The organism is Desulfobulbus oligotrophicus (assembly GCF_016446285.1).
Classification (GTDB): domain Bacteria; phylum Desulfobacterota; class Desulfobulbia; order Desulfobulbales; family Desulfobulbaceae; genus Desulfobulbus; species Desulfobulbus oligotrophicus.
On the sequence record NZ_CP054140.1, the window covers coordinates 858,593 to 916,263 of the forward strand.

Consider the following 57,671-nt stretch of genomic DNA (forward strand, 5'->3'; position numbering starts at 1 on the left):
CAAGTCCATCATAGGGGTGTTCCAGCACAAGAAGATCCGCTCCTCTTGTGATATGGTGCAGTAACAGGAGCTTGCGGACCTGACCGGTACTCAGTTGACGGTACCCCCGATCGAGCAGTTCTGTCATCGCGAATCGATCGATAAGCTCCCGGTGCCGATCAACATCAGTCAGAAACAGACGTGCCGGTGTCCCTGGATCAAGCCGGTCGAGATGATCAGTGTCATCTTTACGCAACTCATCTTCGAAAACCGCCTGTTGCCGCTTAAACGAAAGAAGTCCGATTTTTTCGGGTAACTGCAGAGTGGCCGCATGCAACCGGTTCTTTTCGCCATCAATGATACCGGCAAACTGCTCAATACCTGATCCGAGACCACCGATCATGCACCAGGTTTCACCGGACTGTACAGCAAAACGGTCTATATGCAGCCCATCGGTCACAAGGTCTTCTATAGCAAGCATAGATGCTAATCCCTGCGCTCATCCCAGATGCCGGCAACTGTATAAGGAGACCCCTTACCTGTAAAAAAAGCACCGTCCACAAAGCGATACCCTCGATCAAGAGCGGCAATATCAGCCATATCCTGCTCATCGATAACCAGTTCGGCAGCAGAAAGATTTTGTTGTAAGCGCTCAGGATTGACTGATTTAGGAATGGCTGCGGTTTTTCGAGCCAAGGCCCAGGCAAGCAACACCTGGGCAGCCGTACAACCATGTTTCTCAGCAATCCGAACAACAGTCGGGTTGTCCAGAAGGATCGGCTCTTCAGCTTTTTTCAACGCTGCCGGGCGGTCACCGGAACCAAGCGGCGAATACGCGGTGACCAGAATACCGTTGTCGCGACAGAAGTTGAGCATATCATTTTGTTGCAGATAAGGATGAAGTTCAACCTGATTCATTTCCGGCCGTATTCCTGCCTCGGATTGAAGCGCACGAAGCTTGGCAACACTGAAGTTGCATACCCCGATATGCCGAACCAGCCCTGCTGTTTTGCATGCTTCCAGGGCCTGCCAGGTTTGGCTTAACGAATCAATGCTAAAGGGGAGATAGTCGTCCGCTCTGCGAGGGTAAGTAACACCTGATTTAAAGATCACCGGCCAGTGAATGAGGTAAAGATCGATATAATCGACTCCTAAATCTGTCAGAGATTTTTTCAGTGCCGGTTGTACCTGTTCCGGGCCATGGGAACCATTCCACAGTTTAGAGGTCAGCCAGAGCTCCTGACGATCCACCTGACCGGCGGCAAACGCTTTGGTCAACGCCTTGCCCACCTCTGCCTCATTCTGGTAAATAGGAGCGCAGTCTATATGGCGATAACCAATGCTTAACGCCTCCAGTACCGCCGTGTAAACCGCTCCGGGCGCCGCTTTCCAGGTACCAAGCCCGAGGGCGGGAAGACGGTCACCGTTTGCAAAAGAGAAGGTCAACATTACTCCACACTCCCTTGGCTCCCCATGATATCATACCGGCTGCGGGGGAAATACGTCAGCCGGATGTTTTTGAAAGTACGCTGCCTGTTCACATGGCCTCTTACTGTAAAAAGCCGGTGAATATCCGTCAAATGTTATTCCGCTGTTTTCATATTGACAAGCGTGGGTACATTGGACAGGTTAGTTTTACCGCAGCATAAAAGAACAGTGTACAGCACCGGCAGTACAGTCTTCGTTGCAGAGTGGTGAAATATTGGTACAGTGCACAACCAAACAGCTCCTGATGATGCTCCTCAACGTATGGGCAACAACGATATCTCCTGGTCATCGAGGTGTACAATGACAACAGAGCAACGCAGTTTCGGCTTTTCAACCCGTCAGCTCCATTCCGGACAAACCATTGATTCGACGACCCACAGTAGAGCTCTTCCCCTCTACCAGACCACTTCATACATGTTTCGCAACACTGAGCATGCTGCCCAGCTCTTTGCTCTCAAGGAAGCCGGTAATATTTACACACGCATAATGAACCCCACCACCGATGTGCTGGAAAAAAGAGTGGCGGATCTTGAGAATGGCATTGGTGGCCTTGCGGCCAGCAGCGGCCATGGTGCTCAGACCCTGGTATTCCTGACCCTGTGTCAAGCCGGTGACCATATCGTCGCCAGCAGCAGCCTCTACGGCGGCACCTATAATCAGCTGTCCTACACCCTGCCCCGATTGGGTATTGAGGTAAGTTTTGCCGATCCGGCTGATCCGGAGAGCTTTCTCCAGGCCATTCAGCCCAGAACCAAACTCATCTACGGTGAAACCTTGGGAAACCCCGGTTTAACCGTCTTTCCATTTGAAGAGGTAGCCGCAATCGCCCAGGCACACGATCTACCCCTTGTCATCGACAACACGTTGGCAACCCCCTATCTTTGTCGGCCAATTGAGTGGGGAGCAAACATTGTTACTCACAGTACCACCAAATTTCTTAATGGACACGGTACCTGTCTTGGCGGCTTGATTGTCGATGGTGGTACTTTTGATTGGGGTTGCGGGCGATTTACCGATTTTACCACACCTGATCCCTCCTACCATGGTGTGGTGTACAATGACTTTGGGCCGCCAGCCTTTATCCTCAAGGCACGAGTACAGATGCTGCGTGATCTGGGCGTCTCAACCTCACCATTCAATAGTTGGCTGACTGTACAGGGAGTTGAGACCCTGAGCTTGCGGATGCAACAGCATGTGGCCAACGCCTGCGCTGTGGCACAATTTTTACAGACGCACCCCAAGGTGGCCTGGGTAAGTTACCCTGATCTCGATGATCACCCGGGCCACAAACGCGCCCGCCGCTATTTACCGCAGGGAGCCGGAGCTGTGCTGACTTTTGGGATTAAAGGGGGGAGGGTTGCGGGGCAGCAGTTCATCAACAATCTTAAACTTTTCAGTCATGTGGCCAATGTAGGTGACTGCAAAAGCTTAGCCATTCACCCGGCCAGCACAACCCACAGTCAGTTGAGCGACGAGGCTCTGCACCAGTCAGGTGTCACTCCTGATATGGTTCGCCTGAGTGTCGGCCTGGAAGATGCGGCAGATCTTTTCTGGGATCTGGATCAGGCACTGACCGGGAATTAACCACCGGCAGCTGCTGTCATTAATCAGTGGGCTGTTGATACCCGGGGGCAACCCTGCTGCAGTCCTCAGTTATACCACAGCCGTCACTGGCGGGCAGGCCGGGGACAAGGGGATGAACAGCCGGAATTGAGCTTGATTGGCCAGAGGTCTCTGCTGATGCAGGTAAACTGAGAAACGCCAGAATCGCACTCTCTCCCCGCCGGATCGTCCAGCCCTCAGGGGTTCTGGTCATGAGGACTGGAATCTCATCAATCCCCAGAGAGGTCAGTAAAGCCTTATTCAGCGTCTGATTGTACCTGGTATTGAACGTGACTTCCGGCAGATTGAGGGTGGTTACCAGATCAATGGGATTGAAATGGATCGTCATGCGGGCATTGTCTTTCAAAAAGGAGATAACCTTTTCGCAGTGAGTACAGGTTGAGGAGTAAAAGAGGTAGTGTTCCGGATACTTCTGCAGGCCGGATCGGCTGGCAAAAACACCGTCAACAAACGGCTGTTTTCCTGCGATGGCCTGATGAAAGTCCAAACTGGCAAAACTTAAAGCCGCAGCACCAAAGACCAGTACACCGGAAAGTATATGCCTCACACCCAGCAGGCAGTTGAGCACGACGATACAGCCAAAAATGGCAACACAGTAAAGACAGAACGTCTGCGCAATGAGGTACTGAAAACTGACGAGGACAGCCTCCACAATCAGACCGGCCAGGAGCAACAGAGAAACTGCCGGAGACAGCCGCCGCTGTTCACCTCTGGCTGCACGCAATCCCCAGTAAATTATCTGAAAATAGAAAAAACCGATTATATTGAAAACCAAGGGTGAAACCTTGATTAACACTTCTACAATCTCGCAACCGTCATTGGGGCAAAAGGATGTACCCTGGTAGGATGAATAACCAATCTGGCCGGCAATAAGCAGACCGGCAATCAGGGCAACCAGTTGACCCGCTTGAAGCGCTTTGTTTTTTTTATTCAGCATGCGGTAAGGAAAAGAGCAACCATCACGGATAATAGTACAAATCAAGCTTTAAATAGGGCTGAAAAAACGGGCCTACAATAATGAACGATTCTCCACACGGTGTCAACCTTCCTTACCAGCCCTCCACTTTATGATGCAGCGAGCCGATCATACAGCGGGTTGGTTCGTTATTGGATAAACAATCCGGATCGAATCTGGAAGAAAACCGCAGAGGTGGAACAGCAGTATCTTTTAACGATACTCCTGGCTTTTAACTCTGGAATGACAGCAAGTTAAACGAAAGCCCCTGAACAGGTACAACAAAAAAGCTCCAGTCTCCTGGGCGGGCAACTGGAGCTATGTCAGAAAAATTTATAAAATTTTTATTTCAGGGCGCCAAGAGCTGCATCATAATTTGGTTCTGCCGTGACCTCCGCGACCTGTTCAGTATAAATGACTTTACCGTCGGTATCAATGACAACGATTGCCCGTGATAACAAACCAGCGATCGGTCCCGTGGTAATGGTTACTCCGTAATCTTTACCGAACGCCGGTGAACGGAAAACAGACAGAGGTTCTACATTCGTCAGTCCTTCTGCCCCGCAGAAGCGGGCTTGAGCAAAAGGAAGGTCGGCTGAAATGCAAAGAACAACGGTGTTGGTCAATTCGCTTGCTGCTTTATTGAAATGCCGCACAGAGGTGGCACAAGTTGGGGTATCAATACTGGGAAAGATATTTAAGATTACTTTTTTACCTTTATAATCAGCAAGGGTTCCCTCAGAGAGATCGGTTTTAACGAGAACAAACCCGGGAGCAACAGAACCCTTGGCAGGGAGTGAACCACTGGTTTCAATAGTATTACCCTGCAAAGTGATGACAGCCATAGTGAATCTCCTTTATGAAGGTGGTGAAAAGTCTAAAAAACAAGATCTTTAAATAATAATCATTCTCTAATGACTGTAAAGCAAATACGGTTAAAATACTGGGTCGCACGATATTATCACCTGGATCGGGCTGATGAAACACAGGCTGCACAGGTACCGTGCACCACCACATTTGCCTGGTCAACAGTACCGATATTGCTGAGATGCTCGGGAAGCTGCACAGCATCAAAGTACTGCCAGGTAAAGTCAACAAGCTTCCCACAGCCTTTACACAGAAAATGGTGATGCCGCGAGTTAAAAGCTTCGTACCGGGCCTGACTTTCCAGTGTCTCAACCCGATGCACCAGGTTTAACTGATCGAAGGTGCCAAGCGTACGGTACACAGTGTCAAGAGACAGAGAGGGCAGTCGTTTTTTCAGCCGTTTATAAAGCGCTTCAGCAGAAGGATGGTCATGGGCCGCCAACACTTCGCGATAAATTTCCAAACGCTGGTGTGTCACCTTCAGGCCCGCATCCTTGCAAATCTGTTCAAAACGCTGCAGTTGCAGCTGATCATCATTTAAGGCGGTCATAGCATCCTTTTAGAGTCGGCAGAAAGAACTGTCCTTTAGATTCTCAAGTGGCGCTGGGTTTTTTTTTTATAAATGATACCTTACTGGCGATAATCACCTTAACGAGATTTTTTTTCAACCCAAAAGACACATTGTGGTGCCAGACCTCCCAAAAAAGTACTGATTATGACAGACATGCGGAACTTACGCAGCCGTATCAATGGTCGTCATGAGCTCCCTTATCGCATCTGTTTTTTCCATATCCATCAACCATTGCTCGGGAATTGCTTTTTCTCCGAGATATGCACCAAGAACCATGCCGACCACCAGTCCTCGCGCAGCAGAATCGCCACCGGCCATCACGTTTTCTATCAGTGCGGCCCTGAGGTCATTGCTGTAGGTGAGAATAAGGTGAATCGCGCCGGGTAAAGCTGCTGCAATACCGCACACCTGACCAAATTGTTTGATAACTGTACGGGTGTCCTTTCCCCCTGAATCCAATCCTCCACGGATACGGTTGTCGAGGTCGATATCTGCAACCCCCTGGTCCAGGGCCTGCTCCATGGCTTCTGCCGGTTCACTGCCCTGCAATACCCCCCATGCTGTTTTAGCAATGAAATCTGCACCGGCCAATGTCGCGGGGTTGTTGTGGGTAAGTTTTGTTTGTTCCTGCACAGCCGCAAGCAGGGCTTTTTTGTCGTGCTGATATCGGTATACCAGCGGTGCGATGCGGGCTGCACCACCCAGGTCGGAAGAAGAGGAACCGCAATGATCCAGTGGTAGGTTACGATTCATGTTTTCCAGGGTGGTGGAGGTTGCCCTGTCAATATATCCCTGGTATTCGGAAAAAAGACTCTTCCAGGAAGACGCAAAATCAGCCAGCGAAAACACACCCTTACGTGCCAACGACTCCAGGAGAACCATGGTCTGGTCGCCATAGTGTGTAAATTGCCCTCTTTTTTTACCGGCATGAAATGAATCAGAAAGAGGGGCAAGCAGGCTTTCCACTCGCCCGATCCGTTGATCAATGACATCGGTCTCATAAATCCAATGAGCGCCCAGAGCCAGACTATCAGCGACGAAAGAGGCCAAAACCATAGCTGTTGCCTGTGTGGTCATAGTATTCTCCGATACTTGTTGGTTATGGGAAAGTGCAGGGAAAAAACTTCTACAGACATACAGATAGGATGATTCCGCTGTTTTGTCAAACCCCCCGGGATTACGCCCTCGTGGGAACATAAAAGGCATCCCGGTTATGTTGAGCCAAGCGAACAGCAACCACCTCTAATCTTTGTAACTACTGCACAAAAGAACAGGAGGTTTTCATTTTTACTCTTTATTTTTTCTGTACACTTCACAAACTTACATACGCAACACGTGTCCAATATCCGGCCGATTTTCCACCAAAGCGAACAGGCTGATGAAATTCTACACTATGCAGCTTGACAAAAGACGGTAAACGATGTGATAAAGGCAACGTAAAAAAGAGTTCTCAGCATGCGGAACTCCAATGGCAGGCTTCGTTGCCTTAAAATAACACCCGGAAAATGATGCGAGAAGAGCCCGAAGAAGACCCTGGACCCCATGGTATGTGCGCTACGCGATTTGTGAAGTGAACGGTCGGCACCTTCAGCCAACATAAGCCCACTGGTTCTCCTCCACACACGTAAAGCTCCCATCGTGCCCAAAATGGAGGTTAACCATGACAATAGAAAATCCCCAACTCATCTCTGAACTGCGCGAGATACTCGCGACTGCAGATTCAAAACAACTACAGGAGTTCTGTGTATCCGCACATCCAGCTTCTGTTGCCGAATTAATATCAACACTGTCCAGTCAGGAGGCCTGGGAGGTTTTGCGACATGCCCCTTATCCCCTCCGCTCCGAAATTCTCAGTCACCTCAACGAAGACCTGCAGATAGAAATCGTCGGAAGCTTACCCAGACATGAGGTTGCCCATCTGCTGGCCGACATGTCCTCGGATGACCGGGTCAGTCTGTTCAAAAAACTGTCTGAACATCTCCAGGAGTCTATTCTACCGGCACTGGCCCAGGCTGAACGGGAAGATATCCGGCGGCTCTCTGCATATAGAGAGGGTACAGCAGGGGCGGTAATGACTTCCGATTACGCCACCCTGTCTCCGCAACTGACAGCCTCTCAGGCCATCGAGCTCCTGAGAAAAGTAGCTCCGGATAAAGAGACGATCTATTACACATATGTAGTGGACAAAGATCGAAAACTGCTTGGACTGGTATCGCTCAGGGAATTGATCGTTGCCCATCGGGATGCCCGGGTCAATGACATCATGAATCCGGAAGTTATCTTTGCCAGGGTTGACGATGACCAGGAAGATGTCGCTCGAAAGATGCAAAAATATGACTTGATTGCCCTACCGGTACTCAATGACGACGATGTCATCGTTGGCATAGTCACCTTTGATGATGTCGCGGACATCATTGTGGATGAGGCAACCGAAGACTTCCACGGTATGGCGGCTATTTCCCATAAAACACACCCGGTAATCGGAGATATCAACATGCGGGATGCCAGTATCCTCCTGCTCGTGCGTACACGACTCCCCTGGCTACTCGTGCTGGTCTTCGTGAACATTTTCTCAAGTGCTGGACTAGCCTACTTCGAAGACACAATCAAAGCAGTGGTTGCACTCGTTTTTTTCCTGCCTCTACTCATAAACAGCAGCGGCAATGCCGGCAGTCAGGCGGCAACACTCATGGTGCGTGCTCTCGCCACAGGGAAAGCCAGACTTTCCGATTGGTTTTTTTTACTTGGTAAAGAAGTTCTTGTTGCCGGAATTTTAGGGGTGATCCTGGGAGCGGCTGTTTCATTCATTGGTATATTTAGAGCCGGTCCGGAGGTCACGCTGGTGATATCAACAACCATGGTGCTCACCGTGCTGTTCGGCAGTCTGGTGGGAATGTCCCTGCCGTTTCTGTTGAGCAAATTGCAATTGGATCCTGCTACAGCAAGCGCACCCCTGATCACATCCATTGCGGATATCGGCGGGATACTCATCTACCTGAATATAGCCACCTACATACTCAAGGACATGATTCAGGTAAACGGAGGCCTCTGATAGGCTCTGCGGACAACGCACGTAACGAAAGTATCAGTACTCTCAAACAGAACAGGCTCTGCAGTACATGCAGAGCCTGTATACAGCCTCTAGGAAAAGCCCTGGACAGTTAAGCGACCTGCGTAAAAACCGCCTGCTTCGCTCCACAGACCGGACATTTTTCAGGAGCTTTGCCTAGCTCAATATATCCGCATACCGGACAGAGATAAAACTCACTGACATCCAGATCAACGCCCTTTTTAACGGCATTCAGAGCCTTGGCGTAAATTTCTGCATGGACAGCTTCGGCATCAACAGCAAACTTAAACATCGTTTTTGCCTTGTGGCCGACGGCAACCGCTCGATCCAGCATCGGAGGATACATTTCTGTAAACTCGTAGGTTTCACCATCAATAGCTGCCTGAAGATTCTCCGCGGTTGAAGCAATCATATCCATTGCTTTCAGGTGTCCTTCAGCGTGAATAAGTTCGGCTTCAGCCGTGGTTCTGAACAATTTGGCTATATTGACAAAACCGTCCTTCTCCGCTTTTTTTGCAAAAGCACGGTACTTTTGATTTGCTTGACTCTCACCGGCAAAGGCTTCTTGTAGATCCTGCTTTGTTGGCATTGCTATCCTCCATCTTTTAATATTTATACAAACTTTCTTTTAATGAAAATTCATTCTATCACGATCGCTCGTACACCGCAAGGTGTTTAAGAACAAAACCGAATTAATATCAATTCTCACGTTTAGTTTTTACGGGTACCGAAAACCAACTTACCTCCTAGATGACCGGCACCCCCGACTGCACCGACAAGGATTAAAGACAAGCCGAGAAAAACCCACCTTCCTGTTGAAGGTGTTGTAGCGATGTCCGGATCAACGGCCCGCCAAATCGTCAGCAGTAATAAGAGAAGCACAGCAACAACCGATGCACCGATTTTAATTTTAAAGACAGAAGTCAATGCACCGCGATAGCGTTTTTTCCAGGTCTCGTACCCGGTAAAAAGTACCAGGGGCATAGCCAGTAAGACGAAGAGATAGCTATAAAAAGCTGCTGTTTCAAACAGTGAAAAACCAAACAGGGCGGCGATCAATAAAAAAATAAGTGCCATTGGTAATACACCGTTGGGTGTGTGCGACATGATGGGATGAAGATGATGCTTGAGGATCTGTTCCGATGCAAAATTGTACAATCTGCTCTGTGGTTGTGATGTCGAAGGTTCAGAAACAGTGGTTACCGCAGCAGCCTCTACCGGTGTTGCCTCTTCAACACCAGAAGTTTCTTCAACAAGTTCGACAAACATACTTTTGTCAGCCAGACAGACTGGACACTCTTCTGGTGGTTCTTCACCCTCATGTATATAGCCGCAAACTGTGCATTCCCATTTTCTCATAATAACCTCCGGATGAAATCTTTCCTGTCTTATGGAATAATATGCTTGTACTATCTCTTGCTGCAACTGCTCAAATAAAAAGATATCGGCAACTCACCCTGCCGGCACTAACAGATCAAGGGTTCAACCTCCTGTTTCAGTTCTCGTTGAAACAGTTCAATCACGGCATCCTGGCAACGTTTTCCGTGGTAAAGTATCTGATACATCTGCTCAAGTATCGGCATCTCCACCTGTTTGGCTTGCGCCAAGTGATAACAGGACTTGGTTGTTTTAACACCCTCTGCCACCATTTTCATTTCGCTCAACACCTGCTCTAATGACAGGCCTGAGCCAAGTTTCAGGCCAACGGTTCTGTTTCGACTCAGGTTGCCGGTACATGTGAGGACCAGATCTCCCAGACCTCCCAATCCGGCAAAGGTTTGCGGTTTACCTCCCATAGCGACGCCCAACCGGGTTATCTCTGCCAGACCCCGAGTGATCAGGGCTGCCCGGGTGTTAAGACCGTATCCAAGACCATCACTGATACCGGCGGCAATTGCTATCACATTTTTCATGGCGCCACTGACCTCAAGACCGATCACATCACTGGAAGTATAGACACGAAAGTACTCAGTTGAAAACAGTTGCTGTACAGCGGCAGCTGCCTGGGTATCAGCAAAGGCCACCGTCACTGCTGTCGGCTGCTGTTCAGCTGTCTCAGCAGCGAAACTGGGGCCGCTTAAGACACCGAAGAGAATATCGCGATCGTTTTTATCCTCTTTTGCCATGATCTGAGTCATTGTCTGGCCGGATTCAATCTCTATACCTTTCACAGCAGAGACCACCAATGCGTTCTCTTCAAGGTGCGGATAAAGATCACGGTACACAGCCCGATACCCATGGGAAGGTACCACCATGACAACGCACTCTGCTCCGGAGACACATTCAGCAAGAGCTGCACTCATCTGTAGCGTATCCGGAAACAGGTGACCGGGTTGGTGCCGTTTATTTTCCCGATCCTTTGCTAGTTGTGCAACATGTTCTGCATTGAAATCCCAAAGAATCACCTGACAACCTTTACGCGCCAAAAGCAGAGCTAAAGCTGTCCCCCAACTGCCGGCTCCCACCACAGCCACCTTATTCATCGTCATATTCTTCCCCTGTCACAACTTCTTCATCATCAACAGCCTCTTCGCGAGCGAGCATGGACAGATCAACAACATATTCGCTTTCTTCAAGGTTTATTAATCGCACCCCCTGGGTGTTCCGGCCAATGATCCGCACCGTATCCATCGGCATGCGGATGATCTGACCGGAGCTGGCAATCAACATTACCTGGTCGTCATCAACAACCGGTAACACCCCCACAACATCACCATTGCGCTCACTGGTTTTAATTGTAAAAACTCCTTTACCGCCACGATTTTGGAGCGGATATTCGGCAACATCGGTGCGTTTACCGTAACCGTTTTCAGCTACTGTCAAAATAGATCCAGCATCCTGCAACACGGCAACACCGACCACCTCGTCCTCTTCCCCCAGACTGATACCCTTGACACCTGCGGCTAAGCGCCCCATGACACGAACATCCTTTTCATGGAAACGGATGGACAACCCTTTTTTGGTTGCCAGAAAAATTTCATCTTCTCCTGATGTAATGGCCGCGGTAAGAATTTCATCATCGTCCCGTATGGTCAGACCAAACTTGCCTTTTCGAAGGGGGCGTTTGTACTCGGCAATGGAAGTTTTTTTCACTCTCCCCTGTTTGGTGACCGTGAGCACAGATACGCTGTCGTCCATGTTGGCAAGATCAGCTACCGGAAGAATGGCCGCTACTTTTTCTTTTTCACCAAGTTCGAGCAGGTTAATAATTGCCCTACCGCGTGCTGTTCTACCGGCTAAGGGGAGTTCATACACCTTCCGCCAAAACACCCGGCCTCTGTTGGTAAAAAACAGGAACGTGTCAAGTGAAGAGGCTGTGTAAAGATTGACGACAAAATCATCCTCCAGGGTCACCATTCCCTTAATCCCCTTTCCGCCCCTCCGTTGTGCCCGATAGAGGTTGATCGGGTTGCGTTTAATATAGCCGGAATGAGATACAGTGACGACCATCTCCTCCGGAGTGATCAAATCTTCCGGTAAAATTTCGTCCGGGGCATCAATGATCTCTGTTCGTCTTGCATCTCCATACTCTTCCAAAATCCTTTCAAGCTCTTCACGGATAACCTGTACAACCAAACTGTCATCATTTAACACCTGGGTCAGCCAGGCAATTTTCTCGATTATTTCATTGTAATCAGCAATGATTTTGTCGCGCTCAAGACCTGTCAGCCGCTGCAAGCGCATATCAAGGATCGTTTGAGCCTGAACCTCTGACAACTCAAACCTGGCGACCAAGCCTTCTTTCGCCGATCCCGGGTCGGCAGAACGTTTAATAAGTTCCACCACTTCATCTAAATGGCTGATTGCTACCTTTAATCCTTCAAGAATATGGGCGCGTTCTTCAGCCTTTCGCAGTTCAAAGGCTGTACGCCGATAAACGACTGTTTTTCGGTGGATAAGAAAGTGCTGCAGAATCTGTTTGAGATTAAGTATTTCCGGCTTATTATTAACAATACACAATAAGATGATGCCAAAACTTCTTTGCATAGGGGTCATCTTGTGTAACTGGTTGATGACCACTTCTGGAATTTCATCTTTGCGTAGATCAAGCACCACCCGAACACCGTGCCGATCAGATTCATCGCGAATATCAACAATTGAGGTTATCCGTTTATCTTTCACCAACTGGGCGATCTTTTCTACCATCGTCGCCTTGTTCTGTTGAAAGGGAATCTCTGTTATGATGATGGATTCTCCATGTGTCCCTCTTTGCTCAATGTGAGTTTTAGAACGGATAACAACAACACCGCGACCGGTTTCATACGCTTCACGGATACCCGCTCGGCCGCAAAGAAAACCTCCGGTGGGAAAATCCGGACCGGTGATCACCTCCATTAACTGGTGAACCGTAATATCGGGATTATTGATGAGTGCCAGAAGGCCGGTGATCACCTCCGTCAGATTATGCGGTGGAATCTTTGTGGCCATACCCACGGCGATCCCCTCAGAACCGTTGATGAGGATATTGGGTATTTTTGAAGGTAGAACCGCAGGTTCTTGTAAAGAGTTATCATAATTGGGTAGAAAATCGACAGTTTCCTTGTCAAGATCAGCAACCAGCTCCTGGTCGAGTTTTGTCATCCTGGCTTCAGTGTAACGCATAGCCGCTGCCGGATCGCCGTCCATTGAGCCGAAGTTACCTTGCCCGTCAACCAGAGGATAACGCATGGAAAAATCCTGCGCCAGTCGGACCAAAGTATCGTATGCAGCAGTATCTCCATGGGGATGAAACTTACCGATGACGTCACCAACGATACGGGCTGATTTTATGTATGGACGGTTATAGGTGTTTCCAAGTTCACGCATGGCAAAAAGAGTGCGGCGATGAACAGGCTTTAATCCGTCACGTACATCGGGAAGAGCGCGACCGATGATGACCGACATGGCATAGTCCAGATAGGATTTTTGCAGCTCCTTTGTGATAGGTATAGTTGGATATTCTTTCTGTTCTGACAGTTGTTCAGTCATTATTTATTCCTGAGAGACTCTTGCTTCGTTAAATAGAGGGTGGGGGAGTTTAGATATCGAGGTCAGCTACTTCAAGGGCATGATTTTGAATAAACTCTCTTCTTGGTTCGACTTTGTCACCCATAAGTGTTGTGAACAAGTCATCAGTCTGCTCAAGATCATCAATTTTGACCCGGATCAACGTTCTGTTGACCGGATTCATCGTTGTATCCCACAGTTGTTCAGGGTTCATTTCACCCAAACCCTTATAACGCTGTAAATGACTGCCTTTAATAGTTTCATTTCGGATCAATTCAATCAGCTGTCTCCAGTTTTCAGCCGTTAACTCAGTCTCCTGGCCGCTGGTCCCGATTCGGGTAATCGAGAAACCATCATCTAGATAGGGGTGTATGCTTTTATACAACTTAAAGGCATGACGATATTCTTTGATCAACGGTATATTGGGTCCCAACACTGTTGCAACATGTCCCTGTCCCTGAAAAATAACTTCGCTCTCCTGGCAGGATGGTCGCCAGGAGCAGGATCTTGTTAAGCCGACTTTGACGTTCTTTTCGATGAGCTGAGAGGTCAGATGAGCGAAAAATTCCTTGTCTTCAAACTGGCGGGCTGAATGAACCCCGTTTGCCAGGAGAAATAAGACCATCCTCTCAGGTATGTTGAGGCGTTCAAGAAAAAGTATCACTTTTTCAAAATCGGATAGTTTGTACAGTATTTCAGCCAGTTCTGTTGAATCAATATCAACACCATCATCTGTCCGCACGCGCATCATCTGTCCGGCTTGCGAATAGAGATAGGCATTGAGCTCATCATCATTGAGGAAATACTGTTCTTTTTTTCCTCTTCCTAAACGGTACAGTGGTGGTTGTCCTATATAAATATGCCCGTTTTCAATAAGCGGCTGCATCTGCCGATAAAAAAAAGTGAGAAGCAGAGTTCGAATATGGGCGCCATCGACATCAGCGTCAGTCATGATAATTATTTTATGATACCGCAATTTGTCCAGATCAAACTCTTCGCCCCCTATTCCGGTTCCCAGAGAAGCTACCAGTTGTTTAATTTCCTCAGAATCTAAAATTCTGTCAAACCGAGCTTTCTCCACATTCAAAATTTTACCGCGCAAAGGAAGAATAGCCTGAATAGAACGATCTCTTCCCTGTTTAGCAGACCCTCCGGCTGAGTCGCCTTCAACAATAAACAGTTCTCTTTCAACCGGATTCTTACTTTGACATTCCGCCAATTTTCCGGCCATCATAACTGAAAGACTGTTTTTAGTGCGGGACAGATCACGGGCTTTACGAGCAGCTTCGCGGGCACGGGCAGCTTCAACGGCCTTGCTTAAAATACTTCGGGCAACTGCTGGATTTTGCTCAAGATAAGCACCAATTTTCTCGGTACAGATAGACTCCACAATAGACTTGACTTCAGAGTTTCCTAATTTAGTTTTTGTCTGCCCTTCAAACTGGGGATTTGGAACCCTGACTGAAATAACACATGTGAGCCCTTCACGAACATCATCACCACCCATCTTTTCCTTAAGATGTTTTGGAACTACATCATCACTTGCATAGCGGTTGATGCATTTAGTTAAAGCCGCTCTGAAACCGGCAACATGCGATCCACCCTCTTTTGTATTGATATTATTGACAAAAGAAAAAAGACGTTCCGAATATCCATCAAAGTACTGAAAACAGATATCAATTTGAACGTTCTCTTTTTCTCCCGTTATCTGAATAGGATAAGGATGAATACCGGTGCGTTTACGATTAAGATATTCAACATAAGAAACCGTCCCGCCTTCAAAATGGTAAGTGTTTTCAGCACCATCACGCTCATCTTTTAAAAAAACATGGATATTGCTGTTCAGAAAAGCGAGTTCCCGCATCCGGTTATTTACAATTTCATACTGAAAATCGGTCGTTTCAGTGAAAATTTCAGGATCAGGTTTAAAGGTGATACTTGTTCCGGTTTTGTTGCTTTCGCCAACTATCTCCAGATCAGTAACTCTTTCACCATACTCATAAATCTGTTGGTAAATTTTACCGTTACGCTTAATCTCCGCTACAGTTCGACAGCTTAAGGCATTAACCACTGAAACGCCGACTCCGTGTAATCCTCCGGAAACCTTATAGGTTGCATGATCAAATTTACCGCCGGCATGGAGAGTAGTCATAACCAATTCCAGAGCAGATATCTTTTCTATTGGATGAATATCAACCGGAATGCCACGTCCATTATCTTCGATTGTTACCGCATTATCTTCATGAATAATAATACTGATCGTGTCACAGTAACCGGCCAAGGCTTCATCTATGGAGTTATCAACCACTTCATAAATTAAATGGTGCAGTCCTTCCGATGCAGTATTGCCAATATACATGGAAGGGCGTTTACGAACAGCCATCAGGCCATCAAGTACTTTTATATTCTCTGCGTCATACGACGTTGTATTTTTATCACTCACGAAAATCCTTTTTGTACTCTGCAAAAAATTAAACTATTAAAATATACTGAATAATATGAGTTAATCATGTAGAATTATTGTATAATCACATAAAGTATATATCTCATATTTTCATAGGCATAATAATACTAAGAAAACCTTCATCCTCTTTTGAAGTTATCATACATGGGCTTTCTTCACTATTGATACTTATTGTTATAGTAGATCCTTCAATAACCTGAAGAGTCTCGATAAAATATCTACAATTAAATCCAAGTGAAAGAGGTTTTGAAGAATATTCAATTGGTAATTCATCTTTTGCTGATCCAAAATCAGCATTTTGTGAAGTAAGTATCATATTATTTTCTTTAATATCTATTTTAATAGCATGAAATAAATCTTCTGTGAATAAATTTATTCTTTTTAATCCCTCTAAAAAACGAAGACGATCAATATAAATTGGATTATCTTTAGACAACATATTGAGTAATCCTTGAAAATCAGGAAAATCACCTTCCATTAAACGGATAATCAATAAAGAATCCTCATTTTTAAGCACTGCCTGTTTTGGTTCGATACCAAACGAAAAAGATGTTTTATTTTCACAAAATTTACGTATTTCTTGAATTCCACGTCTTGGAATAAGAGTAGTCGGCTGTACCATTAAATTTTCAACACTTTTATCAACCTCCTTACTCATGATGGTGAGGCGATGTCCATCAGATGTTATCATCTTTAGAAAGAGTTGATCATTTTTTGTAATTTTTTGTAGTAAAGATGCTGTTAAAGTAAACATGTTTTCTTTGTCGAGAGCCATTGAAAAGCTGGTTTTATCAACCAGATCTGTCAGTATTTCACTCTCTATATGAACCATATGTTCCTCATCATAGATAGGAAACTGAGGAAATTCTTCAGCAGTCATACCAGCTAAACGATAAACACTTGATCCAGCAATAATCTCTACCCAATGATTTTCCTGTTCCTGAAAAGTGATATCAGTCGATCCTGATTCCCTGGCTAATTCAAATAATTTCTTTGAAGGTAAAGTCAGAACACCTGTGTTCATTACCTCTGCCGGGATGACCAACTTAAGACCTATTTCTAAATCAGTAACGGTTAAGATGATTTTATCTGTTTCACCTTCGATCATCACATTGTCAAGTATAGCTAAAGTACCTTTTTTATTGGTTATGTTTTGTTGTGAAGCAAGAGCTTTAAGAAATGCCTCTCTGTTGACATTGAAATGAAGGCTCATAACAAATATCCTTTTATAAATAATTATGTTGTCGTTATTACAGGGTTTAATTTGTTTAAAAGCAGACTAACTGATTGAAATAATATATAAACTTTTGTTAAAGTTTTGTGAGCTGATTGCGAGTCGTTTTGGCAGAAGCTTCTACAGGATTTTTTTCCTTTTATTTCTGAATTTCATGCACAGATTTATCACAAATTATCCACAAACCGAACTGTCTAAGATACTCTATCTGCGTTGAAAGATCAAACGAATTGTTCATATTTTACAGTATAAAATAATGGAGAATCAGATAAATAGATTGCTCGCAGATGTTTGTGAGCAAGGGTTGAGAAGGGGAGTTTTTCCTGGTGTTGCAGCAGCAGTCAGTGTGTACAGAGAGGGTGAATACTGCCGTGGAATATACAGTGGAGGAATAACCCGGACAGGGGGTAACTTTTCCAAGGTCAATGGCATCACATACTTTGACCTGGCTTCTCTTACAAAACCTTTGTGCACCACTTTGTGTGCTCTTGCATTATTGCAATGCGGACTTTTGGATTGGAACGAACCGTGTCTTTTACAGCTTAAAATCGATCTGCCATCTGAAAAGAGAGTAATTACCTGCCGACACATTTTACATCATTCTTCAGGCTTAGCAGCATACCATCCGTATTTTTCTCAGTTTGTCCCCCAAGCTTCCCCCGATAACAAGATCATCATTCAAAATTTAATATTAAAAGAACCCTTACTTTATGAACCTGATACACAATGTCTTTATAGTGACTTTGGATTTATCTTACTTGGTCAGATTATTGAACAGATAACGAATTTGACGTTAGATAGCTTCTATCAAAAAATTATTCTCAGTCCTTTTAAACTGGAAAAAAAAATAATCTTCCTGCCTGTACAGAGTAGTGGGAAAAGCGTTCAAACAGCAGCAACAGAACTGTGTCCATGGCGTCATAAGGTTGTGCACGGTGAAGTTCATGATGAACACTGTTGGTTCATGGGTGGAGTCTGTGGTCACTCCGGGTTATTTGGAAGAATCAAGGCAGTGCAGAGTTTGTGTGAACAGTTGCTTGATTGCTGGCAAGCACGCGCAACCCACCCGGCTTTTTCTACAGATTTACTCCGTTATGCTTTGGAGTGGAAAGATAAAAAGAGTAGCTGGCGGCTTGGATTTGACAGTCCAACACCCGGACTGTCAAGCAGTGGTCAGTACTTATCGCCAGACAGTGTTGGTCATTTGGGGTTTACAGGCACTTCTTTCTGGATAGATCCGGAACAGGAAATGCTTATTGTTTTACTGACAAACCGGGTACATCCTTCACGAAAAAATAGTAAGATACGGGAATATCGCCCGTTTTTTCATGATTATCTCATTGAGGGGCTGCGAAGAAGGCTTTAAATTTTTAATATAAAAAAATAAAAAAAGACCCTGTCATTTTTACCATGACAGGGTCGATAAAAAAATTAATTACTGAGAACTAAGCTCACCACCAACACACGGTTTTGTCGTTCGCAAAAATTTTCTGCACCAAAGTGTCGTAGTTTGGCTCACCTAGATACAGACGAAACTCGTCAGCCTCACGATCACGATTGAGAATTTCAACCAGTTTTTTAACATCCTCTGTGGGCTCGGATCTATATACTTGCAGTATTTTCATGCTATTCACCACCACTTTAGAACTTTCTCGGGTTATTCACCACAGGCCGCCGGCGGCTCATGGGATTGTTTAGGAAGACCATAGGGAATGATAAAGTCTGCTTCCCGCATTTTTTCTCCGAGTTCTTCCAAGGTGATATTGGCAATCTCGGTTCCTTCCGGCAAATCGGTGGGAGCATCAGCCCCACAACTGAACACTTGCCCTTCCATGTCAGCTATCCACGCGATGTTTTCCGACATATAATCGGAAAACCGCGGAAATTCGCCATTCATGATAACCGGATACGCATAGTGATTTTCAACCGCAAGTCCTAAACCTGAACGTATACCGTCATTGTAAACACGGTTGGCTATCAGTATATATACTTTTAATGATTCCATCTCCGCTTCTCCTTACATGACAATATACTTGGCGCATTCATCTAGAATGGCACCATGAAAAGCCTGGGTTCGCATCTGTTTGTCGGTCAGACCACGGGGAATGTCTTCCACATTGTCAAACCCTTCACAGATATAACTGTCGGCGCAGATAGCTACGTCTTCAACAGCACAGTACTGGGTCAATTCATAAAAGAGAGGGTTTTTGGTGAGGTGGATCGATTTAAAAGTAAAGAAGACCATTACTTTTTTTCCTGCACGCACAGCAGCCTTGGTAATACCAAGGATATGACGCATATGCTGAGGAGACGTTACAAAAATTCCAAGTTTATTTGGATCAGCAGCCATGGATTTTTTCCTCCCGCAAAAGGATAGTATTTAGGAAGCTATCATCCTTTTTTAATAAAAAAACTCATGAAGCCGGCCTCTTCCTTCTCTCCCATGTACTCGTGACCAGCGCGCTGACACCAGCCCGGGATATCATTGCGTGAGCCGGGATCAGTCCCCTGGACCTGCAAGATTTCTCCGGATTTAATTTTACCAATTTCCTTTTTTGTCCGCAGAAGAGGCATGGGGCAGCTCAATCCTTTTGCATCTAAAACCAAAGCGACATCCAAACCTTCAGGTGCTACTTTTACGTCACTCATGTGCGTTCTCCTTAAGAAATATAATTGTTCAAAGAAGCTTTATACCCAAAAAACGACGTATCAGTTTATAGATATATGCCAAGATTGTCAAGACAGAAACAAAAGTTAACAGTTTCCTTCCTGGAAAATCAGGATAGGCAGCACTTTCCATATCGTCCTTGTTTTCGAATAGTTGCTTTTATTGACAAACGAAGAGCGCAAAGGTATTTTCTGGAAGTTGTGGAGCATAATAGGCCTGTTTTGAGCTGATCGAGCTGGTTACAGTTATTTTTTCAGGGAAAAAGGAGGTTATGGAGAGACATGGAAGATTTGAAGGTTTTTTGGGAGAAAGTTAGGCACCTTTACAAAGTGCTTTGCCAGGAGGAATGGAACCCGGTTTTGACCGGTATAATCGTAGCACTTTTAAGTATCTTCATCATGGCCTGGTGGCGTCCCTGGGGCATTGTTGGAGCTATTCGAAACTGGGGAGATTGGATGCTCTGGCATGCTGGCATCTTCAATGGAGACCTTGCCGAACTGGTCGGTTTTGTTGATGAAGATGGTGACATGGTTCTCACGAAATCACTTCTTTTCAACACCGGCTCAGTTATTGGTTTAGGTTTTGTCGGTGGATCATTTATATCAGCCTGTCTGGGTGGCCAGTTCGCTTTTCGATTTCCTCCTATCCGTGAGTACGTTAAAGCCATTATCGCCGGTATCCTGATGGGTGTTGGTGCAGCTTTGGCCGGTGGTTGTAATGTCGGCGGCATGTACAATGCCATCGGTAACCTCGCGGCGAATGGTTTTGCCATGTGGGTAGGTCTGGTTCCTGGTGTTTTGTTCGGACTATGGCTGCTGTACAAGGAGATGGAACATGTTTCCTGGGGTAGTGGTGGTTCATGGACCCTGGAGGTTCCGGTAGCGCTGCAGTGGATTTTAGGAGTGGCAGCTGTCGTAGGGGTCATTTGGAGTGCGGTATACTACTCTAATTTTGATGGTGATGAGTATGTTGACTATATCACCTCTCTTTCCGGTATCTTGCTGATTGCAGTGGGCTTAGGCTATACAATGCAGAGAGGTCGCTGGTGTATGATTCAGGGTTTTCGCGAACCACACATGACCGGCGACTGCACCATGGCCAAATCCGTTGCCCTGTCGATCGTCATTGTCGCTGTTGGAGCGGCGATCCTCAAGTTCGAGGTTGCTAATCGCTTAGGTGGTGAACCTGTGCTTGATCCGATGAACTACGTTCGTGGAACCTTTGGCTGGGGTGGCGTGGTCGGTGGATTTGTCTTTGGTCTTGGCGCCATGTTGGCTGGTGGATGTGGGTCCGGGACACTGTGGCGTGTTGGTGAAGGTCAGATAAAACTGTTGGTGACCGTGCCTTTCTTTTCGCTTTCCAACTCACTGATGGTGGCCTGGTTTTCAGCGTATAATTTCGAAGAAGAGGGCTACCTGGGTAAATACATTTACCTGCCGGATGTGTTTGGTTATGGATTCACACTGGCCCTGATTCTGGGTTTTTGTACGTTGTGGTACCTGGTTGTCACTTGGAACGAAGATACCAACAAGCTGTTGTTACCAATGTAAACTTTGCTTGTTCAACACATCTCAAGGTGGCTCCCTCTTTTAGGATGCCACCTTTTTTTGTCTGCTCATGGATTGTAAAAAACCGATTGCCTGTACTGTCGAGCAAGAACGAAGTCGACTTCGACAGCTGATCATGCGTGAACGCGACAGTTTGTCCCCGGAGGAACGCGAACAACGCAGTAAACAAATAGCCGAACGGTTACTGACAGATCCATTGGTAAAGCGCCATCAAACATTTTTTATATACTGTTCGTATCGAAGTGAGGTTGCCACAAACGACCTGATCAAGGGGTTTCTTCAGGCAGAGAAGATTGTTGCCGTACCCCTTTGTCTGCCGGAACAGGCCGGCATGCAGGCTGTGACCATCACGGATGCAACCCGTGACCTCTGCTGCGGGTATCGGAGTATTCCAGAACCCATACCCTCTATTGCAAGAAAACAAACACTTACTCCTTCACAGATTGATGTGGCAATTATCCCAGGTGTTGTTTTTGATAGATCCGGTCACCGCCTGGGATACGGTGGCGGGTATTACGATCGGTTCCTGGGTGGTCTGGCACCGCAGGCTGTACGAATAGGTTTGGCTTTTTCCTGTCAGCTGGTGCACCTGCTTCCCGCGCTCCCCCATGATATTCCCATGGATGTCGTGATTACAGAGGAGGAATTGCTTCGTTGGCCGAGGTTGGAAAAGGTGTTGAACAGCAGTGTACAGTAGCGGCACCATAAGCAGCAACTCGACGGTATGGATAGTCGGATAATGCCAAAGGTAATAAATAATTAATCATCATTTGCCAGAAGTGTTTGCAGATATTGTTCTTTCTGCCCATTGACTGTATAAAATACCGGCTGTGTCTGCAGATAAACCAACAAACTCAATCCGCATTGCTTGCCAACTCGTCTACCCATGAAGATAACCAAAGAAGAAGTGCTCCACGTTGCTCAACTTGCCCGTCTTGATCTAGATATCGAAGAGGCTGAACGCATGACTGATCAGCTCGGCAGTATTCTCACCTATGTTGCCAAGCTGGATGAATTAGATACGACTCAGGTGGCTGTGGCCACGCACACCAACGGACAGAATAACGTTTTTCGGGAGGATGAAGTGCACGCTTCGTTACCAAGAGACCAGGCTCTGGCCAACAGCGCTGTCCAGAACGGTGAAGCCTTTGTCGTTCCCCGGATAATAGGTTAATTTTCAAATTTCTTCTGCTTAAGAATGAACGCATGAGTATCATCACAATCACCCTTGCCGAGGCCTTAAATCGACTCCGGAACCAAGAGGTAACTTCCGTTGCCTTGACCGAAGCTGTTCTTGACCGGATAACTGCTGTTGACCCCCTCATCCAGGCCTACCTGACCCTTGATCGAGAAGGGGCACTACGTCAGGCGGAACAGGCCGATGTTGCGAGAAAAAAAGGTGCGGCCGGTCCGCTCTGCGGTATACCTCTGGCAGTAAAAGATAACTTCTGCACCAGATCTTTGCCGACGACCTGTGGTTCAAAGATGCTTGAAAACTTTGTTGCTCCGTACGATGCGACGGTGGTGACAAAACTCAGACAGGCTGGCGCTGTTCTGCTTGGGAAGTTGACCATGGATGAGTTTGCCATGGGTTCGACCAATGAGAACTCTGCCTTCACGATACCGCATAATCCCTGGAATCGTGACTTCATCACCGGTGGATCCAGCGGTGGTTCAGCTGCAGCTGTGGCAGCAGACGAGTGTTTTGCCGCACTTGGTTCCGATACCGGTGGCTCGATTCGCCAACCCGCCTCACTCTGTGGTGTTGTCGGCATGAAGCCGACCTACGGTCGAGTCTCTCGATACGGACTGGTCGCCTTTGCCTCTTCCCTTGACCAGGTTGGACCACTGACCAAGGATGTCCGCGACTGCGCAATACTCATGGACGTTATCAGCGGACACGATCCATTGGATTCGACTTCGCAGAACCGATCGGTTCCTGACTATACGGAAGCCCTGCAAGAAGGGTTGCACGGTGTAACCATCGGTATTCCACAGGAATATTTTAAATCCGGGTTACTTAATCCTGATGTGGAAAAGGTCGTTCAAGAGGGTATTGCACAGCTTAAGGAGGCCGGAGCCGAGCTGGTTGAGGTCAGCCTGCCGCATACCGACTACTGCGTAGCAGCCTTTTATCTCATCGCCCCGGCTGAGGCCAGCTCCAACCTGGCACGCTTTGATGGAGTGCGGTACGGTTACCGTGACTGTGACGCGACATCCTTGCTGGAGATGTACAGCCGCAGCCGCTCCGGGGGGTTTGGTGACGAGGTTAAACGCCGTATTCTCATCGGTACCCATGCTCTTTCAGCCGGTTATTACGATGCCTACTACAGGAAAGCTTCACAGGTACGTACCCTGATCAGGGAAGATTTCATGAAAGCCTTTACTCGCTGTGATCTGCTGGTCTCTCCGGTCAGTCCGACTCCGGCCTGGAAGTTGGGTGAAAAGATCAACGATCCGTTGGCTTTGTATCTTTCCGATATTTTGACTATTTCGGCAAACCTTTCCGGAATTCCGGCGATGTCGGTTCCCTGCGGATTCAGCCGCGACGGATTGCCGATCGGCTTGCAGCTCCAGGCTTCGCACTTTAATGAACCTGTTTTGTTTAAAGCGGCCTTCAATCTTGAACAACGTGCCGGCGTTACAGGAAAAAAACCGGTCATCGTCTGATATGCAACTTCCTATTCAACAGCATATTGCTGCTATTGTCCCTTATCCACCAGGTAAACCCATAGATGAGCTGGAGCGTGAATACGGGGTGACGAACGCCATCAAGTTGGCATCCAATGAGAACCCGTGGGGTCCTTCTCCCGCGGCTGTGGCTGCTATTACCGCCATGCTTTCCAATCTGCATCGCTATCCGGATGGGTCCAGTTATTCACTCACCGCGGCAGTGGCCCGGTGGATTGGTGCCAATCCCGAAGAAATCGTCCTTGGCAATGGATCCAATGAGGTTATCGAGTTTTTGGTCAAGGCCTTTGTCAACAACGATGATATGGTCCTGACCAGTCATCCTTCCTTTTTGATGTATCAGAAGTTTGTCCAGGTTCGCGGCGGTGTCAATGTGATTATTCCGCTTAAGAAGATGCGCCACGACCTGGAGGCGATCACAGCGGCGGTGACGGATCGAACCCGGTTGATATTTATAGACAATCCCAATAATCCGACCGGGACGTTGATTGGCCGGGAAGAGTTTCATTCTTTTCTCACCGGTCTGCCCGAGTCGGTGATTGTGGTGGTGGATGAGGCCTACGTTGACTTTGCTGAACATGAGCAACGGATCGATATCCTCGAATATATCCGTCGATCCGAAGCCCTGCCGGCCGTGGTTTCACTTCGTACCTTTTCCAAGGCCTTTGGTCTTGCCGGGTTACGGGTTGGGTTCGGCGTGATGCATTCACGGGTTGCTGATCAACTCCACCGGGTGCGTCAACCCTTCAATGTCAACCTCTTGGCCCAGACCGGAGCGCTTGCCGCCCTGGAAGACCTTGATCATTATCAACACACACTGCGGTCAACCACTGAAGGCCGAAGGTGGTTGAGTAAAGCAGTGACAGAGCTCGGCTGTCAGGCGTACCCGTCTCATGCCAATTTTTTCCTCATCGATGTTCGTGGTGATGCAACTCGTCTTTACGAGGCGATGTTGTACAAAGGCGTGATTGTCCGTTCGATGAAGGCCTATGGGTATCCGGATTTTATCCGGATCACCGTAGGTACTGCTGATGAGAACAAGCGGTTTGTTACCGCGCTTCGTGACTGCCTGCAGGACTTGGGTTATGTCCGGACGTAAACCGATTGTTACCATCGATGGTCCTTCCGGCGGGGGTAAATCAACGGTATCCCGGCTGCTGGCAGCCAAGCTGCAATTTACCTATCTCGACACTGGGGCAATGTACCGGGCAGTGGCCTACCAGTGCCGTGAACAGGGTATCGATCCTGACGATAACGCCAGGGTGACAAACTTGTTGAGTATGTTGCGTATCACACTCTTACCACCCGATCCTGGTGAGGATGATGTGCGCGTACTGATAAACGATCGGGAGGTGGGAACGTCTCTTCGAACTCCCGAGATGGGAATGTTGGCGTCAAGGGTCTCGGCCATGCCATTGGTCCGAGCCAGTTTAACCGGAATGCAGCAGGAAATGGGGGCAGCCGGGTATATTGTTGCCGAAGGGCGCGATACCGGCACCGTGGTTTTTCCGCAGGCTGCCTGGAAGTTTTTTCTGGATGCGAGCCCTGAGGTGCGAGCCCACAGGCGTGCTGCTCAACTGCGAAGCAAGGGGATGGAGGTGGATGAACAGGCGTTGCTTCAACAGATTGTTCAACGCGATAAAGAGGACAGTGAGCGTTCCATAGCCCCGCTTATGGCTGCAGCTGATGCCCATATTATAGATTCAACTGGTCTGGACGTTGCGGAGGTGGTCAACCTGATGCTCCGGATAATTCAGGAAAACCCCTGCAGCACCCATTAAAAAAACTCAGTGTTTCCAGAGTGGAAACACTGAATTAAAATCGAAAAAACGTCCACTTTCTACAGGACGGATTCAACTTTTTCACCGGCCATCATGGCCTGCATTGCCCTGCCGACCGTGCGTCCAAGCTCCACACACTGCCCAAGTTGACCATGTTCAGGTACATATGGCACTTTGAGTCCCTTGTGACAGAGGACGATGTCCAGCTCTTTGATAATAGCATTCATCATGCCAACCGCCTCACCAGACCATCCATAAGAGCCAAATGTGGCGGCAACCTTTTTGGCAGGCCGCAGACCGCGCATATACATGAGAAAGTCGACCATTCTCGGCAGCATACCGTTGTTGAGAGTGGATGAACCAAGAACCAGAGCGCTGGCCTCGAGCACATCTGTCATGACATCGCTGCGGTGGTTGACCTGCAGATCAAACAACTTGTATTCAACACCCTGCTCATGCAGCCCTTCGGCCACTGCCCTGGCCATCATTTTAGTGGAGTCCCACATGGTATCGTAGATCACCAGGGCCTTGCCGTTCCCCTGGTGAGTACACCAGCGGGAGTATGCCTCAATGATTGCAGCAGGGTTGCTTCTCCAGACAACACCATGATCCGGAGCCAGCATCTTTATCGGGAGTTGCATCTCCTGCACCTGGGCCAGCAGCTTCTGGACAAAAGGTGAGTAGAGGGTGAGGATATTTGCGTAGTATTTGGTCGCCTCACGCATGAGGATATCTTGACTCACCTCATCGTCAAAGCGCTCGCTGCTTGCAAAGTGGGCACCAAAGGCGTCACTGCTGAACAGAATCTGATCTTCTTTCAGATAGGTGAACATTGAATCCGGCCAGTGTAACATCCGAGTTTCGAGGAAACTGAGTGTCCGTTGCCCAAGACGTATTTCCTCACCGGAAGTGACCACATGATACGGCCAGTCCGGACGATGGAAGTGTTGTAACAGCGCCTTGTGCCCCATCTTTGAGCAGATGACTTTTTCCGGGTTGATGGCTTCCATTATTTCCGGGAGCGCTCCGGAGTGGTCCATTTCAACGTGGTTCACCACAAGATAATCAATTTTTTTCGGATCAATGATGTTCCGAATCCGGTGAAGCAGCTCGCCTGTATACGGCCCCTTAACCGTATCGATCAGGGTGACCTTGTCATCGATAATAAGGAAGGCATTGTACGTGGTGCCGTTGATGGAGTACCCGTGGAAATCCCGGGTGATCCAATCAACTGCACCTACCCAGTAGATATTGTTCGCCAGTTTAATTTTTCTCATGAGCAAATTCCTCTGAACAGGTGAATTAAAAGGTCAGAATGGTGTACCCCTGATCAATGAATGCAGACATCGCCGGATGACCGGACATTTCACCGATTAACGGTATATTTTCTTTTGTTATGGCGTCGGTCACGTTGAGTTTGGCGGAGCAGGCCCGACAGGCCCCGATGAACAGATTCTGCTCCCGTGCCTTACGGTACAGAGGGTGAAGGAAATGGCTGCTGTCGGCCATAATGGGTACCAGGGTAACGGCTTCTCCTTCGAGGACAATTTTACCTTCCATCCCCTTGGCAGCCATATCAAGACTGTTCAATAGCACGTGGATAAAACAGAGCGGGTTATCGCGGAATGCGAAAAAGACATGCTTCTTCATGAAGTATCTCCGAGAAGTTGGGTGTCGATCAGGAGTGATCTGATTAACTACAACAGGTGGTGCGGTGTCTGAGGTTGGTCAATAAAGGAAAATGACGGCATCTCTTGGGCGAGATGCCGTCATCAACAGATGTATAAACACGTACACAATGACAGTGTCGGTCAGCTCCGATAGTTACGCCTCTTCGAACTCATCTTTACCAACACCGCAAACAGGGCAGGTCCAGTCTTCGGGGACATCTTCAAAGGCGGTTCCTGCGGCCACACCGTTGTCGGGGTCGCCTTGAGCCGGATCGTATACATAACCACAAACAGTACAGACGTATTTTTTCATGTTGTATCCTTTTGTTGAATTACAGTTCAAGCTTTCCACAAGCCATGCAGGTTACAGTATTCTCGTACGGTTATCTGATCTGCCTGAACACAAAATGTGGCTTCCGGTGCGTCTCCCGGGTTGAGATCCTGGCGGTACACCTTACCATCGGCAATCAGCTCAATAAATTCAATCCAGTGCTTTTCTTCCATGGGGTGAGGGGTTGATCCCACTACAACTTTATATCCATCAGCGACTTTCGTGACAACCGGTACGTGTTTTTCTTTGGATGCATCAACGGTGTTTTCAGTCATCAGGGCCATCGGCTGGCCGCAGCAGACCAGTTCACCGGCACCGATGTGAAGAACCTCAGTTATGTTTCCACAGAGGGCGCATTTGTAGACTTCGTTCTTCTTGGTCATGGCATGTTCTCCTTGTCAGATGATAATCTTTGGTTTCTGATGAGTAATAGTGCAACAACACTGCTTATCAACGCCAACACGTCTGCAGTGCAACATAAAACATCTTTGTTTGCAGGGAAAGGGACAATTGTCCACCTGCACCTTCATTCTCGTGGTATCAGCACTCCCCGACAGGGCTCGTTGGAGCCGGCAAACATGGTGAACTCTGTGCTGAACAGGGTGGAAAGACGGGAGTGGAGATTTTTTCGACCACTTGACAAAGGTGCAGCATTTACGCAAGTGCACCTTCACCCTGTTGGGTGATTTCGTATTTGCAGCGGACAGGACTGGCCACATACCCTTTGTTTTTGAGGGCGGTTATCTGACAACTGACCTGTTTGGTTTCAAGTCCCGTAGCAGCAGCCAGTTCCTTGCTGCCGCAAGGCTCAGACGTTTTTGCAAGTGCTTCAAGGACAAGCCGTTGCTTTTCGTTGAGCGGGGTGGTTTTACATGTGGTATCGGCCATATCTTGTTCTCCCTTACGGTTGGTTTGATGTTTCTGAGAGCATTGCGGACAAATTCCGTAGAATTCAATCCTGCATCCGGTAACGTGATACCCCTGTAGCTGTGTCGGCTCAATCAAAGGAAGGGTGCGGGGTACAGTGTCAATATTATCAATCCGATGACATTTGACACAGTACACATGATCGTGATCGGTTGTATCCCAGTCAAACCGATTGTGCCGGCCGCTGACCTCCAGTTTTTTAATGATACCAACATTGGCCAGGGTTTCGAGGTTCCGGTATACAGTTGCCAGACTGATCCGGGGCAGTTTTTTTTTGATGCGTTTATACAACTCCTCTGCTGTCGGGTGATCTTTACACCTGGCCAGTTCCTGGAGAATGGTTTCGCGCTGATGTGTTCTACGTGGAAATTGTCGCATAGTAATATCTGTGAAAATATCACCCACATGTAATTGATAATCATTTTCATGTCAAGGCGAAAAGGTCAAAACTTTACCATTCTAAATCTATATCTCTACTTTTAATTGAGGTTGTTATATGTAGTAGTTACGATTTGCTCTGACTGTTGAGCAGGGAGGCGGCGGTGGGGGTGACCGTTACCCGTTTCTTTAAAGTGTGGTTTGTTCAGAGATTTCTGAGGGGAACCGGTCGCAAGGAGGGGATCGCGGAGAGTCAGTGAGCCAACACAGGCCGGCTCACTGACTGGTGATCAGGCAACTATTCGAGGATAAAATCATCACGGCGATTATAGGTGTGGTCGTCTTCACTCTGACCGGTGAACAGCGGTCGTTCTTTGCCGTAACTGACGGTCCGGATACGGCTTTCGTCAACACCATATTCACGGAGATAGTTTTGAGCGGCCACTGCTCGTCTTTCGCCAAGGGCAAGGTTGTACTCACTGGTTCCGCGAATGTCGGTGTTCCCTTCAATGAGCACGTGGGCTGACGGATTGTTTCTCAGGTAATCACCGTTGTGTTCCATGTTGGGAACCTGATCGCTCCTGATGCCTGATTCATCAAAGTTAAAGTAGACAGGTTTAAACTCAGGCGAACTGCGGCCGTGCTCTCGCTTATACGCATCGCTTTGCTGGTCAGCGTCACCGTACAGGCTGCCACCGCCATCACCATTACCACGTCCTGTGGAATCAAGTCCTTCGGTTCCGGAGCTGAACTCTTCAGTGATGGTGCCCAGGCGGTTGTCACCGGTGTCTTCCGTCGCGGCTCCGGTCCCCCCTCCGGCGTAAGGAGCAACAGTCTTGGGTCCGCAGGCGCCTAACAGCGCCAGGGTGCAAAAAAGAGTTACTGCAAGGAAAAGACGGGAAAGCACATTCATGAGTTGACCTCGCGGTAAGGGTGAATAACGTAAAAAATCCATTTCATCTATACCTAGAACCAACCGGAGACGTCAAGAAAAAGCTCGCCTCTCTTTTTTTCGATTTTGTGCTGGTGCTGACATGCGTTTCTTTTACCTTTTTCTTGCGGGTCTTTTTGGGGGATGGTAGATGGAAGAACAAACATCATAACCTTTGCTGCGGGGAAGCCATGTCCAAAACCTTATTTGCCGCTGTTTCGCTCTTTCTGTTGACTTTATGCGGTGCTGTTTATGCTGAGACCACTATTGTCTTTGCCACCGACGCCACCTGGCCGCCCATGGAGTTTGTTAATGATCAGAAGCAGGTCGTCGGGTTTTCCATTGATTTTATGACGGCCGCCGGTCGGGAAGCCGGGTTTAAGCCGGTTTTTAAAAACACCGCCTGGGACGGCATCTTTTCCGGATTGGCCTCCGGAAAATATGATGCTGTTGTCAGTTCTGTCTCCATCACCAAGGAACGAAAAAGGGTCATGGACTTCAGTGAACCGTATTACACGGTTCGTCAGGCATTGATTGTCAACAAGGCCTCCCAGGCAACAAGCCTGGCCGATCTCAAGGGGCGGAAGGTCGGTGGTCAGATCGGGACGACCGGGTACTTTGCCATCAAGGCTGCGGATGGTGTTGAGGCCAAATCGTATGATGAGGTTGGTTTGGCCATGGAAGATCTGAACGTGGACCGTATTGCCGCCGTGGTCTGCGATGATCCGGTCGCTGCCAACTACGCTTTGGATAAGTACAAAGACAGGTTGAAGATAGTTGCGGTTATTGAATCAGGGGAAGCTGAAAACTATGGTGTGGCTGTTAACAAGGGAAACAGCGAGACACTCGCCTTGATTAACAGGGGCATTGCAGCTGTTAAGGCCAAGGGGATCGACAGAGAGTTAAAAGAGAAGTGGATTGGTCAATAATCGCCTGTCAGTGCGTTTGGTAGTCGGAATGGACGAGTTGCGTTGCAACACCATGGCTCAAATAAGGTGAGGCCGGCCATGTCAGAACCGGAAAGGACCACAATCGAGATCGGAGACGGAGCGGCCATACCAAGGGCGGAAGACAGGGGTCTGGTTTCTGCCTGGTGGCTGGCTTTGATCGGTGCCGCTACACTCCTTGTCGTGCTGCCCTGGATAAAGCCGGATCCGTATCTCACTATTCTTCGTTTTGTTCCCGATGGTGTTGTGATCACTTTCAAGGTGACAGTGCTGTCGATTTCGCTGGCGATCTTCATCGGGCTGGTAACCGGTCTTGGACGTATCTCCCGCAACCGTTTTATAAACCTGATCGCTTCGCTGTATGTTGAGGTGGTTCGTGGCATCCCCTTACTCGTTCAGTTGTTTTACATCTATTACGCTCTGGGCCGACTTGTCCGGGTTCCGGATCTGGTTGCAGCGGTGATCGCCATGGCTTTTTGTTATGGTGCCTATATGGGCGAGGTTTTTCGGGCCGGTATTCAGTCCATTGATTATGGACAGTCCGAAGCCGCACAGTCTTTGGGGTTCAACCCGCGCCAAACCATGACCTATGTTGTTTTGCCGCAGGCCTGGCGAACCATACTGCCTCCGGTGGGAAATGAGTTTATCGCTTTGCTGAAAGACACTTCGCTGGTGTCCATTTTGGCGGTATCCGATATCCTTCGGCGGGGGCGTGAATATGCGTCTGAGAGTTTCAACTACTTTGAAACCTATACCATGATCGCTTTAATCTATCTGGTGATCACTCTAATCCTGTCCAAACTCATCAGTTTAATGGAATACCGGTTGAGTTACTATGACCGCCGCTGATCCGATTATCCGTCTGCACCGTGTCACAAAATATTTTGGTGACTTCCGGGCACTCAGCGAGGTCAGCCTTGATGTCAAGGCCGGCCAGAAGGTTGTTATCCTGGGGCCGTCGGGGTCAGGCAAGTCGACTCTGCTGCGTACCATCAATCGACTTGAATCCATCAATGCGGGGACCATTCATATCGATGGTCGCAATCTGTACGGTGAAGGAGAAGATATCAATCGTATCCGTATGGAAGTGGGCATGGTTTTTCAAAACTTCAATCTTTTTCGCCATAAAACCGTTTTGGAGAATCTGACTCTTGCACCGATTAAACTGAAAAAGATGAAAAGAGAGCAGGCTGAAACCCTGGCAATGGCCTTACTTGACAAGGTTGGTATGCGTGACCGGGCTGCTCATTTCCCTGTTCAGCTTTCCGGTGGACAGCAGCAACGGGTTGCCATTGCCCGCGCTCTTGCCATGGAACCAAAGATCATGCTTTTTGACGAGCCGACTTCAGCCCTGGACCCTGAAATGACCAGCGAGGTGCTGGCGGTTATGATGAGACTGGCGAGCGAAGGTATGACCATGGTGGTGGTGACGCATGAGATGGGGTTTGCCCGTGAGGTGGCGGATACCGTTGTTTTCATGGATGCCGGTGCCATTGTCGAGGCGTCTTCGCCCCACCGGTTTTTTACGAGTCCCGAGAACCCTCGTACCCGAAACTTCCTGAAGCAGACCCTTGTTTATCCGACCAATGACTCTTCCCAACCGTTTGATTGAGATCTTCCATTACGACAGCCCCGGCTACAGGCCCCTGGTTGATTTTGAGAGTTGGCGGGTTGCACTGCTCAACTTCAGTCCGGATTTACTTCCCGGCAACCTGACCCGTATGCAACGTCACAATGAGACTGATGAGGTCTTTGTTCTGCTTGCCGGCCGCTGCATTCTTTTTGTTGGGGAAGGCGATGAGTCCGTCACCAGGATTCATGGAGTAGATCTTGCCCCAGGGCATGTGCATAATGTCCGTCGGGCTGTCTGGCACACACACACCCTCAGTGTTGATGCCAAAGTGCTGATCGTGGAAAATCGTGACACCACGTACGACAACTCCCCCTTTATTGCTTTGACTCAAACACAACAGCAGTCTATTCTTGATCTGGTCGCCATGTTCTGGTGATTGTAAAAGACCGGGCTGGACCTTGAATCCTAAAGTTTTTTCCTGAAAAAACAGGAGATTGCAGCAAGTGGTTTCCAGATGGGGGAGGCTTGTAAAGCCGGATACGATCGTGTATATTTTGCTCCCAGCCAGTTTACATTCATGCGGCATTACGCCGCTCTCTTTTTTTCGCCGGAAAGGAACATGTGCATGAAAGCCTCTTTGAGCAAAAAGACGAAATTTATTTTTATTACCGGTGGCGTGCTTTCCTCTCTTGGCAAGGGGTTGTCCGCGGCCTCCATTGGTTCTCTTCTTGAGTCCCGCGGCCTCACTGTCACCTTCCAGAAGCTTGATCCGTATATCAACGTTGATCCCGGCACCATGAATCCGTTTCAACACGGTGAGGTGTATGTGACTGATGATGGAGCAGAGACGGATCTGGATATGGGCCATTATGAGCGTTTCACCAGCGCGGTGATGGGCAAAAAAAACAACTATACCTCGGGACGGATTTACTTCTCGGTGATCATGAAGGAGCGGCGGGGGGAGTATCAGGGAGGAACGGTGCAGGTTATACCCCACATTACCGATGAGATTAAAGAGGCGATCGTTCAGTTGGACGGCTGCGCCGATGTCGCAATCATTGAGATCGGCGGAACGGTCGGTGACATCGAAGGGTTACCGTTCATTGAGGCCATACGCCAGTTGCGCACTGATCTCGGCCGGGAGTACACCCTGTTTATTCACCTGACCCTGGTTCCCTATATTAAGACCGCAGGAGAGGTGAAAACAAAACCAACACAGCATTCGGTTAAAGAGTTGTTGGCTTCCGGCATTCAGCCGGACATCCTGATGTGTCGGGCCGATGTTTCGCTGACCGAAGATTTGAAAAAGAAAATCGCTCTTTTTTGTAATGTCGACGCTAACGCCGTCATTTCTGCTGTTGATGTTGATTCGATTTATGAACTGCCGCTTAAGTTGCGGGAAGAAGAGGTGGATGACCGTATCCTTGAAAAACTTGGAATCTGGACAGGTGCACCAAATCTGGAACCCTGGGAACGGCTGGTTCGGCGGATCAAGAACCTCAAGGATACCGTAACCATCGGGATCACCGGGAAATATGTCGATCTGACAGAGTCTTACAAGAGTCTGCATGAGGCTCTGGTCCATGGCGGCATTGCCAGTGATGTGAAGGTTGCCCTGCAATATATCAGTGCCGACGGATTAGAGGACGGTACCGATCAGGAAAAACTCGAGAACTGCGATGGTATCCTGGTACCCGGCGGGTTCGGGAGCCGTGGTATGGAGGGGAAAATCAAGGCGGTTCAGTATGCAAGGGAATGCAGGATTCCTTTTTTCGGTATTTGCCTGGGAATGCAGCTGGCCGTGGTCGAATTTGCCCGTAACATCGCTAAAATCGAAGAGGTTCACTCAGAAGAGTTTGATCCGACTACACCGCATCCAGTCATCTACCTGATGAGTGAATGGTTTGATTTTCGAACCGGGAAAACTGAAAAACGCAGCCGAGAAACCGGCATCGGCGGCACCCTTCGTCTCGGTGCCTACCCCTGTATCCTCAAGCCCGGCACCTTTGCTCGCGCTGCTTATGACCGTGAAGAGATCAGCGAACGGCATCGTCATCGCTATGAGTTTAATAACAGTTATCGTGACCGACTGGAGAAGGCTGGTCTGGTTGTGAGCGGCACTTCACCCGACAACTCTCTGGTGGAGATCATTGAACTGGCCGATCATCCCTGGTTTGTGGGGTGTCAGTTTCATCCCGAATTTCAATCCAAACCGATGCGCCCGCACCCTTTGTTTCGCGATTTCATTAAAGCGGCAATCAATCACAAAAAAAACAGGAATGTTTGAAATGCTTACCTCTGTTACCCTGAATGCCACGCCGTCCGGCCAGATCACCATTGGCCCTGGATCACCGTTTTTGCTGATTGCAGGCCCCTGTGTACTGGAGAGTGGTGATCTTGCCTGGGAGATCGCGCGCGAAGTGAAGGCTATTGCCGATCGGCTTGGTATTGCCTATATATTCAAGGCCTCTTTTGATAAGGCGAACCGAACCTCTCTTTCCTCATTTCGCGGTCCTGGTGCAGAAAAAGGGCTTCGTATTCTTGGCCGGTTACGTGAGGAGGTCGGAGTGCCGGTAACCTCGGATATTCATGAACCGGCTCAGGCCGAGATGGCTGCCGATTATCTTGATATCCTGCAGATTCCTGCCTTTCTCTGCCGTCAGACCGACCTGCTTGTAGCCGCTTCCCGCACCGGCAAGGTGGTCAATGTCAAAAAGGGGCAGTTTGTCTCACCCTGGGAGATGGAGTATGTGGTGAATAAGGTGCGAAGTGCCGGCAATGAGCGGATTTTACTCACCGAGCGGGGTACCAGCTTCGGCTACAATAATCTTGTGGTGGACATGCGGTCCCTGCGGGTGATGCGGAGCTTTGGTTACCCGATTGTTTACGATGCCACTCATTCGGTGCAGTTACCCGGGGGTGCAGGCGGCAGTTCAGGAGGACAGCGTGAGTTTATTCCAGCCCTGGCCCGTGCAGCAGTTGCCGTTGGTATTGATGGACTTTTTCTGGAGGTACACCCAAAACCGGACAGTGCCCTGTGTGATGGGCCTAACTCTTTACCGCTTGCCGAGGTTGAACCCCTGCTGAAACAACTGCTGGCGGTGCGCGAGGCGGTAGCCGGAGTGACCGATGTCTAGCCGGGACTGTGGTGTGGCCAATGGTGGATATCCCACGGACTGTGAGCTGACCGAAGCCCTTCGCAGCCGAGCCTTATCTCGCCAGGTGTCAATGGTGCGCAGTGATGCCTGGCAAGCGGCTTTACCCCGCGCCCGGCAGGTACGGCTGTTGTTGCTTGATGTTGACGGGGTGCTCACGGATGGGAGCATAACCTATATCTCTGATCATGTTGAGGCGAAAACTTTTCACACTCAGGATGGGATGGGAATTAAACTTTTACAGGACAGTGGTGTTGCTGTGGGAATCATTACTGCCCGCAGTTCTGAGGCGGTTGAGCGCCGTGCCCGTGACCTGGGGCTTACCCATGTTTTTCAGGGCAAGAAGGATAAGCTCGCTGTGTATGAAACTATTCTCAAGGAAACCGGATTACGACCACCCCAGACAGCATACATGGGTGATGACCTGTTGGATTTACCTGTTCTCAATCGAGCCGGCTTTGCCGCTGCTCCTGCTGATGCGGTGATGGAGATTCAACAGCGCGTTCATTATGTGACCGGTCGCGGTGGAGGCCGGGGGGCAGTACGTGAGGTGTGCGATCTTATCCTGGAATCCCAGGGGAATCTCGTGCGGATGCGAGCCAGGTTTGACCGATGATCAAAAATCCTCGCAACCTCCTCTGGTTGCTCCCCTTGCCGCTGTTCATAACCTATCCTTTGTGGCAGCCGCCGTTAAGCGCCTTTCTGGCCCCTCGGGGAGGGTACAATCTTAAGCTGGTGCAACCGCAAGATGAGTCACCAATGCAGAACTTCGTTATGGATGCTGTGGTTATAACCATGACCAGCGAAGGGAAGGAAGAGTGGCTGATCGATGCCGACCGTGCATATACCACCGGCAACGAGCATGAGTTGGCAATGGAGACGGTCAGTGCCATGTACATCGGGGCTGATCGTGATCCCGTCAATATCGAAAGTCGCAGAGGAACCTACTTTATTAACCAACGTCACCTGATCCTTGTCGATCACGTCAAGGTGACAAAGCCGACCAAAAACCAGGTCCTGCTGTCTGATCGTCTCGAGTATGATGATGCCGATAAGATGTTGGTCAGTCCTGGTAAAGTAACCATCGACACACCGAACATGCGGTTGCATGCCGGCCGCATGGACTATGATTTTGCCACCGAAGGATTTGAGTTCAGCGATCGGGTCAAGGTTACTCTTTAGGTGGCTTGTTCAAACTATTGCTGTGCAGGCAGCTGTTTCACAGAAGGAATGAATCCATGTTAACAATTAACGAACATTATCTGAAATTACAGGCCTCTTACCTTTTTTCCGACATCGCCAGGCGTGTTGCCGCGTTTCAGGCTGCACACCCTGACGTTGAGATCATCAGGATGGGTATTGGTGATGTGACCAATCCTCTGCCACAGGCGTGCATCCAGGCCATGCACCGGGGCGTGGATGAGATGGGGACAGTTGCCGGGTTTCGTGGCTATGGGCCGGAACAGGGCTACGGTTTTTTACGTGAAGCAATTGCCAAACATGACTTTCAGGCACATGGTGCTGCAATCCAGGCTGATGAAATTTTTGTCTCCGACGGAGCGAAGTGCGATACCGGCAACATCCAGGAACTGTTTGCCACAGATGTTAAAGTTGCCGTTCCTGATCCGGTTTATCCTGTTTATCTTGATACAAATGTTATGGCAGGGCGTACCGGACAGTTCAGAGATGGTCGCTACGAGGGAATAGTGTATCTGGACTCAACCAGGGCCAATAACTATGTGCCTGCATTGCCGGAGGAACAGGTAGACCTGATCTATCTCTGTTTTCCCAACAACCCAACCGGATCCACCATCACCAGGGAGCAGTTACAAACCTGGGTGGAGTTTGCCAGGGAGAACAGGGCACTGATTTTGTTTGATGCCGCTTACGAGGCCTATATCCGTGATCCCGAATTACCCCGCTCAATCTATGAGATTGAAGGGGCGCGCGAGGTGGCGATAGAGTTTCGCAGCTACTCCAAAAGTGCCGGATTCACCGGTACCCGTTGTGCTTTTACCGTGGTCCCCAAGGAGTGCAGGGCATTTGACAGCCAGGGCAACAGACAACTTATTCATCCCCTCTGGAATCGCCGGCACAGCACCAAGTTCAACGGTGTCTCTTACCCTGTACAACGAGCTGCCGAAGCTACCTATTCACCTGAAGGCAGGGAGCAGTGCAAGGCGTTAATCGATGGATATATGGCCAACGCCAGGATCATTCGCCAGGGCATGGCGGCGTTGGGATTTCATGCCGTTGGTGGTGATAATGCACCCTATGTGTGGATCGAAGCCAAGGAGGATTCCTGGGATTTTTTCGATCTGCTGTTGAGCAGGGCCGGGGTGGTGTGTACACCGGGGGCCGGGTTTGGAAAGTGTGGCCAGGGATACATCCGTTTGTCGGCGTTCAACTCAGAGGCCAATGTGATCACGGCGATGACGCGGATTAAAGAGGCGTTGAGCTAGGGTCAGATAATGTCATTGGTAGCTATATGGCCTGTCCGGTCAGTCCGATGAACAGGACTGGTTATTATACATTCTTCACCTGCCGTGGACATGCATCCGGGTTGATAGAATATGCAGACGCTGATCTCCCGGCAGTGATTCCTGGCGGATCTTAACTGCATTTCTTTTTTATCTTTCGCTTTTTTGCTCTGGTCATTATGACCGGGAGAACCGTGGACTGTAAGGTCAGATATCGATGAGGAGATATAGTTAATATCTTCAGGATACTGGCACTGAATGGTGAATCATTGTTTGGCACGCTTAAAAAAATATGGGGTCTAAAAAGTGCGGAAACAGCCCCAAATCCTTGATTTTGTTCGTTGACAGCACTTTCCAACTCTTTTATAGTCACCGGTACGTGGCCTAAAGTGGGGAGAAGACAGATAACCTTAAGATTATTCAGCATGAAAGGAGGAGGAAGGATCAGCTAAAGCCAAAAAACATTCCTACGCAGTAAGCAGTTCAACAAAACTTCAAAAGAGGGGGAGTGCATAAATGTCAGAACAAACTACATTTCCAAGGTGGATACCACTACTTGGAGGACTTTTGGGCAGCACCACTTGCGGTTTATTGTTGTACGCCTTTAGCGTTTTCATCAAGCCTCTGCAAGCACAGTTCGGTTGGACAGTACCGCAGGTCGCTTTGGCTTATGCCATCATCTGTTTAATTTTCGGCTTGATGACCTTTCCTGCCGGACGTTTAAGTGACAAGTTCGGTCCACGAAACGTTGTCCTCATCGGCGGTATTATCATGGCCTTTGGCTTTTACATGGTTTCTACAATCAGTCCTCCGGACCCGGCGGTGATCGCTGCCGGTGGTGATGCAGCCAAGGCTGCCGGACAAAAACCACTCTATATGCTCTACCTGTACTATGGTGTCATTGCCGGATTTGGCGGTGGTTGCGTATATCTTCCACCGATCGCCACTGCGCCCAAATGGTGGCCTGATCGTCGCGCCCTGGCTACAGGTTTCACCGTTGTCGGTCTTGGACTGGGCTCCTTCATCATGGCGCCGATGGCTACGTACATGATCAACTCGCCTGGTATCGGCAATGGGAGTGCTCTCCCGGTATTTAAGTATGTTGGTATTGCTATGGGGATCATGGTTGTTTTGGCCGCCCTCTGCCTGAAGGTACCGCCTCCTGGTTACAAACCGGCGGGCTGGAACCCTCCGGCTCCTGCTGCCGGTAGTGGCGGGCCGAAAGCGTATCGTGATTACACCTATGAGGAGACCAAAAAAACCGCACAGTTCTGGCTGTTGTGGGTTGCATACTTCTGCGGTTCTTTTGCCGGTCTGATGGTTATCGGTCTGATTGCCGCCCATGGTATTGATGCCATGAGCCTGGCCTACAAGGCGAAAAATGCACTTGATGCCGCTGCTGAGATTCCGGCTCAGGAAGCGAAGAACATTGCCATGGCCGCTGCCGGTGCGCCCAGTACCCTGGCTATCTTCAATGCTCTGGTTCGTATTCTGATCGGCCCGTTGGCGGACAAGATCGGCACCAAGAAAATATTCGTCACGCTGTTTATCCTGCAGGTGGGTGCAATGCTTCTGCTCTCCCCCGCAGGCTCCAATGCCACTTTCTTGGCGGCAATTGCGGCTCTGATTGGTTGGAACTACGGTGCCATGTTTACTCTGTTCCCGGCAACAACGCTGCAGTACTACGGGCCAACCGCCCAAGGATCCAACTATGGTCTGCTGTTTACCGCCTGGGGTGTGGCTGGCTTCTGTGGTCCTTACTTTGGTGGTCAGCTCAGGGCTATGACCGGATCTTTCCTTATACCTTTTGTCGTATCAGCTGTGATCCTGGCAGTTGCGGTTATTATCCTGAGTACCTTGAAGGCGCCGGAGAAGAAGCCCGCCTAAGAGACGGGTTTTAAAACGATTCCTCTTGTTAAAAGCTCCAGCTCGGCTTGCTGGAGCTACAAAAAAAGCCACTGTCCGTTATTTTCCGGATAGTGGCTTTTTTTATTGTGCCGTCCCCTCCTTCAGTTCGTTTTCAGCAAAGGGGTGAAAGGCCCCCCGGCGTCTGGCGATTATTCTCCTTTCGACACGACTATGTTGTTATCACCACCACCGTGATGTTATCCCGCCCTCCGGCTCTGTTAGCCAGGCTGACGAGTTGTTCAACCGTGTTCCCGGCTCTGGTTGACCGGGCCATACAAGAAGTTATAACCTCTTCATCCACCATGGAGGTCAAACCGTCGGTGCAGAGTAGGAGCGTATCTCCCGGCGCACATTCGAACTGTGTGATACTGGGCTGAACAACTGCTTCAGCTCCGATGGCACGGGTGATGACGTGACGTTGTGGAAAATACTGTGCCTGGTGGGCTGTCAAGACGCCTTGCGTGCAGAGATCGTTAACCAGGGAATGATCATGCGTCAGTCTTACCAGGTTGCCATCATGCAAGTGATAGATGCGGCTGTCACCAACATGGGCAACAGATACGGTATGATCAAAAAAACGGACCATTGCCAGAGTCGTGGCCATTTTTTTTCCTAAAGCCATGCGTTGTCTGTAGGTGTATTGATTGACATCCATAACCATGGCCTGTATCTGATCGCGGGGATCTGCAGAGACTCTCTCCTGACGGAAACTCAGATCGCGTAGACGGGAGAGTGCTATGGTACTGGCAAGGTCACCGGCATCAAGTCCTCCCAGGCCATCGGCTACGGCAAACACACCGGTTTCAGGAGCAAGGAGCAGGTTGTCTTCGTTGCAGGGACGAACACGACCTTTATCTGTGGCACCGGCATAAGTAGCGGGTATTCCAAGAAGTTGACAGGTTCCCTCGACAAGTTGCATGCTATTGCTGTCTTGATTGGTGGAGTGATTGACGGGGCAGGGTATGCACGGTTGCTCAATGGAGGACAGTAAAGGATCGTCGGGCCCGGGTGCTTTTCCCCTGACTGCTGAGCTGCAGTGTGACCGAATAGTTCCCGGATTTTGCTGAGGTGGGAACTGCAAAGCTCAACGTATTTTCCCAGGTACCGTTTGTCTTCAGCGTTGTTTCATCTTTTAGCACTGTGAGCTCCTTGCCGTCTTTGCTTAATGCACTTCGCTCTCTCACCTTTAATCCGGCAGCAGGTGCACCGTGAACCACGTAACGCAGAGTGAGTGTCACCTGTTCGCCCTTATAGACCTCTGTTGGTGCCAGGGTTGACCGATTGATGCTCACGGCTGGTTCTTTTCGGTGTTTGCGGGTTGTAGATCGTGTCTTTGGCCGGGAACTCCCGGTTAGTTGACGGGTTGTCTGCCGGATTGATCTACCGAGATCATCAAAAAATACTTCAACAGTGTTCCGTGATTTGCCTCTACCTGCCGCGTATCCGGTTTCTGCTCCGATGGTAACCATGATCGGAGTAGAGACAATGAAGGAAAAAAAAATAAAAGGAACAAGAGAAAACAGTGTTTTACGCAACATGAAAATTTGAGCAGTCACTGTATTTTGCGGGTATGATTTTCAGTCACCCGCCACTCACTGGCACGTCTGATGACGGGGGCGGATGTGCCTTGCGGTGGTGATAAGACTGTTTGAGCAGGAACGACAGGTGGTGGTGGTTTGACAGTATTTTGTTGGCGGGCCTGTTCAAGGGCCTGCAGAGCTGCCCCGGCCTCGACCGGTTCTGTTTTTTCCGTGGAGGGAGGAGAGGGAGCAGGGGCTGTGGTTCCAGTTGATGGGGACGGGGTCGAAGACAAGGTTTCGTTGGGTGCCGGAGGAGAGGCCGACACGGTCGGCTGTCTGCTCAACTGGTATACACCAGCCATGACGAGGCCGATCATCAGGGGAATGGCCCACCACCATTTTCGAAGCAGGGCGGGTGATGTGTGGCCGAGTGGTAATGCATGGCTAAGATCAGAACTCAGGACGGTTGCGTCGGGGATGGGCGACACTGTCTGATATTCTTCGACAGCCAGCACAGTAGCCTCGCAGAAGGCGGCACGTTCGGGCAGAGGTGAGGTGTCTTCCCTGATACCTGCCAGTGCAGCAAGAAAATCTCCTGCAGCTTGAAAGCGTTCAGCTGGTTGTTTGGCAAGACTCCTGGTGAGCACCTGGGCAAACTGAACCGGGAGGTCTGCCGGCAGAACGTCCAGATTCGGTGTATGCAACAGGTGACCGGTGAAAACTTCAGTCATGCTTCCGGTAAATGGTGGTGAACCGGTCAGCATTTCATAAAGAATGATCCCGACCGCATACAGATCAGTGGCAACACTGATGCTACCAAAGGTTTGCGGATCAATCCGCTCCGGAGCCATATAAACTGGGGTTCCGGGTCCCTGAGTGTCAAGCGAGGTCAGTCGGGTGACAATGGCTGCATCAACATCGGGTTGGGCGATACCAAAATCGGTCAACTTGGCAAGATACTGCCCATCATCCTGTTTTTGCAGGAGGATGTTTGAGGTTTTGATATCGCGGTGCACGATATCCCGATCATGAATACACGTCAGAGCCTGCAGGATTTGCCGGACAATATCCAGAGCCAGGTGCAGAGGTAATCTTTTTGCCTCGTTGCCGGCAGTCAGTCGAGCCGCCAGGGTTTGACCGGCAAAATATTCCATCACCAGATAGATGTGCCCGTTTTCCTCAATCGTGTCATACAGGGTGACGATATTGGCATGGGCACCGATGGCCGCGTGAAGACGGCACTCTCTCTTGATACGGGTGCGTAACTCCTCATTACCGCTTAATTCTGAACGGACGGTTTTTATTGCTACCTGGCGTTCTAAAACCAGATCGTTGGCTAAATAGACGTTTCCCATACCTCCTGAGCCAACCGATCGTAACAGACGGTATCTGTGGGCAATCAGACTGTCTTTATCACCGGTAATGTTTACTGACTGGCCGGGGATAACACCGCTGGTATCGAGAAGTGTAGGCGCATCATTCAGCATGAGTGATAGTCACGAAAATGCAGGAATCCTGCACAGAGAAACAGCCAGAGAACAGAAAGAACCAACAACCTTACGGCACCACTATAATAAACTGCAACTCCAAAGTCAAAACCAATAACTTCTCTGACAAAAGGCGGAATCCAATCCACACCTTCCCCTTGAAAGGCACCGAACAGGGCCGTACACATCATTTCCAAACCCCATCGCGCCGGCAGAAGATCGGCTATCCACTGGTGGCTGCTGGACATTTGCCCATAGTAATCAGGGCCAAGCCCTCCTGAGAGAAGCAGTTGCGGCAGGACCACGGCCACAGCCAGCATAATTGAGAATCTGCCGCCGCTGCTGTCCACGGCACTGAGCACAAGTCCGATGGACACGGAACACCAGGCCGTTGCAATCATGACACCGAGAACCAGCGGCAGTGCGGCAAGGGGGAGTGCCGGTTGCAGCCAGCAGAGAGACACGTAAACAAGACACTGCAATCCGGTCATTAGCATACAGAAGGGGAGTTTAGCAGACAGATAGGGAACAATTCGCAAAAAGGACAGGCGTTCTCTGCGATAAATTGATTGTTCTGTCGAAATTTCAAGGCAGGACAGCAGGGTTCCGGAAAAGACAGCGGTCATGACCATCATGAGCAAAGTGCTCATGGGTACCGGTAAATTTGCGACCCCTTCATAGCGAAGACTGTACAGGAGTTCGGCAGCAGAACGGGGATCGTGGGTGCCCGATGGTGAGAGCAGCTGTTTGAGCACTATTTCCACGGGCGGACCGCCCCGGCTGACCGATTCCTGGAGAGTTGTCCGGCGGGTGTGCACTGTTTCGTCGGATGCCACGCCCTTAAAGGGTTGTGACAGGGTTGCCAGGGCGAGAACCACCGGGACGAGTAAAAAAAGAAGTAACCTTCGCATCGAGTGGCTGCGGATATGCAGATGTCTTCGTGACAAAACATGCCAGGATCGGCAGGACTCAACAAGGGATATCCACTTTATCTGCTTTGACAGTGACCGGGCAACGGTATGCAACAGCTGCCCCGGTCTCCGGTCTTTTGACGGGGGGCGCGCTGGTTCTGCCAATGCTGTGTAGATTTTTCGGGCGGCTGAAGAAAGGTGTTGGCCGATATGCTCTTGAGACAGGGCAGATGTGGTGTATCGGTTTGCATAGTACAGGGCAATGTGTTCTTGATCGCCATGATGGAGGACTTCGGTTGTGTCTGGCAGATGGTCTTCTCCGGTGAGCAGATCAAAGATTCTGGTCGGTTGCCGCAGCGGTTGTCTTTCTGTTCCGAAAAAAATAAGTGCTTCGGCAGGAGTTCCGAAAAAGACCAGTTTCCCCTGAGAGAGAAAGGCCACCTTGTCCAAAAGACGAAGATTGTAGAGGACGTGGGTCGTGATGATGACGGTGGTGCCGTTATGTGTAATCGCTCGAAAATACTGCATCAGCCGTTCTTCAGTACTGGGATCAAGACCAGAGGTGGGTTCATCAAGGAAAAGCAGGCTGGGCCGGACAAGAAGTTCTGCACCGATGGAGACCCGCTTCCGTTGTCCGCCGCTTAAACGATGAATTGGTGTTTGTCGTATCTGACTAAGTCCCAGTGTCTCAATGGTACTGTCCACGATGTCTGCCCGTCTGGATGCTGTCAGGTCGGGAGATAAACGGAGACGGGCAATATAGTTGAAGCTGGTTTCCACGGTGAGTTCAGGATGAAGGATATCATCCTGCGGTACATACCCAATTGTATTGCGAAACATTGCACCCGTGGCGTCCAAGGGGGTTTCGTCAATAAGAACCTGACCCTGATCAGGACGAACCGCGCCAGCCAAAGTGGTCAACAGTGTGGTTTTACCGGCCCCTGAAGGGCCGAGGATGCCGACAAATTCGCCAGGGGCGATGGACAGGGTGATACTGTCCAGGAGTGTCCGCTGGACACCAGCCAGCTGGATCGAGCGGCTGAGGCAGACTGCTTCCAGGTGGACGGCTTGGCCATAATCACGCTGATGAACCTGCAAAGAACCATTTATGGTCAGTTTCAGCTGGAAGCGGGTGGCACCGATTATGACTGTTTCCGTTCCGGTGAGGATGCAGTGTTCGATTGGTTTACCGTTGACCCAGGTGCCGTTGAGGCTGCGATTATCGGTGAGATGCAACACACCGTTGTGATTGACCAGTTCGGCGTGCCGGCTGCTTACCGCGGGTTCAAAGGGGAGGGAAAGATCACAGTCCCGACTGCGGCCGATACTCCATTTGGTTTGCATGGGGAGTGTAAACAGGCGAGGTTCACGGCTGCTGTGCCGTTGAAAACGAAGATGTGAGACAGCAGGGGAACCAAATCCAATCAGGTCTCCATCCTTCAGGATGCGTGAACCGGCAAGTTTATCGCCGTTGACAAAGACCCCATTGGTTGAGTCAAGGTCAAAGAGCCGGTACCGATCAGTTCCGTCGCTGACAATGCGGGCATGACATCTTGAGACGGTTTTATCAACAACCACGATGGTACAGATATGACCATCCCGGCCGATAGTGACACCTTGGCTGCCCACTCGATATTCTCGGTGGGCAAGACCGGTGTACAGGGCCACTAAATAGGCGTCATCCGTAATGATAGGCGCAGGCTGTTCAGATTGCATGGGCATTGGTTATGAAACCGGCAAGGGGCACAGCCTTTCTGTTGCTGATGAGCAACAGAAAGGCTGTGCAGAGGGCTGAAGGGTAAAGAGCGGTGAATCCGATAGATATTTTTACTGTTTACCGGCCCCGGGTGGTTCGGCTGGAGGAGCAAATGGATTTTTTATATACAGTTCGTCGTTTTTGTTCAGAGCCGGGATCAACCTGTCGATCTTCTGCTGGATCTCAAGAATCTGAGGGAAGGTCGGCGGTTCAATGGCTTCAAATGATGAGGTGTCATAGTACATGATACCGCTGCCGGTGGGATACTCTACTCCTACTTTTATGTTGTGGCTTTCACCATCCACTGGAATGTAGGCACGGAAGGTGAGCACATAATCGCTTTGCATGATATGCTGGATGTCTTCAATACTCCGGGTAATGGTATCGTGTGCACTGCTGATCGGATAATGCTTGCCAAAGGAGTTTTTTGATAAAGCCTGAAGATTGCGCTGTTCCTTGCTCTCAGATTCTCCAAAACCGAGACAGTAGATCGGAACAGGAATTTTCAGGTTGGAGATTCGAGTCATCAGGTCTGAGCGATTAATGGCGCTGTCATCATCTCTGCCGCCGGCAAGGATAACAATCGAGGTGGAAACCACGTAATCAACATTACTGGATGAGTCACCACCACCGGCACTTGCAGCCATCTGCATGGCCGCAACCACGCCATCGTACAGCCTGGTCTTTTCGCTGCGAGGTTGCAGATCTGCCAGGCGACGGCCCAGGGTGGAGGGCTCCCGGTCGAAGTTGGAGAGTATGGAGTAGCCCTCTGTGCTGCTGTCAAGGGCCAGCAACGCTACCTGGTCCTGTGGCCGTTTGGCGTCAATGAAGCGGGCAGCTGCCCGGATCATGGCTTCAAAATCAGCTCCCTTGATGGTTTTATTCGTATCGAGCACCAGAATAGAACGGGTTGCCTCTTCTCTGGCTCGTAGGGGGTGAATCAGGTACTGTTTTTTTCGTGGATCATAGGCTCTGCCCTCGACCATAACGCCGATGTTCAGGACGTTGAGGTTAACCAGAGGGTTCATCTCCTGGTCAAACGTGCGCATGTACACATGCACGAATGGATAAAGAGCTGATTCAACACGAAAGATCTTAAGGCCATAGCCCTGGTTGCCAACCGTTCCTGGTGCAGCATGGCTGATATGGGCAGCCAGTACAACTGCGAGCACCAGTGCCAGGATTATTAATTCTTTTGCAATAATCTGTAGTCTGTTCCACAACTTCATGACTGCTCCCTTTTGCCGACTTTTCATAAATGACTGTTGTTACATCTGTTGAAAAGGTTTACCGAGATTGTTGATCTGTTTACTGTTCGGCCCTGCGGACCTGTACGCAATTTTGGTGGTACCGTTGACCGTATCGATGACAAAGGCGCCATAGCTTCCACCACTTTGCCAGGTGGCGAGCTGATAACGGCCGGCAGCGCCGCCGTGAAGGGGAAGAGGACGGGGGCTGAGCGGTCGGTCGACAGCCAGCTCATGGGCAGGTACCGCCAGGATGGGTCCACTGTTGCCTGTGGCCCCCATGAGCAGGCAGGTGAGCAACGCTAACAAGCAGCCCGCGAATATTCCACCGGTAAAATTATTCAGCCGTCCGCCTTTCATTGATTAACGCCTCCGCTGTTGATTTATTACCCAGAATCGGCTGTGTACGCAACACCTGGACGATATCGTGTGATTCGTCCCGATTTTTTGTCGTTTGGTCTGTTTCCTTTGCTGCAGGCGTTGTAACAGGTGCTTTGGCTACAGCGGTCGGTCCTTTTACGGTACGTTCTTCCCGTTGCTCTTTTTTCGGAGTTACTTTTGACTTACCCGGTTGATCGCTGGCCACCTTGTCGGCGGTTTTGGTCGTGGCTTTTTTTGCCGGCGCAACTGCAACTCGTTGTACCGGGGCATCCGTTGCAAAGGCCCGGGCAAGCATCTCACGGCGGTAAGCCACCTGCTCCATGTTCTCACCCAGAGAGCTCCACAGTTCAACATACAGTTCAGTATCATTGTGCACCGCCCGGCTATCATCCATTCGCATCTTGAAACTGTTCAAAGCTGCCTGAGTTCCAGCATCCATCTGGCCGGTTACCGGTACATCGTAGCCCTTGAGATAGAGACAGGTCTGTATTTCGCCGATTTTGTCAGCCTGGCTCAGATAGCGGAAGTCCTGGCGGATTTTGTCCAGCACAACCTGGTCCGGTTGCATCTCCGGAATGAGTTTCCAGTAGGGCAAATGAAGATATTTACCGACAATCTGCAGGACACTGGTCTGCACCAACAGACGGATGGCTGCATGTCGTCCCTGTATTTTTTTGACCGTTCCTCTGAGGCCGAACGTCGGACCGAAGATGGTGAATCCCAATTCCTTTTCTGCGGCCGCCTTATATACGTTGATTGAATTAACGGTTTGCATCCTGGCCACACCTGCCATGGTCTGGAAATCGAGCAGATTGAAGTCCAGAGTGATCCGTGCCAGGCTGTCTTTGTCTTCCTGATTGTAATCAACTGAAATAACATCCCCCGGTACCCAGGATCGATTAACATTAAAAGGATTCGTGGTAACGCCGAAATCGGTATTACTGCCCCGGGTTTCCAGACCCCGGTCAAATTCGGTGATGCCGCCGGACAAGACGATGTCGGGAATGAGCTTGCCCTGGAAGTTGGAATAACCGGTCACCATCTGGTTGTTGATGTACACCGGTGTGTAGGGGATGTAGACAACATTGCCACCAATGGCATTGAGGGCGCTTTTGGTCATTTCGGTGATATCACGTGGAATCTCTCCAAATCCATAGGTGGACAGCCCTGTGTAATCGGTGATATCTTTGCCTTGGATAAACACTCTTTTCCCGTAGACCTGGGTCATCTTGCCGAGATCTGCCAAGGGTTTATCAAAGTTTGTTTCCTTGACCTCCGGCATCTCATTGGGCGGATCCACATCCACCTGCCGGGGATCAAGCGTGGCGCAACCGGTCAGGTTGAGGATCACGAAGGGGAAAAAGAACAGGATTCCCAAAATGAATCGGGCCCGGATTATTGTATATGTTTTCATGGTGCTCGTCTCTTGGCGCGGTTATTTGGCGATCACAGTCTTGTCACCCTTGGACTCATCGATGATGATAATGTCACCGGTAATTTTAGCCCCGGCATCCAGGATAACGCTATTGAGTGCTCCGCTGTCGGAAAGGACGACCCCGCCATGGCCGGATCTGGCGAGACTTTTAGCCCGTTGCTTAAGGTATGAGTAGTTCCTGTTTGAACCATCGAGTTCTCCATACTGGCTGCTGCTTTCCTCAAAATCAATACCGTCGTTAAAATCATCCGCCAGGACCGGTGTTGAGTACAGACCTGTGTATGCACCCAGAAGGAGAGCCATCAGCAGGGGCGTTATCCATGTACGCATCGTCCTTTCCTCCTCCCTCTTCTTAATTCGCAACCACAGAATCGATGGCAATGTTCGAGTTGCTGCCGGACATCGACACCGAGACATTATTCAGATCCGCTTTGGTGGTTATGTCGCCCCGATGCGCATCGTTCATCTGGACCGAACCTATATTCAAATGATTATTGTTGCCGTCGATAATGCCGCTGAGAGCCTGTCCGGTCACCTCTGAGGTGACCTTACCAGCCCTGGAGTTCACCATCTGTACAGAACCGATATTGGATACGTTGTTATTCCCATGGACTGCGTTGTTAATTGAATCCACTTTTACCGTATTGCTCACTGTTCCAGCCTGGGAGTTGAGCATCTGTACCGAAGCACTGTTCACCGTGTTGTTGTTACCGGTCGCCGAAGCTGACACCGTACCTGTGGCTGTAACCCGGTTGGTGACCTCACGGGCTTTACTGCCGGTCAGGTTGATGGAGGCAGCATTGGCTGTGTTGTTATGTCCCTTGGTCTGGGCCGTATATTCACCACCGTGCAGGCGATTTTCTGCCCGGATGCCAAGAAGATCAGCGGTATGGCCGATTATGGGAACAGTCAGAAAAGTTGCAACAGTCAGCATATGTATGAGTTTCATGTTCATTCTCCGTAAAACGTGTTGCCTTGTCAGTGTGGAAAGATTCCCAAAGCACTGCCTGTACAGGAGTACCGGAAGTACTTTGGGAAAAGGAAGTTTTAGTTGATGGCGATGGAGCCGGCATTGGCGATGTTGTTGTTTCCGCCTTCAACTGAAGAGGTGATATTGCCGGTGTTTTCCACCTCGTTGATCACCTTGCCCTTGACAACCATATTACCACCCATGGAGATCGAAGCAGCGTTTGCCTGGTTGTTGCTGCCGTTTTTGATTGTACTGCTGATGTTACCGGCGGTGTTGACCCTGTTGAGGATTGAATCTGTGGTTTGAGTGGAGCCGTTGACTGAAATAGAGGCAGCATTGGCCAGATTGTTATTACCGCCAACGATGGTGCTCGATATGTTGCCGGCACGTTTGATCTCGTTGCGGATCTCTGCCTTCATGCCCTGCTGGCCATCAGTTTGATCCTGAGTCGATTCGGTGGCAGTGGTATCGCTGCTGCTGTCGGTTGAAACTGTGGTGTCGGATGCATCGGTGTTATCAGCCCACTTATCCTTTCCGTCGGATTTGTCAGCCCACTTGTCCTTTCCATCGGACTTATCGGCCCACTTATCCTTTCCGTCGGATTTATCGGTCCACTTATCCTTTCCATCGGACTTATCGGTCCACTTATCCTTTCCGTCGGATTTATCGGTCCACTTATCCTTTCCATCGGACTTATCGGTCCACTTATCCTTTCTGTCGGATTTATCGGTCCACTTATCCTTTCCGTCGGATTTATCGGCCCACTTGTCCTTTCCGTCGGATTTATCGGCCCACTTGTCCTTTGATGGCTTGTTGCGGTCGATCCCAGAAGGTTGACTTGTTCCTGCTGTTGTTTGCGTGTTCGGCACAGTGGTTGTACTGGCCAACTTCTGTGTTGCCGAGGTATTGATGGTGATGATGTTCGTATTTGTGTTGGTGATTGGGTTTGCAGTATAGGTGCTGTGCTGGACAGGCATCTGGTGCATGGTTGGAGCCTTACCCTTATGGTCAAAGGTACCGCGCAGGGTGGTATCTTTGCTGTTGGCATGGGCTACACCAGCGGTAAGGGCAAGAGAGAGAGCTGTAACAAGAAGAGTTTTTTTCAACATGGTATCCTCCAGATATAAAGTTATGGGCAAGCGTAAAGCATATGCTCCTGCTCATTTTGCAAGAGTGGTGCCAGGATGAAAAGGGACGGGTATTTGTCGGAAAAATAGCGTTATTTCAGCAGGTTGAGCAGATTGTTTCTGCCGGCAACCAGGCCCGGGTCTGTGAAATTTCCCGGGTGCAGCCTCTGTAGCCTGAATTCGTGTTTGAAAAACGGACAGTGGAAAACCCTGTGTTGGGTTAACGTGTTGAAAAAATGTATAAAAGAGGGAGGGCGGTTGTGTAGGAAAACCGGACAAGCAGCAGAGTGCCTGTCCGGTTCCAAGACAACCGGAGACTAGGCGGATAGCTTGTATTTTTTCATTTTCTGATACAGGGTCGATCGGGCAATTCCAACGAGGAGAGCCGCGTCGGAAATATTACCGCTGGATCGTTCCAGGGCTGCTTTGATGTGTTGTTTTTCCACCTCTTCAAGGCTGGGGAAAACCTCAATTGCGGCTTGATCCGTGATGTTGAACTCGTCGGACAGGCTGTGAATATCACGCTCGGTGATCACTCTTCCCTGTGACTGCACGGCTAAGCGTAACAGCACATTACGCAACTCCCGAACATTGCCCGGCCACTGATACTGGGCAAGCAGCTGGAGAGCTCCGTCGGTTGTCCGCGGTTCCGGCCAGTTGTATTCTCTGGAAAATTTACGCAGGAAGTAACGGGTCAGCGGCTCGATATCCTCCTCTCTTTCCCGTAAAGGCGGCACTTTAAGGGTAAAGCAGGAGAGTCGTTGAAACAGGTCGTCACGAAACAGATTTTCTTGAATCATGGTGGTAACATCACGGTTGGTAGCAGCGACAACCCGCACGTCAAGTCGACGACTGCGGGTATCACCTAAACGGCTTATTTCCCCATTTTCAAGGAAACGCAGCAACTTGGGTTGCAGAGTCAGCGCCATATCTGCAACCTCGTCGAGAAACAGAGTGCCGCCTTCGGCCAACTCCAGCTTGCCCGGTTTATCCACCGCTTCATGGTAGGCTCCTTTTTTGGAACCAAACAGCTCACTTTCAAATATACCTTCGGGTATGGCGGAACAGTTTATGGGAATGTAGGCTCCTTTGCGGCTGGAAAAAGTATGGAGTGCCGCGGCTACAAGTTCTTTGCCCGATCCTGCCTCTCCCAGTATAAAGACCGGCACATTGATGGCGGCAATGGTTCGGATATCCTCATAGAGTTTGACCATCTTATCACTGCGGACAATGGTTTCGTCCTGGGTTGCCAGTCGTGATTGCAATGATTCGCGCTCGCGCTGCAGGCGCTGCCGATTTGCCAGATTATCAAGCAGGACAGCACCGTGTAGGGCCAGAATTTCAAGACTGCTCTGCCTGAGAGCAGTGAATATTGTACTGCAACAGTCATCAAGGTAGAGACAGCCAATGGCCTTATTCTCTCGCAATAAGGGGACGGCGAGCACCGACCGTACCCTGTCCTTACGTGTCTCCTTCGCTGTCCCGGCTATTCGGATCGATCGGCCGAGATCCATTACCTGATGCACCACCTCCTGACGGACCTCATGACTCTCGTTGCGTGGATCAAAGCTGTGTGTGGCCGTGTAGAGCAGTTCTCCCTTGTCGTTCAGCAGGGCCAGAAAACCGCGTTGAGCTTTGGTGAGCTGCAGAGCTCCTGCCAGGAGTAACTCGCCGAGTCCTGTCTCGCTGTCTGCACGCTGCAGTTCCTGCAGCTGTTGGGAGATTGGGGTAATCGATCCTGCTTCTGATACATCTTCTCTCTCTGTCCGGATGTCTGCTATCGGTTCAGATTCCAAATTGAAGAGAATTGTCTCATCAGTCATCGGCTGTCGGCCTGTCGAGTATGATGCACCGGAATCGCTGAAAACGCGGGAGGGACGGCTGTCATGACGTTCATCGATGAAGGTGAAAAAATAGTTGACAATCCGAAAGCTCATCCCGTGCTGGAGCCGGACGCCGGTGACCCGCTGGTTGTCCAGCCACACACCATTGGTACTTTCATGATCAAACAGCATGAATTCGTTGTCTTCCCGGTGAACAATGGAGGCATGACGCCGTGATACCTGAGGTGAGGCAAGTACGATATCGTTGTCGCTGTCTCGACCGATGGTGAGCGATGCGGTGAATTCGACGACCCGGTAATTCTGGGCATCCTGGCTGACTATCACACTGGGCATGGGTATATTTCTGCGGGTAAATGGTTACAGTACAGGAACGTTGGTTGCAACAATAGCCCCTTCGATCCAATTTTCAAGCCGGAATACGTGAGGATGTCGTAAGCTGACATTTCGCCTGTTCGAGATATCAACGTGGGAGCGCCATGGTGCCACGCTGTTGATTCCGATGAAAAATCGTACCGATCTTATTCGTGTTTGCGAAATCCTCTGTTTCAGGATAATACTTAAAATTATAAATCAGTCGACAACTGTAAATAGAACAACTTCTGAGACCACGGTAGAGAGGAAATTCCCGGAGGAAGGATGATGGAATTTAAAAAAGGTGTGGATATTTTATCAGCGGTTGGCGGTATTGCCACTATCGAAGAGGCGCAGAATTTATTGAAAGAGCGGCTTGATAGCGAGCATCTGCAACGCTTGGACGTGATCCGTCACCAAGAGGTCTTGCTGAAGATTGCCAACGCCATTTCCATGTGTGCACCGGAAGCCGTCTATATTCACACCGGTAGTGAAGATGACTGTGCATACGTGCGTCAGATGAGCCTTGAAAAGGGTGAAGAGCAACCATTGGCCATGCCCGGCCATACCATTCATTTCGACCTGCCTGAAGACCAGGGCAGGATGGTTAACCAGACCTTTTACATTGTGAACGAAGATGAAGAGGTGTCGTCACTGGCCAAAAAAGAGGTACGGGAGCACTCTCTTGTCTATATTCGTGAACATATGCGTGACATTATGCGCGGTAAAACCATGTTTGTCGGTTTTTACAGCCGTGGTCCGGTCGGAGCGCAAACCTCTATTCCAGCCATCGAGATTACCAGCTCAACCTATGTTATGCACTCGGCTGAGTTACTGTACCGCAACTGTTATGCGGACTTTGATGCTGAAGTTACACGGCGCGGTGAATTTTTCACCAATGTCCACTCCGAAGGAACGAACCGTTCTGAAGATGTTCCCAAAGCCCGCATCTATATGGATAGAAGCTGGCAGACAACCTTTTCGTGTTACTGCACTTACGCCGGTAACACGCTGCTGATGAAAAAGGGCAACCACCGTTTTGCCTCGGACAGCGCCTTGTATAAATATAACGGTGAAGAGTTGTCAGAGCATATGTTCATCACCGGCATGACCGGCCCCGGCGGGCGAAGTACGTTTTTTGCCGGTGCCGCCCCTTCCGGATGCGGAAAGACCACCACGGCCATGGTCGGCGATGATTTTATCGGTGATGATCTGGCACAGATGTGGATTGGTCCTGACGGTACTCTGCGGGCGGTCAATCCGGAGATCGGCATCTTTGGGATTCTGGAAGATGTTAATCTGGAGGGGGACCCCTATCTGATGCGATGTCTGCGACAGCCCGGTACGGAAGTGATCTTCTCCAATGTTCTGGTCGACGAACAGGGGAAGCCGCGTTGGACCGGTGACGGTGAACCGCCTGCAGACAGGGGAGTCAACTTTCAGGGGACATGGACCAGGGATATGGTCGGTGTGCCCATGTCTCATCCCAACTCACGCTGCACCCTGAAATCCGAGGCTGTCGGCAATCATAACAAGGCTGTCAATGCCGATCCTGCCGGCATGGTGATCAGGGTTGTCACCTACTCGGGACGCGATGCCGATACCATGCCGCCGGTCTGGGTGGCCGAGAGTATGGACGCCGGGGTTGCCATCGGTGCCTCCATCGTCTCCAAAGCAACAGCCGCAGAGATCGGTACCAGCGGTGTCAACCGTCAACCCTGGGCCAATGCCCCTTTTGTAGCCGGCCCACTGGCCAACTATCTGGACGCACAGTTTAACTTTTACGGCAACCCAAAGATGACAAAGGCGCCGATCATGGCCGGGCTTAACTACTTTTTGACCCGTGAAGCGAGGGGAGACCGTGGCAAGGGACTCTTAGGGGAAAAACGGGATGTCCATGTCTGGCTGGGCTGGCTTGAGCTCTATGCCCATGGCGATGTCCAGGCGATTGCAACGCCGATCGGCTTACTTCCAAAGTATGAAGATTTAAAGAAGCTGTTCACAGAGAAGATCAGCAAGGATTATCCCCAATCACTGTATGATATGCAGTTCTCTCTGTACATTGACAACCTTGTCAGCCGAATCGATCTTCAGCAGGCTGCCTGGAGCAAGGAACCTGGCGCATCATCACGGCTGTTCAACGTTTATGCAGAACAGAGGGCTGCATTACTGGTTCTCAGGGATGCCAAAGGGAGTGTGGTCGCTCCGCGAGACCTCTAACTGAACAACCTCCGCCTGGAGCCACGCTACCGGGAGAAGCAGAAAGCCTGGTGCGGCGGAAACTTCTTTCTCCCTCCCCCAAAAAAATAACCGGAGTACCTGTGCAGGTAACTCCGGTTATCGTTTTTGAACAGATCAGGTCCCTGACTCGGTGCCGTTCACCTCTTGAGCATCCGGACTACCCGGTCGCGAATCGCCTCTATCCCCATACCCTGGTATGGTATCTGCTCAGAAAGTCCACCGGCACCGTCTTTCCAGGTTCCCATGGCCCCATATTTCGGCGTGTAACCGCGTTCGAGCAGCCAGGTTCCGTACCGTGCCCCCAGTCCGCTTTTGGTATTCTGGGTTTCGATCACCAGCACCAGAGGGCTTGTGCCGACCGTGGCGAGCATGGTCTCATCAATGACATTGAGTACTGGTTTATTGATGAGGCCAACCTCGATGCCTTCGTCCTTCAGCAGTTCGACCACATGCAGGCACCGATACAGCATCTCACCGTAGGAGACGATATATCCGTCACGACCGGGGCGAATGATCTCATCACAGTCACGTTTGAACGTGTAACCCTCACCAAAAAACCGCTTGCCGTTTGTATCCAGAATAAATGGAGTTCCTGAACGGGTAGAGAAGACAAAACGCAATCCTGCATCAGGAAAGATCGTGGTCAGGATTGCCTTTAACTGCAGAGCATCGGCCGGAAAATAGAGGCGGGTGCGGTCGTGCTCGGCCAGGCCGTTGTCCGCAAAGAAGTTGTTGATTCCGAAATGGCAGGTGTTGTCTGCCATGTCATCGACGCCGGAGTGTGAAAAGTGTGCCAGCACACTGGCCTGGTTGAGACGGGCCATGGTGATTTCGGAAACAACCATTTCCAGAAAGGCGGCAAAGGTGCCGAAGATACCTTGTTTGCCCGGCGCTGATCCGAATCCTGCGGCAACAGAGAAGTTGTTGCGCTCCATGATACCGGCATTGATATAGACTTCCGGGCAATTCTTACGGACATGATGCAGGCCGCAGGAGCCTTCAAGGTCGGAATCAATGACCAGGACCCTGGAAGTCGGGTTGTCCAGTTCTGTAATCAGGTCACTGACGATTTTACCGAATTCATCGCGGTTTTTGGCCTGCTCCGGCGTTGAACCGCGATAGGTGATCTTGGCAGCTGCAGCAGGAGTTTGTTTGAGCAGTGCCACTGCGGCATCACAACCTTTGGCAGTGAGGTAGTCAATGGCCATATCGACTGGAATGACGTCATGGCCCTTGGGGAGTCCTTCGATGCCCGGAACACCCGGGGCCATTTTTCGTTTGATCGCTACTGCCGTTGGTGCCTGATTTGTGATTGCCCGGCGAATGGCAGTGAAAAGAGCGTCAATATCTTCACCATCACAGACGTGAACATCAAGACCGTGTCCGGAGAGGGTACGGGTAAGATCAAATCCCGGCATATAGCTGCTCGGGTGACCGGCGATGGTGACATCGTTGTCATCGAGCAACAACACAACCTTAAGCTGCCGTGCCACTGCATAGCGGGCTGCTTCAGCATCACCACCTTCCTGCTGAGAACCATCACTGCCAAACATGAACACGGTCTTGTTCGGGTGAGCCTCGGCAACGCCGTTGACATGACTCCAGAGGTGCCCTAAGCGGCCGGAGCTGAAGAAAATACCGGCCGGCTCATTCCGTTCGGGATGGCCGTACAAACCTTTGCCGAACTCACGATAATGGAGCAGATCAGCCGGTTGCCTATAACCGTTGAGTACCGCCATCAGGTACTGAATCGCTACCCGGTGGCCGGCTTCGTCGAAATAGACCGGATAACAGGAATCGCTACCCTTCATAAAACCGTCGGCAATCAGCAGCTCGGGAACAATGTCGTAGGCGCCTCCTGTATGGCCGCCAAGTCCTTTTGTGTTGGCCAGGGCTGTAAAAAAGATGATGGCGTTACGGACGAGTTCAATGTTGTGCCTGAGAGTGGAGCGTTGTTCGGCGGTTAACTTTTCCTGGCTTAAAGAAAAATGCAGGGGAGTATAGGTCGAGAGATCAATGGGGAATGTCATGGCCGATCCTGATGAGTGGAAGTTTGACAGACAACGGTATCGACGTGGCCGATACCCGCAGGTCTTTATGCAATGTACTGCACAGATAACAGAACTGTCAAAATCCGCAAGGACGAACTGAAATCA

54 protein-coding genes (1 of these 54 cut by a window edge) are annotated in these 57,671 nt (G+C 49.7%); 20 read left to right on the forward strand and 34 right to left on the reverse strand.

Annotated elements, in window-relative coordinates; genetic code table 11:
- A protein-coding gene (locus tag HP555_RS03970; protein WP_199263897.1) for an ATP-binding cassette domain-containing protein crosses the window boundary here: on the reverse strand, window positions 1-460 show its 5' portion. 929 nt of this gene lie to the left of the window's left edge; only the first 460 of its 1,389 coding nucleotides appear in the window; it begins with the start codon at window positions 458-460; the stop codon falls past the left edge of the window.
- Between the two features lie 5 nt (window positions 461-465).
- Entirely contained in the window at window positions 466-1,428 is a 963-nt protein-coding gene (locus HP555_RS03975; protein WP_199263898.1) for an aldo/keto reductase, read from the reverse strand.
- 339 nt (window positions 1,429-1,767) lie between these two features.
- On the opposite strand from HP555_RS03975, the gene HP555_RS03980 reads away from it, so the two are divergent.
- On the forward strand, window positions 1,768-3,051 hold the full coding sequence (locus tag HP555_RS03980) for an O-acetylhomoserine aminocarboxypropyltransferase/cysteine synthase family protein (protein ID WP_199263899.1): 1,284 nt from the start codon (window positions 1,768-1,770) through the stop codon (window positions 3,049-3,051).
- 19 nt (window positions 3,052-3,070) lie between these two features.
- Here HP555_RS03980 and HP555_RS03985 read toward each other — a convergent pair whose 3' ends face one another.
- The 4 genes from HP555_RS03985 to HP555_RS04000 all read right to left on the reverse strand — a co-directional run bounded on the left by HP555_RS03985 (window position 3,071) and on the right by HP555_RS04000 (window position 6,560).
- Window positions 3,071-4,027: a vitamin K epoxide reductase family protein gene (locus HP555_RS03985; protein ID WP_199263900.1), complete on the reverse strand. Its 957-nt coding sequence runs from the start codon at window positions 4,025-4,027 to the stop codon at window positions 3,071-3,073.
- A 362-nt stretch (window positions 4,028-4,389) separates the two neighbouring features.
- Window positions 4,390-4,890, reverse strand: coding sequence for a thiol peroxidase (tpx, locus tag HP555_RS03990; protein ID WP_199263901.1), 501 nt, complete (start codon window positions 4,888-4,890; stop codon window positions 4,390-4,392).
- A gap of 116 nt (window positions 4,891-5,006) precedes the next feature.
- The gene (locus HP555_RS03995; protein WP_199263902.1) at window positions 5,007-5,462 is read right to left on the reverse strand and encodes a Fur family transcriptional regulator; all 456 of its coding nucleotides are present in this window, start codon (window positions 5,460-5,462) and stop codon (window positions 5,007-5,009) included.
- A 183-nt stretch (window positions 5,463-5,645) separates the two neighbouring features.
- Window positions 5,646-6,560 carry an ADP-ribosylglycohydrolase family protein gene (locus HP555_RS04000; protein ID WP_199263903.1) on the reverse strand — a complete coding sequence of 305 codons (915 nt, stop codon included), beginning with the start codon at window positions 6,558-6,560 and terminating at the stop codon, window positions 5,646-5,648.
- A gap of 583 nt (window positions 6,561-7,143) precedes the next feature.
- Between HP555_RS04000 and mgtE the strand changes: the two genes are divergently transcribed.
- Entirely contained in the window at window positions 7,144-8,535 is a 1,392-nt protein-coding gene (gene mgtE, locus HP555_RS04005; protein ID WP_199263904.1) for a magnesium transporter, read from the forward strand.
- 109 nt (window positions 8,536-8,644) lie between these two features.
- On the opposite strand, the gene HP555_RS04010 is transcribed toward mgtE, so the two are convergent.
- The 6 genes from HP555_RS04010 to dnaN form a co-directional block, all read right to left on the reverse strand.
- The gene (locus HP555_RS04010; protein ID WP_199263905.1) at window positions 8,645-9,142 is read right to left on the reverse strand and encodes a rubrerythrin family protein; all 498 of its coding nucleotides are present in this window, start codon (window positions 9,140-9,142) and stop codon (window positions 8,645-8,647) included.
- 122 nt (window positions 9,143-9,264) lie between these two features.
- A complete protein-coding gene (locus tag HP555_RS04015) occupies window positions 9,265-9,912 on the reverse strand; it encodes a rubredoxin-like domain-containing protein (protein ID WP_199263906.1) in 648 nt (215 codons plus the stop codon).
- A 107-nt stretch (window positions 9,913-10,019) separates the two neighbouring features.
- Window positions 10,020-11,036: an NAD(P)H-dependent glycerol-3-phosphate dehydrogenase gene (locus HP555_RS04020; RefSeq protein ID WP_408639841.1), complete on the reverse strand. Its 1,017-nt coding sequence runs from the start codon at window positions 11,034-11,036 to the stop codon at window positions 10,020-10,022.
- Window positions 11,029-13,521, reverse strand: a complete 2,493-nt coding sequence (gene gyrA, locus HP555_RS04025) for a DNA gyrase subunit A (protein ID WP_199263908.1) — start codon at window positions 13,519-13,521, stop codon at window positions 11,029-11,031. The genes HP555_RS04020 and gyrA overlap by 8 nt, the downstream gene beginning before the upstream one ends.
- Before the next feature lie 49 nt (window positions 13,522-13,570).
- Window positions 13,571-15,982 (reverse strand): DNA topoisomerase (ATP-hydrolyzing) subunit B, encoded by a 2,412-nt coding sequence (gyrB, locus tag HP555_RS04030; RefSeq protein WP_199263909.1) that lies wholly within the window; start codon window positions 15,980-15,982, stop codon window positions 13,571-13,573.
- 103 nt (window positions 15,983-16,085) lie between these two features.
- Window positions 16,086-17,216: a DNA polymerase III subunit beta gene (gene dnaN, locus HP555_RS04035; protein ID WP_199263910.1), complete on the reverse strand. Its 1,131-nt coding sequence runs from the start codon at window positions 17,214-17,216 to the stop codon at window positions 16,086-16,088.
- Between the two features lie 277 nt (window positions 17,217-17,493).
- On the opposite strand from dnaN, the gene HP555_RS04040 reads away from it, so the two are divergent.
- Window positions 17,494-18,603, forward strand: a complete 1,110-nt coding sequence (locus HP555_RS04040; protein ID WP_199263911.1) for a serine hydrolase domain-containing protein — start codon at window positions 17,494-17,496, stop codon at window positions 18,601-18,603.
- 85 nt (window positions 18,604-18,688) lie between these two features.
- Here the strand turns inward: HP555_RS04040 and HP555_RS04045 are convergent, their stop codons facing one another.
- The 4 genes from HP555_RS04045 to HP555_RS04060 are packed head-to-tail and all read right to left on the reverse strand — an operon-like array spanning window position 18,689 to window position 19,886.
- Window positions 18,689-18,862, reverse strand: coding sequence for a hypothetical protein (locus tag HP555_RS04045; RefSeq protein ID WP_199263912.1), 174 nt, complete (start codon window positions 18,860-18,862; stop codon window positions 18,689-18,691).
- Between the two features lie 32 nt (window positions 18,863-18,894).
- The gene (locus HP555_RS04050) at window positions 18,895-19,242 is read right to left on the reverse strand and encodes a hypothetical protein (RefSeq protein WP_199263913.1); all 348 of its coding nucleotides are present in this window, start codon (window positions 19,240-19,242) and stop codon (window positions 18,895-18,897) included.
- Between the two features lie 12 nt (window positions 19,243-19,254).
- On the reverse strand, window positions 19,255-19,587 hold the full coding sequence (locus tag HP555_RS04055; protein WP_199263914.1) for a hypothetical protein: 333 nt from the start codon (window positions 19,585-19,587) through the stop codon (window positions 19,255-19,257).
- Window positions 19,588-19,628: 41 nt separating this feature from the next.
- Complete coding sequence (locus HP555_RS04060) at window positions 19,629-19,886, reverse strand: sulfurtransferase TusA family protein (RefSeq protein WP_199263915.1); 258 nt, start codon at window positions 19,884-19,886, stop codon at window positions 19,629-19,631.
- A gap of 300 nt (window positions 19,887-20,186) precedes the next feature.
- On the opposite strand from HP555_RS04060, the gene HP555_RS04065 reads away from it, so the two are divergent.
- From HP555_RS04065 to cmk, 6 genes are all read left to right on the forward strand, one after another.
- Window positions 20,187-21,455 (forward strand): YeeE/YedE thiosulfate transporter family protein, encoded by a 1,269-nt coding sequence (locus HP555_RS04065; RefSeq protein ID WP_199263916.1) that lies wholly within the window; start codon window positions 20,187-20,189, stop codon window positions 21,453-21,455.
- Window positions 21,456-21,522: 67 nt separating this feature from the next.
- A complete protein-coding gene (locus HP555_RS04070) occupies window positions 21,523-22,170 on the forward strand; it encodes a 5-formyltetrahydrofolate cyclo-ligase (RefSeq protein ID WP_269846855.1) in 648 nt (215 codons plus the stop codon).
- A 189-nt stretch (window positions 22,171-22,359) separates the two neighbouring features.
- The gene (gene gatC, locus HP555_RS04075) at window positions 22,360-22,647 is read left to right on the forward strand and encodes an Asp-tRNA(Asn)/Glu-tRNA(Gln) amidotransferase subunit GatC (protein ID WP_199263918.1); all 288 of its coding nucleotides are present in this window, start codon (window positions 22,360-22,362) and stop codon (window positions 22,645-22,647) included.
- Window positions 22,648-22,679: 32 nt separating this feature from the next.
- On the forward strand, window positions 22,680-24,143 hold the full coding sequence (gene gatA / locus HP555_RS04080; protein WP_199263919.1) for an Asp-tRNA(Asn)/Glu-tRNA(Gln) amidotransferase subunit GatA: 1,464 nt from the start codon (window positions 22,680-22,682) through the stop codon (window positions 24,141-24,143).
- Between the two features lies 1 nt (window position 24,144).
- Window positions 24,145-25,263: a histidinol-phosphate transaminase gene (hisC, locus tag HP555_RS04085; RefSeq protein ID WP_199263920.1), complete on the forward strand. Its 1,119-nt coding sequence runs from the start codon at window positions 24,145-24,147 to the stop codon at window positions 25,261-25,263.
- Window positions 25,250-25,945, forward strand: a complete 696-nt coding sequence (gene cmk / locus HP555_RS04090; protein WP_199263921.1) for a (d)CMP kinase — start codon at window positions 25,250-25,252, stop codon at window positions 25,943-25,945. Before hisC ends, cmk begins: the two co-directional genes overlap by 14 nt.
- A gap of 59 nt (window positions 25,946-26,004) precedes the next feature.
- Here the strand turns inward: cmk and HP555_RS04095 are convergent, their stop codons facing one another.
- From HP555_RS04095 to HP555_RS04120, 6 genes are all read right to left on the reverse strand, one after another.
- The gene (locus HP555_RS04095) at window positions 26,005-27,222 is read right to left on the reverse strand and encodes an FprA family A-type flavoprotein (protein ID WP_199263922.1); all 1,218 of its coding nucleotides are present in this window, start codon (window positions 27,220-27,222) and stop codon (window positions 26,005-26,007) included.
- Window positions 27,223-27,247: 25 nt separating this feature from the next.
- Window positions 27,248-27,595: a DsrE family protein gene (locus HP555_RS04100; RefSeq protein ID WP_199263923.1), complete on the reverse strand. Its 348-nt coding sequence runs from the start codon at window positions 27,593-27,595 to the stop codon at window positions 27,248-27,250.
- 174 nt (window positions 27,596-27,769) lie between these two features.
- Entirely contained in the window at window positions 27,770-27,928 is a 159-nt protein-coding gene (gene rd / locus HP555_RS04105) for a rubredoxin (RefSeq protein ID WP_199263924.1), read from the reverse strand.
- Between the two features lie 26 nt (window positions 27,929-27,954).
- Window positions 27,955-28,329, reverse strand: a complete 375-nt coding sequence (locus HP555_RS04110; protein WP_199263925.1) for a desulfoferrodoxin — start codon at window positions 28,327-28,329, stop codon at window positions 27,955-27,957.
- Window positions 28,330-28,600: 271 nt separating this feature from the next.
- On the reverse strand, window positions 28,601-29,251 hold the full coding sequence (locus HP555_RS04115; protein WP_199263926.1) for a Fur family transcriptional regulator: 651 nt from the start codon (window positions 29,249-29,251) through the stop codon (window positions 28,601-28,603).
- Window positions 29,252-29,549: 298 nt separating this feature from the next.
- Window positions 29,550-30,206, reverse strand: coding sequence for an OmpA family protein (locus HP555_RS04120; protein WP_199263927.1), 657 nt, complete (start codon window positions 30,204-30,206; stop codon window positions 29,550-29,552).
- Window positions 30,207-30,373: 167 nt separating this feature from the next.
- On the opposite strand from HP555_RS04120, the gene HP555_RS04125 reads away from it, so the two are divergent.
- The 10 genes from HP555_RS04125 (at window position 30,374) to HP555_RS04170 (ending at window position 40,224) form a co-directional block, all read left to right on the forward strand.
- The gene (locus HP555_RS04125) at window positions 30,374-31,111 is read left to right on the forward strand and encodes a basic amino acid ABC transporter substrate-binding protein (protein ID WP_199263928.1); all 738 of its coding nucleotides are present in this window, start codon (window positions 30,374-30,376) and stop codon (window positions 31,109-31,111) included.
- Between the two features lie 78 nt (window positions 31,112-31,189).
- On the forward strand, window positions 31,190-31,978 hold the full coding sequence (locus HP555_RS04130) for an amino acid ABC transporter permease (protein WP_199263929.1): 789 nt from the start codon (window positions 31,190-31,192) through the stop codon (window positions 31,976-31,978).
- The gene (locus HP555_RS04135; RefSeq protein WP_269846856.1) at window positions 31,965-32,741 is read left to right on the forward strand and encodes an amino acid ABC transporter ATP-binding protein; all 777 of its coding nucleotides are present in this window, start codon (window positions 31,965-31,967) and stop codon (window positions 32,739-32,741) included. The genes HP555_RS04130 and HP555_RS04135 overlap by 14 nt, the downstream gene beginning before the upstream one ends.
- Window positions 32,701-33,138, forward strand: coding sequence for a hypothetical protein (locus HP555_RS04140; RefSeq protein ID WP_233249240.1), 438 nt, complete (start codon window positions 32,701-32,703; stop codon window positions 33,136-33,138). Before HP555_RS04135 ends, HP555_RS04140 begins: the two co-directional genes overlap by 41 nt.
- A 189-nt stretch (window positions 33,139-33,327) precedes the next feature.
- Window positions 33,328-34,989: a CTP synthase gene (locus tag HP555_RS04145; protein ID WP_199263930.1), complete on the forward strand. Its 1,662-nt coding sequence runs from the start codon at window positions 33,328-33,330 to the stop codon at window positions 34,987-34,989.
- 1 nt (window position 34,990) lies between these two features.
- The gene (kdsA, locus tag HP555_RS04150) at window positions 34,991-35,839 is read left to right on the forward strand and encodes a 3-deoxy-8-phosphooctulonate synthase (protein ID WP_199263931.1); all 849 of its coding nucleotides are present in this window, start codon (window positions 34,991-34,993) and stop codon (window positions 35,837-35,839) included.
- On the forward strand, window positions 35,832-36,473 hold the full coding sequence (locus HP555_RS04155) for a KdsC family phosphatase (RefSeq protein ID WP_199263932.1): 642 nt from the start codon (window positions 35,832-35,834) through the stop codon (window positions 36,471-36,473). The genes kdsA and HP555_RS04155 overlap by 8 nt, the downstream gene beginning before the upstream one ends.
- Window positions 36,470-37,039 carry an LPS export ABC transporter periplasmic protein LptC gene (lptC, locus tag HP555_RS04160; protein ID WP_199263933.1) on the forward strand — a complete coding sequence of 190 codons (570 nt, stop codon included), beginning with the start codon at window positions 36,470-36,472 and terminating at the stop codon, window positions 37,037-37,039. The genes HP555_RS04155 and lptC overlap by 4 nt, the downstream gene beginning before the upstream one ends.
- A gap of 56 nt (window positions 37,040-37,095) precedes the next feature.
- Complete coding sequence (locus HP555_RS04165) at window positions 37,096-38,319, forward strand: LL-diaminopimelate aminotransferase (protein ID WP_199263934.1); 1,224 nt, start codon at window positions 37,096-37,098, stop codon at window positions 38,317-38,319.
- Window positions 38,320-38,853: 534 nt separating this feature from the next.
- Entirely contained in the window at window positions 38,854-40,224 is a 1,371-nt protein-coding gene (locus HP555_RS04170; protein WP_199263935.1) for an L-lactate MFS transporter, read from the forward strand.
- Window positions 40,225-40,414: 190 nt separating this feature from the next.
- Here the strand turns inward: HP555_RS04170 and HP555_RS04175 are convergent, their stop codons facing one another.
- The 11 genes from HP555_RS04175 to HP555_RS04225 form a co-directional block, all read right to left on the reverse strand.
- Entirely contained in the window at window positions 40,415-41,164 is a 750-nt protein-coding gene (locus HP555_RS04175) for a PP2C family protein-serine/threonine phosphatase (protein ID WP_199263936.1), read from the reverse strand.
- Window positions 41,165-41,219: 55 nt separating this feature from the next.
- On the reverse strand, window positions 41,220-41,801 hold the full coding sequence (locus tag HP555_RS04180; protein ID WP_199263937.1) for a hypothetical protein: 582 nt from the start codon (window positions 41,799-41,801) through the stop codon (window positions 41,220-41,222).
- Complete coding sequence (locus tag HP555_RS04185) at window positions 41,798-43,252, reverse strand: serine/threonine-protein kinase (protein WP_199263938.1); 1,455 nt, start codon at window positions 43,250-43,252, stop codon at window positions 41,798-41,800. Before HP555_RS04185 ends, HP555_RS04180 begins: the two co-directional genes overlap by 4 nt.
- The gene (locus tag HP555_RS04190) at window positions 43,246-45,885 is read right to left on the reverse strand and encodes an FHA domain-containing protein (RefSeq protein WP_199263939.1); all 2,640 of its coding nucleotides are present in this window, start codon (window positions 45,883-45,885) and stop codon (window positions 43,246-43,248) included. The genes HP555_RS04185 and HP555_RS04190 overlap by 7 nt, the downstream gene beginning before the upstream one ends.
- 105 nt (window positions 45,886-45,990) lie before the next feature.
- The gene (locus HP555_RS04195) at window positions 45,991-47,175 is read right to left on the reverse strand and encodes a vWA domain-containing protein (RefSeq protein ID WP_199263940.1); all 1,185 of its coding nucleotides are present in this window, start codon (window positions 47,173-47,175) and stop codon (window positions 45,991-45,993) included.
- 12 nt (window positions 47,176-47,187) lie between these two features.
- A complete protein-coding gene (locus HP555_RS04200; protein ID WP_199263941.1) occupies window positions 47,188-47,526 on the reverse strand; it encodes a hypothetical protein in 339 nt (112 codons plus the stop codon).
- Window positions 47,504-48,961 (reverse strand): hypothetical protein, encoded by a 1,458-nt coding sequence (locus HP555_RS04205; protein ID WP_199263942.1) that lies wholly within the window; start codon window positions 48,959-48,961, stop codon window positions 47,504-47,506. Before HP555_RS04205 ends, HP555_RS04200 begins: the two co-directional genes overlap by 23 nt.
- Window positions 48,962-48,982: 21 nt before the next feature.
- Complete coding sequence (locus HP555_RS04210) at window positions 48,983-49,312, reverse strand: hypothetical protein (RefSeq protein WP_199263943.1); 330 nt, start codon at window positions 49,310-49,312, stop codon at window positions 48,983-48,985.
- Window positions 49,313-49,334: 22 nt separating this feature from the next.
- A complete protein-coding gene (locus tag HP555_RS04215; protein WP_199263944.1) occupies window positions 49,335-49,931 on the reverse strand; it encodes a hypothetical protein in 597 nt (198 codons plus the stop codon).
- Window positions 49,932-50,029: 98 nt separating this feature from the next.
- Window positions 50,030-51,061, reverse strand: a complete 1,032-nt coding sequence (locus HP555_RS04220; protein WP_199263945.1) for a hypothetical protein — start codon at window positions 51,059-51,061, stop codon at window positions 50,030-50,032.
- Window positions 51,062-51,396: 335 nt separating this feature from the next.
- A complete protein-coding gene (locus tag HP555_RS04225) occupies window positions 51,397-53,256 on the reverse strand; it encodes a sigma 54-interacting transcriptional regulator (RefSeq protein ID WP_199263946.1) in 1,860 nt (619 codons plus the stop codon).
- Between the two features lie 303 nt (window positions 53,257-53,559).
- Here HP555_RS04225 and HP555_RS04230 point away from each other — a divergent pair, with 303 nt between their 5' ends.
- Window positions 53,560-55,494 (forward strand): phosphoenolpyruvate carboxykinase (GTP), encoded by a 1,935-nt coding sequence (locus HP555_RS04230; protein ID WP_199263947.1) that lies wholly within the window; start codon window positions 53,560-53,562, stop codon window positions 55,492-55,494.
- A 158-nt stretch (window positions 55,495-55,652) separates the two neighbouring features.
- Here the strand turns inward: HP555_RS04230 and HP555_RS04235 are convergent, their stop codons facing one another.
- On the reverse strand, window positions 55,653-57,545 hold the full coding sequence (locus tag HP555_RS04235) for a transketolase C-terminal domain-containing protein (RefSeq protein WP_199263948.1): 1,893 nt from the start codon (window positions 57,543-57,545) through the stop codon (window positions 55,653-55,655).
- Window positions 57,546-57,671: the final 126 nt, after the last annotated feature.

Coding starts and splice junctions, on each gene's coding strand:
- HP555_RS04045 (WP_199263912.1), bottom strand. CDS start 18,862: ATGAAAATACTGCAAGTATATAGATCCGAGCCCACAGAGGATGTTAAA.
- HP555_RS04165 (WP_199263934.1), top strand. CDS start 37,096: ATGTTAACAATTAACGAACATTATCTGAAATTACAGGCCTCTTACCTT.
- HP555_RS04110 (WP_199263925.1), bottom strand. CDS start 28,329: ATGACCAAGAAGAACGAAGTCTACAAATGCGCCCTCTGTGGAAACATA.
- HP555_RS04175 (WP_199263936.1), bottom strand. CDS start 41,164: ATGCAACTTGTCGAGGGAACCTGTCAACTTCTTGGAATACCCGCTACT.
- HP555_RS04185 (WP_199263938.1), bottom strand. CDS start 43,252: ATGCTGAATGATGCGCCTACACTTCTCGATACCAGCGGTGTTATCCCC.
- gatC (WP_199263918.1), top strand. CDS start 22,360: ATGAAGATAACCAAAGAAGAAGTGCTCCACGTTGCTCAACTTGCCCGT.
- cmk (WP_199263921.1), top strand. CDS start 25,250: ATGTCCGGACGTAAACCGATTGTTACCATCGATGGTCCTTCCGGCGGG.
- mgtE (WP_199263904.1), top strand. CDS start 7,144: ATGACAATAGAAAATCCCCAACTCATCTCTGAACTGCGCGAGATACTC.
- HP555_RS04050 (WP_199263913.1), bottom strand. CDS start 19,242: ATGGAATCATTAAAAGTATATATACTGATAGCCAACCGTGTTTACAAT.
- tpx (WP_199263901.1), bottom strand. CDS start 4,890: ATGGCTGTCATCACTTTGCAGGGTAATACTATTGAAACCAGTGGTTCA.
- HP555_RS04000 (WP_199263903.1), bottom strand. CDS start 6,560: ATGACCACACAGGCAACAGCTATGGTTTTGGCCTCTTTCGTCGCTGAT.
- HP555_RS04145 (WP_199263930.1), top strand. CDS start 33,328: ATGAAAGCCTCTTTGAGCAAAAAGACGAAATTTATTTTTATTACCGGT.
- HP555_RS04070 (WP_269846855.1), top strand. CDS start 21,523: ATGGATTGTAAAAAACCGATTGCCTGTACTGTCGAGCAAGAACGAAGT.
- gatA (WP_199263919.1), top strand. CDS start 22,680: ATGAGTATCATCACAATCACCCTTGCCGAGGCCTTAAATCGACTCCGG.
- HP555_RS03975 (WP_199263898.1), bottom strand. CDS start 1,428: ATGTTGACCTTCTCTTTTGCAAACGGTGACCGTCTTCCCGCCCTCGGG.
- HP555_RS03985 (WP_199263900.1), bottom strand. CDS start 4,027: ATGCTGAATAAAAAAAACAAAGCGCTTCAAGCGGGTCAACTGGTTGCC.
- HP555_RS04225 (WP_199263946.1), bottom strand. CDS start 53,256: ATGCCCAGTGTGATAGTCAGCCAGGATGCCCAGAATTACCGGGTCGTC.
- rd (WP_199263924.1), bottom strand. CDS start 27,928: ATGAAAAAATACGTCTGTACTGTTTGTGGTTATGTATACGATCCGGCT.
- HP555_RS04195 (WP_199263940.1), bottom strand. CDS start 47,175: ATGAAAAGTCGGCAAAAGGGAGCAGTCATGAAGTTGTGGAACAGACTA.
- HP555_RS04190 (WP_199263939.1), bottom strand. CDS start 45,885: ATGCCCATGCAATCTGAACAGCCTGCGCCTATCATTACGGATGACGCC.
- HP555_RS04060 (WP_199263915.1), bottom strand. CDS start 19,886: ATGAGTGACGTAAAAGTAGCACCTGAAGGTTTGGATGTCGCTTTGGTT.
- HP555_RS04200 (WP_199263941.1), bottom strand. CDS start 47,526: ATGAAAGGCGGACGGCTGAATAATTTTACCGGTGGAATATTCGCGGGC.
- HP555_RS04015 (WP_199263906.1), bottom strand. CDS start 9,912: ATGAGAAAATGGGAATGCACAGTTTGCGGCTATATACATGAGGGTGAA.
- lptC (WP_199263933.1), top strand. CDS start 36,470: ATGATCAAAAATCCTCGCAACCTCCTCTGGTTGCTCCCCTTGCCGCTG.
- kdsA (WP_199263931.1), top strand. CDS start 34,991: ATGCTTACCTCTGTTACCCTGAATGCCACGCCGTCCGGCCAGATCACC.
- dnaN (WP_199263910.1), bottom strand. CDS start 17,216: ATGAGCCTTCATTTCAATGTCAACAGAGAGGCATTTCTTAAAGCTCTT.
- HP555_RS03980 (WP_199263899.1), top strand. CDS start 1,768: ATGACAACAGAGCAACGCAGTTTCGGCTTTTCAACCCGTCAGCTCCAT.
- HP555_RS03995 (WP_199263902.1), bottom strand. CDS start 5,462: ATGACCGCCTTAAATGATGATCAGCTGCAACTGCAGCGTTTTGAACAG.
- HP555_RS04170 (WP_199263935.1), top strand. CDS start 38,854: ATGTCAGAACAAACTACATTTCCAAGGTGGATACCACTACTTGGAGGA.
- HP555_RS04125 (WP_199263928.1), top strand. CDS start 30,374: ATGTCCAAAACCTTATTTGCCGCTGTTTCGCTCTTTCTGTTGACTTTA.
- HP555_RS04115 (WP_199263926.1), bottom strand. CDS start 29,251: ATGCGACAATTTCCACGTAGAACACATCAGCGCGAAACCATTCTCCAG.
- HP555_RS04235 (WP_199263948.1), bottom strand. CDS start 57,545: ATGACATTCCCCATTGATCTCTCGACCTATACTCCCCTGCATTTTTCT.
- hisC (WP_199263920.1), top strand. CDS start 24,145: ATGCAACTTCCTATTCAACAGCATATTGCTGCTATTGTCCCTTATCCA.
- HP555_RS04055 (WP_199263914.1), bottom strand. CDS start 19,587: ATGGCTGCTGATCCAAATAAACTTGGAATTTTTGTAACGTCTCCTCAG.
- HP555_RS04205 (WP_199263942.1), bottom strand. CDS start 48,961: ATGAAAACATATACAATAATCCGGGCCCGATTCATTTTGGGAATCCTG.
- HP555_RS04220 (WP_199263945.1), bottom strand. CDS start 51,061: ATGTTGAAAAAAACTCTTCTTGTTACAGCTCTCTCTCTTGCCCTTACC.
- HP555_RS04210 (WP_199263943.1), bottom strand. CDS start 49,312: ATGCGTACATGGATAACGCCCCTGCTGATGGCTCTCCTTCTGGGTGCA.
- HP555_RS04100 (WP_199263923.1), bottom strand. CDS start 27,595: ATGAAGAAGCATGTCTTTTTCGCATTCCGCGATAACCCGCTCTGTTTT.
- HP555_RS04155 (WP_199263932.1), top strand. CDS start 35,832: ATGTCTAGCCGGGACTGTGGTGTGGCCAATGGTGGATATCCCACGGAC.
- HP555_RS04010 (WP_199263905.1), bottom strand. CDS start 9,142: ATGCCAACAAAGCAGGATCTACAAGAAGCCTTTGCCGGTGAGAGTCAA.
- HP555_RS04020 (WP_408639841.1), bottom strand. CDS start 11,036: ATGAATAAGGTGGCTGTGGTGGGAGCCGGCAGTTGGGGGACAGCTTTA.
- HP555_RS04230 (WP_199263947.1), top strand. CDS start 53,560: ATGATGGAATTTAAAAAAGGTGTGGATATTTTATCAGCGGTTGGCGGT.
- HP555_RS04040 (WP_199263911.1), top strand. CDS start 17,494: ATGGAGAATCAGATAAATAGATTGCTCGCAGATGTTTGTGAGCAAGGG.
- HP555_RS04095 (WP_199263922.1), bottom strand. CDS start 27,222: ATGAGAAAAATTAAACTGGCGAACAATATCTACTGGGTAGGTGCAGTT.
- gyrA (WP_199263908.1), bottom strand. CDS start 13,521: ATGACTGAACAACTGTCAGAACAGAAAGAATATCCAACTATACCTATC.
- HP555_RS04135 (WP_269846856.1), top strand. CDS start 31,965: ATGACCGCCGCTGATCCGATTATCCGTCTGCACCGTGTCACAAAATAT.
- HP555_RS04215 (WP_199263944.1), bottom strand. CDS start 49,931: ATGAAACTCATACATATGCTGACTGTTGCAACTTTTCTGACTGTTCCC.
- HP555_RS04065 (WP_199263916.1), top strand. CDS start 20,187: ATGGAAGATTTGAAGGTTTTTTGGGAGAAAGTTAGGCACCTTTACAAA.
- HP555_RS04120 (WP_199263927.1), bottom strand. CDS start 30,206: ATGGATTTTTTACGTTATTCACCCTTACCGCGAGGTCAACTCATGAAT.
- HP555_RS04130 (WP_199263929.1), top strand. CDS start 31,190: ATGTCAGAACCGGAAAGGACCACAATCGAGATCGGAGACGGAGCGGCC.